This is a genomic window from Candidatus Auribacterota bacterium (assembly GCA_026392035.1).
Classification (GTDB): domain Bacteria; phylum Auribacterota; class Tritonobacteria; order UBA1439; family UBA1439; genus JAPLCX01.
Window position 1 is genome coordinate 1 of the sequence record JAPLCX010000023.1, and the last position, 40,982, is coordinate 40,982.

The 40,982-nt window shown below is 56.4% G+C and carries 35 protein-coding genes and 1 tRNA gene; 4 read left to right on the forward strand and 32 right to left on the reverse strand.

Features of this window, described 5'->3' with window-relative positions; genetic code table 11:
- Positions 1 to 187: 187 nt before the first annotated feature.
- The 10 genes from NTX71_02180 to NTX71_02225 all read right to left on the reverse strand — a co-directional run bounded on the left by NTX71_02180 (position 188) and on the right by NTX71_02225 (position 11,954).
- Positions 188 to 1,114 (reverse strand): hypothetical protein, encoded by a 927-nt coding sequence (locus NTX71_02180; protein ID MCX6338711.1) that lies wholly within the window; start codon positions 1,112 to 1,114, stop codon positions 188 to 190.
- On the reverse strand, positions 1,111 to 2,100 hold the full coding sequence (locus NTX71_02185; protein ID MCX6338712.1) for an NAD(P)H-binding protein: 990 nt from the start codon (positions 2,098 to 2,100) through the stop codon (positions 1,111 to 1,113). Before NTX71_02185 ends, NTX71_02180 begins: the two co-directional genes overlap by 4 nt.
- 143 nt (positions 2,101 to 2,243) lie before the next feature.
- Positions 2,244 to 3,230 carry an NAD-dependent epimerase/dehydratase family protein gene (locus tag NTX71_02190; GenBank protein ID MCX6338713.1) on the reverse strand — a complete coding sequence of 329 codons (987 nt, stop codon included), beginning with the start codon at positions 3,228 to 3,230 and terminating at the stop codon, positions 2,244 to 2,246.
- Positions 3,231 to 3,377: 147 nt separating this feature from the next.
- The gene (locus tag NTX71_02195; GenBank protein MCX6338714.1) at positions 3,378 to 4,211 is read right to left on the reverse strand and encodes an alpha/beta fold hydrolase; all 834 of its coding nucleotides are present in this window, start codon (positions 4,209 to 4,211) and stop codon (positions 3,378 to 3,380) included.
- 126 nt (positions 4,212 to 4,337) lie between these two features.
- Complete coding sequence (locus NTX71_02200) at positions 4,338 to 5,507, reverse strand: dipeptide epimerase (protein ID MCX6338715.1); 1,170 nt, start codon at positions 5,505 to 5,507, stop codon at positions 4,338 to 4,340.
- Positions 5,508 to 5,623: 116 nt separating this feature from the next.
- Positions 5,624 to 6,415 (reverse strand): DUF1571 domain-containing protein, encoded by a 792-nt coding sequence (locus NTX71_02205; GenBank protein MCX6338716.1) that lies wholly within the window; start codon positions 6,413 to 6,415, stop codon positions 5,624 to 5,626.
- A gap of 9 nt (positions 6,416 to 6,424) precedes the next feature.
- Positions 6,425 to 8,161: a GH3 auxin-responsive promoter family protein gene (locus tag NTX71_02210; protein ID MCX6338717.1), complete on the reverse strand. Its 1,737-nt coding sequence runs from the start codon at positions 8,159 to 8,161 to the stop codon at positions 6,425 to 6,427.
- Between the two features lie 190 nt (positions 8,162 to 8,351).
- Positions 8,352 to 9,197, reverse strand: a complete 846-nt coding sequence (locus tag NTX71_02215) for a class I SAM-dependent methyltransferase family protein (GenBank protein MCX6338718.1) — start codon at positions 9,195 to 9,197, stop codon at positions 8,352 to 8,354.
- A gap of 6 nt (positions 9,198 to 9,203) precedes the next feature.
- Positions 9,204 to 10,493, reverse strand: a complete 1,290-nt coding sequence (gene fabF / locus NTX71_02220) for a beta-ketoacyl-ACP synthase II (GenBank protein MCX6338719.1) — start codon at positions 10,491 to 10,493, stop codon at positions 9,204 to 9,206.
- A gap of 6 nt (positions 10,494 to 10,499) precedes the next feature.
- On the reverse strand, positions 10,500 to 11,954 hold the full coding sequence (locus tag NTX71_02225) for a beta-ketoacyl-[acyl-carrier-protein] synthase family protein (protein MCX6338720.1): 1,455 nt from the start codon (positions 11,952 to 11,954) through the stop codon (positions 10,500 to 10,502).
- A gap of 172 nt (positions 11,955 to 12,126) precedes the next feature.
- Here NTX71_02225 and NTX71_02230 point away from each other — a divergent pair, with 172 nt between their 5' ends.
- Positions 12,127 to 12,363 (forward strand): DUF3006 domain-containing protein, encoded by a 237-nt coding sequence (locus NTX71_02230; GenBank protein MCX6338721.1) that lies wholly within the window; start codon positions 12,127 to 12,129, stop codon positions 12,361 to 12,363.
- A 132-nt stretch (positions 12,364 to 12,495) separates the two neighbouring features.
- Here the strand turns inward: NTX71_02230 and NTX71_02235 are convergent, their stop codons facing one another.
- Complete coding sequence (locus NTX71_02235; GenBank protein ID MCX6338722.1) at positions 12,496 to 14,937, reverse strand: DNA internalization-related competence protein ComEC/Rec2; 2,442 nt, start codon at positions 14,935 to 14,937, stop codon at positions 12,496 to 12,498.
- 547 nt (positions 14,938 to 15,484) lie between these two features.
- Here NTX71_02235 and NTX71_02240 point away from each other — a divergent pair.
- On the forward strand, positions 15,485 to 16,426 hold the full coding sequence (locus NTX71_02240) for a hypothetical protein (GenBank protein ID MCX6338723.1): 942 nt from the start codon (positions 15,485 to 15,487) through the stop codon (positions 16,424 to 16,426).
- Positions 16,423 to 18,543 (forward strand): tetratricopeptide repeat protein, encoded by a 2,121-nt coding sequence (locus NTX71_02245; protein ID MCX6338724.1) that lies wholly within the window; start codon positions 16,423 to 16,425, stop codon positions 18,541 to 18,543. Before NTX71_02240 ends, NTX71_02245 begins: the two co-directional genes overlap by 4 nt.
- 191 nt (positions 18,544 to 18,734) lie before the next feature.
- On the opposite strand, the gene NTX71_02250 is transcribed toward NTX71_02245, so the two are convergent.
- The 20 genes from NTX71_02250 to NTX71_02345 all read right to left on the reverse strand — a co-directional run bounded on the left by NTX71_02250 (position 18,735) and on the right by NTX71_02345 (position 38,370).
- Positions 18,735 to 19,964 (reverse strand): adenosine deaminase family protein, encoded by a 1,230-nt coding sequence (locus NTX71_02250; protein MCX6338725.1) that lies wholly within the window; start codon positions 19,962 to 19,964, stop codon positions 18,735 to 18,737.
- A 21-nt stretch (positions 19,965 to 19,985) separates the two neighbouring features.
- Positions 19,986 to 21,074: a site-2 protease family protein gene (locus tag NTX71_02255; protein ID MCX6338726.1), complete on the reverse strand. Its 1,089-nt coding sequence runs from the start codon at positions 21,072 to 21,074 to the stop codon at positions 19,986 to 19,988.
- 55 nt (positions 21,075 to 21,129) lie between these two features.
- Positions 21,130 to 21,822: an XTP/dITP diphosphatase gene (locus NTX71_02260; protein MCX6338727.1), complete on the reverse strand. Its 693-nt coding sequence runs from the start codon at positions 21,820 to 21,822 to the stop codon at positions 21,130 to 21,132.
- Positions 21,816 to 22,547: a ribonuclease PH gene (gene rph / locus NTX71_02265; protein ID MCX6338728.1), complete on the reverse strand. Its 732-nt coding sequence runs from the start codon at positions 22,545 to 22,547 to the stop codon at positions 21,816 to 21,818. Before rph ends, NTX71_02260 begins: the two co-directional genes overlap by 7 nt.
- A 55-nt stretch (positions 22,548 to 22,602) precedes the next feature.
- A tRNA-Arg gene (locus tag NTX71_02270) sits at positions 22,603 to 22,679 on the reverse strand.
- A 93-nt stretch (positions 22,680 to 22,772) separates the two neighbouring features.
- Positions 22,773 to 22,901 (reverse strand): hypothetical protein, encoded by a 129-nt coding sequence (locus NTX71_02275; protein MCX6338729.1) that lies wholly within the window; start codon positions 22,899 to 22,901, stop codon positions 22,773 to 22,775.
- A gap of 506 nt (positions 22,902 to 23,407) precedes the next feature.
- Complete coding sequence (locus tag NTX71_02280; GenBank protein ID MCX6338730.1) at positions 23,408 to 24,502, reverse strand: aminotransferase class I/II-fold pyridoxal phosphate-dependent enzyme; 1,095 nt, start codon at positions 24,500 to 24,502, stop codon at positions 23,408 to 23,410.
- Positions 24,503 to 24,625: 123 nt separating this feature from the next.
- Complete coding sequence (locus NTX71_02285) at positions 24,626 to 25,030, reverse strand: WxcM-like domain-containing protein (protein ID MCX6338731.1); 405 nt, start codon at positions 25,028 to 25,030, stop codon at positions 24,626 to 24,628.
- A 109-nt stretch (positions 25,031 to 25,139) separates the two neighbouring features.
- Positions 25,140 to 26,033: a zinc metalloprotease HtpX gene (gene htpX, locus NTX71_02290; GenBank protein MCX6338732.1), complete on the reverse strand. Its 894-nt coding sequence runs from the start codon at positions 26,031 to 26,033 to the stop codon at positions 25,140 to 25,142.
- 58 nt (positions 26,034 to 26,091) lie between these two features.
- Positions 26,092 to 26,604 carry a hypothetical protein gene (locus NTX71_02295; protein MCX6338733.1) on the reverse strand — a complete coding sequence of 171 codons (513 nt, stop codon included), beginning with the start codon at positions 26,602 to 26,604 and terminating at the stop codon, positions 26,092 to 26,094.
- A gap of 220 nt (positions 26,605 to 26,824) precedes the next feature.
- Complete coding sequence (locus NTX71_02300; protein ID MCX6338734.1) at positions 26,825 to 27,373, reverse strand: LemA family protein; 549 nt, start codon at positions 27,371 to 27,373, stop codon at positions 26,825 to 26,827.
- A 159-nt stretch (positions 27,374 to 27,532) separates the two neighbouring features.
- Positions 27,533 to 28,063: a Fe-S-containing hydro-lyase gene (locus NTX71_02305; GenBank protein MCX6338735.1), complete on the reverse strand. Its 531-nt coding sequence runs from the start codon at positions 28,061 to 28,063 to the stop codon at positions 27,533 to 27,535.
- Between the two features lie 21 nt (positions 28,064 to 28,084).
- Positions 28,085 to 30,814, reverse strand: a complete 2,730-nt coding sequence (locus NTX71_02310; protein ID MCX6338736.1) for a DEAD/DEAH box helicase family protein — start codon at positions 30,812 to 30,814, stop codon at positions 28,085 to 28,087.
- Entirely contained in the window at positions 30,811 to 32,028 is a 1,218-nt protein-coding gene (locus tag NTX71_02315; GenBank protein MCX6338737.1) for a PDDEXK nuclease domain-containing protein, read from the reverse strand. Before NTX71_02315 ends, NTX71_02310 begins: the two co-directional genes overlap by 4 nt.
- Positions 32,029 to 32,075: 47 nt before the next feature.
- Positions 32,076 to 33,779: a site-specific DNA-methyltransferase gene (locus tag NTX71_02320; protein ID MCX6338738.1), complete on the reverse strand. Its 1,704-nt coding sequence runs from the start codon at positions 33,777 to 33,779 to the stop codon at positions 32,076 to 32,078.
- A 116-nt stretch (positions 33,780 to 33,895) separates the two neighbouring features.
- Entirely contained in the window at positions 33,896 to 34,312 is a 417-nt protein-coding gene (locus NTX71_02325) for a hypothetical protein (GenBank protein ID MCX6338739.1), read from the reverse strand.
- Positions 34,313 to 35,206: 894 nt separating this feature from the next.
- Positions 35,207 to 36,394 carry a Fic family protein gene (locus NTX71_02330; GenBank protein ID MCX6338740.1) on the reverse strand — a complete coding sequence of 396 codons (1,188 nt, stop codon included), beginning with the start codon at positions 36,392 to 36,394 and terminating at the stop codon, positions 35,207 to 35,209.
- 87 nt (positions 36,395 to 36,481) lie between these two features.
- On the reverse strand, positions 36,482 to 37,009 hold the full coding sequence (locus NTX71_02335; GenBank protein MCX6338741.1) for a hypothetical protein: 528 nt from the start codon (positions 37,007 to 37,009) through the stop codon (positions 36,482 to 36,484).
- A 3-nt stretch (positions 37,010 to 37,012) separates the two neighbouring features.
- Positions 37,013 to 37,399: a helix-turn-helix transcriptional regulator gene (locus NTX71_02340; GenBank protein ID MCX6338742.1), complete on the reverse strand. Its 387-nt coding sequence runs from the start codon at positions 37,397 to 37,399 to the stop codon at positions 37,013 to 37,015.
- 128 nt (positions 37,400 to 37,527) lie between these two features.
- Positions 37,528 to 38,370: a fumarate hydratase gene (locus NTX71_02345; protein MCX6338743.1), complete on the reverse strand. Its 843-nt coding sequence runs from the start codon at positions 38,368 to 38,370 to the stop codon at positions 37,528 to 37,530.
- Between the two features lie 117 nt (positions 38,371 to 38,487).
- Here NTX71_02345 and NTX71_02350 point away from each other — a divergent pair, with 117 nt between their 5' ends.
- On the forward strand, positions 38,488 to 39,975 hold the full coding sequence (locus tag NTX71_02350) for a right-handed parallel beta-helix repeat-containing protein (GenBank protein ID MCX6338744.1): 1,488 nt from the start codon (positions 38,488 to 38,490) through the stop codon (positions 39,973 to 39,975).
- Positions 39,976 to 40,090: 115 nt separating this feature from the next.
- Here NTX71_02350 and NTX71_02355 read toward each other — a convergent pair.
- A partial coding sequence (locus NTX71_02355; GenBank protein MCX6338745.1) for a hypothetical protein occupies positions 40,091 to 40,982 on the reverse strand: 892 nt, incomplete at its 5' end.

Consider the following 40,982-nt stretch of genomic DNA (forward strand, 5'->3'; position numbering starts at 1 on the left):
CCCGGGAGAACTAATACGCTCCGGCAACAGGCCGACTTTAAAATTGCCTGCTAATTTTATATACAAGGACGCATTCGAATATGCCATTACCAAAATCAGAAAATTGAAAGTCTAATTCACCATTTTCACGCAGGTTTCAGGATTAACGAGATACGAGATGCGAGATACGAGATACGAGTAACTATATTCACACGTACTCTTTCAGGAATGAGGTCACGCGCTTCCGGTACTCATCCGGCTCAAGGATCACGGCCTCGTTGTGGCGCGCGCCTGCAACAATCCACATCTGTTTTGAGGCGCGGATGTGGTCATACAGCCAGCGCGCGTGGCGTGCGTCGATATAGCTGTCCTTTTTGCCGTGTATGATAAAAACGGGCGTCGTGCGATTTTCCCTCAGGGCCAACTCCAGCGTGAGGAGCTTGCGGCCCAGCTTCCTCTGTGACGCCTTAAGCCCAAAGAAGCTCAGGTAGGCGATTAAAAAACCGGGGAGCCTGTTGGCAATCCACGGGGGGAAATAGATCGGGGCCCATTTGCGGATGTAACTCACGAGCGTCCCCATCGTGGAAAAGGCGCCATCGCACACCACCGCCTTGATCCCCGGGCTCCTGCCGAGCACACAGAGGCACGTCGTCGCGCCCCGTGAAACCCCGAAAAGGCCGATCCTCTCCGGATCGACATCAGCCCGCCCCTGGACGTACGCGATGGCGCCCAGAAGGTCAAAGTATTCATTCTCGCTCGCCCACTGGGTGGGGTTGTAATTCCCGTTCTTCTCAGCATGCTGACCCCGAAAATCGAACGAGAAAATGTTGTACCCCTCTTCAAGGAGGAACGCGCAATACCGTTCGTAGGAATTGAGGCCCGCGCCGACCTCGTGAGCGAAGATGATCGTCCCCGCCCCTCCCGTGGACGTGCAGGGGACAAAGACCCCTTTGAGCTCCACGCCGTCAAGGCTCACGAACTTGACCACCTCTCCGGCGATCTCCCATTTGGTCTGGGGCGCCGCGGAGACAGTTGAGTTGAGGAACACGTTCGTGATCAAGCGTACGTACTTGACCGTGAACATAACCGCACAGACGAGGAGCAATGCCGCCGCGGCATTGATACACCAGCTCATTGTTCTGTTTCCCCCGATAGCCCGGCGAGGCCGAAGCGCGCAACAGTTCTCATCATGCCGTCTTCAAAACCGAGGAGGCGATTCCCCAGGAGGGACTCGGCTCTATTTCGGGTACAGATAGTATCACAACGCGACATTCTGATCTGTTCCAAATTGAGCGTGCCCTCACGTCGGAGCAGCCGGGCGCCGAGGCCAACGAGATAGGCGACCGGATAGGGGATGCCCACGATGCGGCGCTGAAGGCCCAGTGCCTTGATCAGAAGAGCGGTAATCTCCCTGAGCGTGAGTACGCGGGGGCCTCCCACCTCCCATACCTCGCGGGGGCAGCCGGGGGCAGCAATCGCATCGGTGATGCAGGATACGAGGTCACCTATGAAGATCGGCTGGAGGCGATTGCGTCCCGAGCGGACAAGAGGCACTGCCCTCCGACCCGCGGCCATCCGGGAAAGCTTCTTGATGATTTTGCTGTCCCGGGCCCCTGTCGTTTTCCCGAAGACGAGCGAGGATCTGATGACGATATATTCCAGGCCCGACCGCCTGATTTCTTCTTCCGCCTCCCACTTGGTCTTCAAGTAGTTGTTGCCTGCCTCCCCTGAAGCGCCGATGGCGCTCAGATACACGACCCGCCCCGCTCCTCCCGGACGGGTAACCGCGCACTTCCTTTTCGAGCCGGGAATCGCGGCCCGAAACGCCCGGAGGAGCAGTTGGGTCTTGCGTGTGTGCATGTCTTGGTAACCGCCGCGCTTCGGACGCTCGATACTTCCCAGGAGGTGGACGATTGTTTCCACCCCTTCCAATGCCCGCAGGAGAAGAGCCTCCTCCTCAAGATTCGCCTCAACCACCTGCGCCCCCATCTCCGCGAGAAACGCCTGCTCGTCGGCGCCGCACCCCCTCCTGACAAGCGCGCGGACGGCTATCCCTTCCCCGCAGAGTTTCTCCACGAGGTGCACGCCCACGTACCCGTTCGCGCCGGTAATGAGAATCATGAATTCAAATCCCAAACCTGCCATCCGGCAGGCAAGTTCCAAACTTGCCCGCCATAGGCGGGTCCCAAATCCCAACGATCATGTAAAAGGCATCAAGCGTACAGGCGCTCTTATTCATTCTCACACGTTCTCCGAGATACGAATCACGAACCCCGGCTTTTGAACCATTCAATTGTTTCCTGAAGGGCTCTCTCAAACGGAATATCCGGGCCGTATCCAAGTTCGCGTCTCGCTTTTGAGATATCGAAGGTAAGGTGGGTGTACATGAATTTCAGCCTGAACCGGTTGAGGAGGGGGGCTGATTTCAGCCTCAAGACCTTCGCGGTCAGCTCACAGAACTTGCACACCATGACGGCGAGAGGGTACGGTATGCTCTTGCGGGGTTGCGCACACCCCATCCCGTTCGCGATCCTGGTGATCAGATCCCTGCGTGTGACTGATGCGCCGTCGGTAACATTGTATACCTGGCCCACGGCGCGCGATGACCCGGCCGCGAGGAGCAGCGCCTCCGCAAGATTCTTCGCATAGACGAGCGTGAATGGATTCAACCCCCCGGCAACGTACGCGTACCTCCCGTTTTTCAAATAGGTAAGAATACGCGGAAACATCTGGCGGTCGCGCGGGCCATACACGTAGGGCGCCCTGATGACCGTCACGGACAGGCCGGTCCGCCCTGCGGAATCCCAGAGGAGTTTCTCGGCTTCTATCTTTGTGGTGTTGTAGTTGTCGCCCGTGTACACAAATGGCGCCGACTCGTCCAGATTGTCCTGCCTGTCCATGCCCAGGACCACCATTGAGCTCGTGTACAGGAATCTCTTGATCCGGGCGGCGGCGCACGCCTTGAGCAACAGCTCGAGGCCGTGGACGTTCACGCGCCTCATTTCCTCAAGACTCGCCCAATCACTCACCACCGCCGCGCAGTGAAATACGATGTCCACGCCTCGCACGGCGCCACCGAGCGACTCCTCATCCATGAGATCGCCAGGCCGGAGCTCCACGCCGAGCGACCGCAGAAAGGCCGTATCGCTCCCGGGACGGACAAGCGCCCTCACCCGATGCCCCTTCGACACCAGGAGTTCAGCAAGATTACTCCCCACGCATCCCGTCGCTCCGGTCACCAGTGCATTCATGATGTTATTTCCTCTTTTGCCGCAGATGAACGCGGATTTCCGCAGATATGAAAAACGGCCCGTGCTGCAATTTCCACGCAACTCATGACATGCAATAACACATTGAATTATATCTACCTGCGTTTATCTGCGTGTATCCGCGGCTTATCATCTGTGGTTGTCGAGCCACCTCACCAGGTCCTCGTAATACTCATCCCGGCACGGGCCAAACTCCAGCGTGTGCCTCGCCTTCTCATAGATTTTCATGACCTTGTCGCCACATGCGCATGAATGGAAGAGCTCTTTCACCGCGCCATTGTCAACAATCTGATCGCGCCCGGCAAGGAGGAGGAGGAAGGGGATGCGTATGCCCGGGAATGCGCTTTTTGCACACCGCTCCAATCTCCGGCTCTCGAGGAGGAACCTCGCGGTCACGCGCCTCAGGCCAAACGCGTCCTCTTCTATGTAGTTTTGTTCGTCCGGATCATCGGTAAAAAGCGCCGGATCATCCAGGGGGATTACGAATTCCCTATCGTTCTTAAAAAGCAGCGCCATCGCCACGGCGAGCTTTGTCCATGGCGCGTAATCGCGGAGTGAGACAAGGCCGGGCACGGCAAAAATAAGACTCTTCAATTGAACCCTGCCGGCGACGGCAACCGCAGCCGCCAGCCGCCCTCCCCACGATATTCCCAGGAGGTGGACCGGCTTCCCGGGGAGGTCTCGCCCCGCGAGGCTGATAAAATGCTCCACATCCCCGATCCATCGCTGATAGCTCACGGGGCCCCTCATCTCCCCCCGGTTGAGGCCGGAGCCCCGGCGATCGGGAAAGAGCACATGATACCCCTTGAGGCAAAGATGCGCGCAGGTTTCGTCGTACCATGCACCGTGGCTGCGGATGCCGTGGATGCCTATCACCACGCCCCTGGGCGTTCGGGGATTCCATTCACGGTAGCGGAGCTTGACTCCGTCAGCGGCTGATGTCTCCTTTATCTCAGGATTCAACTCCTCCATATCCACCTATAGGGTTCTCGCAAGTAACTACTGAGCAGTAATGTCGCCGCCGGCGTCCTCATTCCAACTCCTGGCTCCTGACTCCTGAATTCTGGCTCCTGAGCAGTTACCTTTCGGTTACTGATGCAGTTCAAATTTCTCCACCGTGTACTTATTCAATCGGGCGCGGTCTACCGTAATGCCAAATCCGATCCCGCCTAAAGGCGGCGCCCATCCGCCGTAGCCGAACGTCAGGTCCTCCGCAGTCAAATTTTCTTTGAGAAGGTATCGATCATACGACCCCTCTCTATGGCGTATGCCGGGGACGAGAAATGCAAAGTGGCGTCCCGCAGCCGAAAGGATCCCCGTCTCACCAACCTGGCACCCGAGTTGATAGCCGATTCCCTTGGCGCGGAGCTCAGCGGCCATGCTCAGGGAAGCGAGGAAACCGCCGCATTTAGACAGCCGGATATTTACCACGTCGCAGGAGCGGCTGTCAACCGCGTGTTTCAATTGAGCGGGAGAACAGACGGATTCGTCCAGCATGATGGGGACGTTCACCCTGGCCCTGATGAACGGCAGATCGTCCCTGCACGCCGGCGCGAGCGGTTCCTCCACGGAAGAGATACCGAGAGCCGACAGGCGTGGAATCACTCTGAGCGCAGTCGGGGTATCCCATGCGCCATTCGCATCAACCCTGATATCTATCCCACGCCCCAGGAGCATCCTGGCCATGCGCACCAGAGCCACATCCCGTTTTTCTCCCCACCCCACCTTGAGTTTGACGGCTCGAAAGCCGTAGAGGCGGTACGTGATCAAGGATGCGGCGACGCGGCGCGCCGAACCACCGGAACACACCGCGCTGTACCGCACCCTGGCGGACCGCTCACCACACGGCGTGAGCCCCCGGATATGCGCCGCGAGATCTCCCACGCCGGCGCAATGCGATTTCATGAGCGCGTCGAGCACACTGAGACCCAGGGCGCAGCGGGCGGCGCCAGGGAAAATCGCCCCGTCGCCTTCGGCAGCTCCCTCCCACTCCTGAAGACGGCTCAGCCCATGCGCCGGCGATCGCCACTCCCCGGCGAGAAAGGAATAGTCGAGCCTGGCCAGGTACCGCACGGAGGAGGCCGGTGTTTCCCCGGTGACATATTCGCGCGGCACCCCTTCCCCGAAACCGCTCACCCCGCCGTCCGTGAGCGCCTCAACCACCACATTCTCCGCCGTGCTGCGCGTGGAACGCGAATGGGCAAAGGCGACTTTTAACGGCAGTCGAACATGATAGACGGTGATTTTTGTGATGCGCACGATCACACCCCCGATGAGTGAAAAGATAGATACGCCGTTGAACTGATCTGAGGGCAGAACACCAATCGCTCTCGCGGAGGGATGCCCGCCTCTCTCGCCCGCGCGAGTGTACCTGCCTATGGAATCGGCACCGTCACATAGCCGAAATGGTACGCGCTGTTTGCGCTATCGAAATCCGCCTCGGTGAGCCCGACATCCGTCCGAAGGCCGTCGTAGAGGTACTTCTCGAGCAATTCGCCGCTCCATCCGTAGCTGGTCACCGAGAGCGGGTATCCGGTTTCTCTATCGAGCGCGAGCACTGTTCTGTGCGCGGGATACCCCGCCTTGCGAGGAAGCGTGCGCTCGAACAGATGCACCGGGCGCCCCCCCACCTCTCTTGCGCCGAGATAGCGCACGCGTAAATCGCCATTGCGCTGCGCCCGCTCACACATCTGCACGAGGAGCGTGATGGTATTCCCGAGACCGGATTCCGTGATGGGCCTCGAGTTTCTGCGCATGGCGAGCGCGCCCGTAGGGTGGAGGGCAAAGGTGGGTGCAAAATAGTTGATCATCCCACCAAGATGGACGAGGAGCCTCCCGTCGTGCTTCCCCTCTGCGTACAGAGCCTCCCTGCCCTTATCGATATCGCCGATCCATTTCATGTACACCATGAACGGCTTTTTAAACTTGAATAATATATCCTCCTCTCCATACAGGACCCCCCCTACCCGCTGCTGCTTATGGAATGTGGCCGTGTAATCCTGAACCGTTTCGTAGTTCTTCTGCGCCAGGTGCAGGAGCTCAATGAGATCAGGCTCGTTCGCTCCCCCTTTCGCCACCGAAGCACCTCCCGCCCACAGGAGGCCGCAGAGGCACGCTCCGACGGCACGCGCCCCCACCCCCATGCGTTTCAGCTCACGCTCGTGCAATGATACCCCCTATCGTTGCGATGAGGCGCCCCGGTCTTCTCCTCGCCCCGCACCCGGTTCCCCGGCAATCTGAAATCGCGCGCAGTGGTCAAGGAGCGGGCTCAGGTAGGGATGCTTGTACTGCTCCATCCTCCCCCCGCTCTTTTCTATGTGAGCCCGCTTATCGCGCTCAAACGAGCCCTCGATGATCACCCTCGCCACCGGCGCCCCCAATCGCCCGGAATCCCTCTTGTTTTTGTACTCCATGTTCAGTTCCCTGAGCTCCGCATCGAATCGCGCGCCGATCGATGCCAGGAGCCGTTCACCCCGATCGCCCGCGAACACGCCGTCGGGACGCTCCTCCAGGAGGACGAAGTAAAACGGCGGCACGTCCCAGCCTGGGCACACGGTAAACTGGGGGACCGAAAAACCCAACTGGCGCTCACACGCACGAAACGCCTCTACCACCTGGTGTTCCGAAATCTTCTCCCCGGTCAATGAGCTGATGCGGTTCCCCTTGTGGAGAAACTTCAGGATGGGCGTTTCACCGAAATAGCCGGTCACCTGTACCACGTCCGAGATATTATAGCGGAAAAAACCGGATGAGGTGGTGAGGATTATGTAGTACTTCTCCCCCTCTCGCAGCTCGTGCGCGAGGAGGGTGTCTCCGCCCGCGCGCTCCTCACCGTATGGTGTGAACTCATAGAAATGGCTTCCGATGTCGAGCACGCCCCCGCGCGCTCCATCCTCCAGCGGGATGGTCATCCGCCCCTCCGACGCGATAAGGCCGGGATCCCTCAGCGGCTTCGGACCCCAGTACTCCCTGACCAGGTCGAGCCATGGCGTGAGCGTCCCCCCTGTCCAGCATCCGATCACGTTGAGCTCCGGCCACACATCGCGGGGCAACAGCCGGCCGCGTTGGGCGAGAAGCCGATCGAGCCGTGAAGCCAGCGAGCGCTTCCTGCCCACGCGCGAAGCGAGCGCGCGTCCCAATGCAGGGTCAAGCCGCTCCGACACGGAGAGTGTTCCATCATACCAATCCTTTATCATGCGCCCCGCATTTTTCTCCAAACAGGCTCCCAGCGCCACGAGCGTGCTCGGGTTTGCAGCAATCAGGAGAGAGATCTTATGCTGCATCGCCAGCAGCGCAATGCAGTAATACTTGGCGTCGTAGTCATCGATCAGGTACACGTCGGGTGAGAGCGCGTATTTGAGGTTGGCGATCCTATTCTGCGATTCGGCGACCAGGCCCGTAGCCGCACCGCAGGGCACCCCCCGCTCCGTTTCTCTCTCCCGGCTCGGAGAGATAATGTGCAGAATCTTTTGATCGATGGCATGGGGGTGATCGGCGAGCAGGCCCATGCCCCAGATAAAGTTTCCCTGCGCGAGTTCCCTGCGATACCTCCCGGTCACCGGTACATACTTTGGCGTCGCCGTGGTTCCGCTGGTCATGGCGAACATGAGGAGTTTTTCACCAGGGGGGAAGAGGATGTTCCGCTCGCCGCGTATAATCCTCTCTATGTACGGAGCGAGCGCTTCATAACCGACTATCGGAACAGCCCTGCGGTATCCCTCCGGTGACGCGATCTTTGAAAACAGGAAGCGCCGCCCGTACTCGGTGCCCGAGGCATACCGGAGTTTCGCGAGGAGCATCGCCCGCTGTGCAGCGGCACAGTTCGCCGCAGCGCGCCGGAATGCCCTCTGCGCTCTTATCCCGTGCAATCTCGCCCATCCGTACACGAGGGGCGTGAGCACCGTCCTATACATAGTTTCTGCTCCAGATAGTTATTAATGATATTGAAACAGGATACACGCAGATACACACAGATAACATGATTTTGAACTATCTGCGTTCATCTGTGTGAATCCTGTTCCTCTTAATAATTCCAAATCCCACATAGAAAGGGAGGGGGAGCGTGTGAGGGGGAGAGCGTGAGGGGGCGATGCCAGTGCGATCCTATCGCTTCGATGCGACGACAATAGAATACACGCCGAGCGGATCGCTCCGTTGATGGAATTCACCAAAGCCGCACTCCTCAAATAACCTCAAAATCTTCCGAGGGGAGCGATAGTTCAGATGCCAGTTGAAAACCCTGCGCAGATAACGGTCTACCCCGTGGGTATCGCGCATGCTGTTCACGAGAACGCTTCCGCCTGGGGGAAGCATGCGGTGGCTCACCTGAAAAAGCTCCTTCACCTGGTCATCCGTGAGGTATTCAAGGATGCCCACCATTTTCACGATATGTGGCACGACCTCCAGGAGGTGTTCAAGGTTGACCGCGTTCCCGGCGATGTAGCGCACCCGCCCCCTCAAACCCATCTCATCGGCCAATTTCTTGCCAAATTCAAACGCGTCGATGTCCTCGTCGATGCAATAGGCAAAAACCCTGTCGGTATTCGCATCTACCATCGCCTCGAGCACGTTGAAGCCCGGCCCTGTGCCGATACCCACGATATGGACATCTCCCTGCACGCGATATTTATGGATGAGGTCCTTGAGCGCACTCACCGCCATCCGTCTGCGGTTGCGAGCGCTGAGCGTGAGCACCGCATCCTTGAGAATGCGCTTGTCGATCCAATCCCTCGGTTCTCGGTTCTCGTATGATATCCTCATGGCCCTCCATCCACCGGGCCGCAGGATCGATTCCTGCACGAGCGGGCTCCTGCTCGTGCTGAGAAAACCGGTGAGGATCTTTGCGGGGACAATGTAATTCACCAGGGGATTCAAGATGGCGCGGTTGAATACCCTCTGGAGCAGGGGCAGCGTCTCATAGCGGATACCATCGATTTTAATGTACTTCACCGGAGATCACCCCCCATGCCGGGCGAGCACCAGGCATACATTCTGGCCGCCGAATCCAAAGGAGTTCGAGAGCGCGATGCGGACGCTCGCCTCGCGCGCCCTGTTGGGCACGTAGTCGAGGTCACAGTCGGGATCGGGAAATTCCTGATTGATCGTGGGGGGGATGACGCCGCGCCCGATGGCGAGAAGGCAGACGGCGGCTTCGACCGCACCGGCGGCAGCGATGAGGTGTCCCATCATCGATTTGGTCGAACTCACCGGCACCTTTGTGCTGTGTTCGAGAAAAACCTTCTTAATCGCGAGCGTTTCAACTCTGTCATTGATCTGGGTTGACGTGCCGTGCGCATTGATGTAGTCCACCTGCTCCGGCCGGATGCCCGCATCCCGTATGGCGTTCTGCATCGCCTGGGCGGCCCCCCTCCCCTCGGGATGGATATCGGTAATGCGGTATGCATCGGAAGAACAGCCGTAGCCGAGGACCTCGCCGTAGATTTTTGCCCCCCGAGAAAGGGCGTGCCGCTCTTCCTCCAGGATGAGGATACCGGCCCCCTCGGCGAGCACAAATCCGTCCCGCTTGCGATCGAAGGGCCTGCTCGCTTTCTCGGGGTCATCGTTGCGGGTGGAGATCGCCGTGAGCAGGTTGAACCCGGCGAGGCCCATCGGATGAATCATCGAGTGAGCCCCACCCGTGAACATGACATCCGCATCGCCCCGCGCGATTATGCACGCCGCCTCCCCCATCGCCTGCGCGCTCGCGGCGCACGCGGTGAGACAGTTAGAGTTCGGCCCCTGCGCATTATACACGTTTGCGATGTGGTATCCCGGCTTACTGGGCTCATACTCGATGTCCTTCTTGGCGTTGAGCATCTCAATGCCTTGGCGCAGGAATGTCGCCATATTCACCGTATCCCCCTCCAGCGACTCGCAGATCCGGTGCGCCAACCAAGTGAAGCTCGGATCACCCTCGCCGCACCCGAGGTACACGCCTACCCGCACGGGATCGAGCGCGCATTCCTTGAGACCCGCATCGTCGTATGCCACGCGGGCCGCTGCGAGGGCAAACTGCGTGTGCACTCCAAGGGAATCAAGATCATCGCGCCGCCCCACCAATTCCACGGCATTAAATTCTTTCACCTGACCCGCAATCTTCGTGGGATAACCGGAGGCATCGAAACGCATGAGGCGCCCTATCCCGGAGCGGCCATTCACAAGACTTTCCCAATTCTCCTCCACGCTGATTCCGAGAGGGGTGATGAGACCCATTCCGGTAACGACGACCCGCCGCCAATCACTCATCTTCGCTCAACTCACTTTCCGCAGCACAAGGCTCACGTTCTGCCCCATGAAGTCAAACGAATTGCACAGCGCACACGACACGGCTGCCGGCCGGGGCTGCGGGACATAGTCCAGGTCACACTCAGGATCCCTCACTTCGTAGTTCATCGTGCAGGGGATCACCCGATGATGAATGGCCATCGCTGCCGAGATGAGCCCCATGGCTCCCGAAGCCGACGTCAGGTCGCCGATCTGGCCCTTAATTGAACTCACAGGGATTGAGTATGCCCGCCCACCCCAGACTTCCTTAATGGCCATCGTCTCCAACCTGTCCGTAAAGGGGATTGAATTCCCATGGGCGCTGATGTAGTCGACCTCCGATGCCGCAATGCCCGCGTCCGCGACCGCAGCCCGCATGGCGCGTGATTTGCTTGACGTCTCGACCGCGCCCCCTGGGCTTCTCTGCATGTCCACCGAGCTTCCGTATCCGAGCAGTTCCGCGTAGATACGCGCCCCCCGCGCCCGCGCGTGTTCGATCTCTTCCAGGATGATGATCCCTGCCCCCTCCCCAATGACGAATCCGTCCCTCCTGGCGTCAAAGGGGCAACTCGCCATCTCGGGAAAATCGTTCCTCCGGGAGAGGACGCCAAGTTTGTGATAGCGGATCAGCTTGAGGGGGGTGATACATGAACTCGCCCCCCCCGTGATCACAATATCCGCCCCTCCCCGCGAAATGATGCGGGATGCTTCACCGATCGCATGCGCGCTCGCAGAACAGCCGGTGGTAATGGTGTTACTGGGCCCCTGGGCGTTATAATTAATCGAGACATGGGATGCGAGCATGTTGGGGAGCTGCTTGAGGAGCCAGAGGGGAAAGAGCAGGTGTATCCCCTCAGCGCCGAAGCGCGCCATATCGAATTGTCCAGCTCCATCCAGCGACCTCGCGATGGCCGGCGCGAGCTCGCATACATCGGTTGAGATCATTCCCGCGCCGAAGACCACACCTATCCGCGTGGGGTCAGGCTGGGGCTGGTCCAGCCGGGCATCCTCAGCGGCCTCTTTCGTCGCTGCAACGGCGAATTGCATGTCCCTCATCATTACCTTGAGGGACTTCCGTTTCTCAATGTACTTGAGCGGATCAAAATCCTTCACCTCTGCCGCAATGGTGGTCGGAAACGTTGAGGCGTCGAAAAGCGAAATGTGCGAAACCCCCGATCTTCGGGCGATGAGATTCGACCAGTAGTCGTGCGTGCTCTGCCCGATGGGGCTGATCACCCCGATGCCCACGATGCCCACTCTTCTCTTATTCCCGGTCATTGCCATCCCGTCCAGAATCGGTCCCTCATTGAACGCATCGGGGATCCGCCATCGCCAACCGAGTGTCTCCCCTCCCCATTGCGCTGCCCACGCCCGTTTTTGAGGAGCGCTGCCGGGAAAACAGGCCCACAGGGCCGATTTTAAATAATAGACCATATCACCCATGGAGTCAATCCGCAATGCCGATCCCCTTCATCTGGCGCGCGGCGATTGGAATGCGCAATTGACCATAACTACCCCTTGAGCTCCCGTCTGTAACCCCGTATGATGACTGTATGCGGCAGAGGAGGAGGTGTGATTTCCCTCTGCCATGATCGAACCCGGGAGGGGCAAGACTATGAAGGCGAGGGTGGTTATAGACCGTATTGAGGGAGAGCTGGCAGTCCTTGAAGTTGAAGGAGAGGGGATCGTGGAGTGGCCCGTGAAGTTTCTCCCCCGGGGGATAAAAGAGGGGAATGTCCTCGACGTGGAATTTGTGATTAACCGCGAGGCAGAGGCCGCGCAGCGTGCAAAGATTTCAAAACTCCAGCAGGAGCTTCTCGATCGAACGAAGAAGATGGAAGAGAAACAGTAATGCAGCGATCGATGAACGGGCATTGCGCCCGCTCACATTCCCCCGCGCCCTCCGCCACCGACTATCCGCTCGTTGAGCATGCAATCTCCTCCCCTGCCCCGCGTGATCGCGGCCTCTGTTCACAACGCCTCTCTATCGGAAGGTGTGTATATCAATTTTCCTGCCGTCAGTGGTGAGCGTGATCGCGCCATGCACATCGGTACGGAGCACCACGCACCCTGCCTGCCTCAGGCGCGCGAGGGCTTCCGGTGAGGGATGCCCGAATTTATTGTTCTCGCCGGCACTGAGTATGGCCAACTTCGGCGACACCCGCCGCAAAAATTCATCGGTGCACGAGCTCTTTCCGCCATGGTGTCCTATCCTCAACACATCAGCCTTCAGGGGAAGGCCGCTCCTGCACAGCTCGCCTTCGGCCTCTTTTTCCATATCGGCGCAAAGCAGGATTTTCACCTCGCCGTATTCCGTGAGAAGCGCCACGGAATTATTGTTGAGGTCGGATTGCGCCCCGCTATGGGGATTCCGACCCGGGTTGAGAACAGTGATGCTCACCCCATCTCCCCGCGCCAGGCGGTCGCCCCTCTCAACGGTATAGACCCTGATCCCCTTCGCATGCGCGAGGCCGAGCAGCTTCCTACAATTGTCAGACGAGGGGGCCGTCCCCGTGAGCACCAATCTGCGCACGGAGAACTCCTGCAGCACCGTGAAAAGACCGTCGATGTGATCATCGTGCGGGTGTGTGAGGAGTACCGTATCAACCCTCGCCCGACCGAGAGCCTGGAGGAAAGGCCGCACGATCACCCTCCCCGCGGATACGCCGGCTTCCGGCCCCCCATCTATGAGAAGGTTTTCTCCCCCGGGGAACTTAATATAGCTGGCATCACCCTGCCCCACGTCGAGGAAAACGATTGTCAGGAGCGGGTGTTCCCGGACGAAGGCAAACGGCAGGATTAATAGAACTGCGGCGGCAAGCAGCACCAGATACCGCTCCTTTTTACGCCACCCTCCCCAGATAAAAAGGCCACCTGCCGCAACGGCCCCATAGTAGGAAAAGAACTGAAACGGTCCAGGAGGGGGTACGTAGCGCCAGGAGCACGGAATGCGCGCAATCAAGGCAATCGCCTCGAACATGAGCCGCACGACGCAATAATTCAGCCAGTTGATGAGCCCTGCAAGGGGAGAACTGATCAGCGAGCAGAATGCTCCTGAGAAGCCAAGGCACACCACGGCGAGCCCCGCCGGGATTACCACCATATTCCCGAGCAGCCCGAGGGATGTCACTATGTGAAATGAATAGGCGATCAGCGGGGTCATGCCGACCCACGTCGCGATCGATGTGGCGCAGAGCACCATCACCCGCTTCCCGAAATACCAGCGCAACCGTTCGCCTCGCCCCACGAGCAGTTGTCCAGGCAAGGGGCCGCATGGCCAGACTCGCAGAAAGAGGCTGTTGATTGGGCGGGCGAGCACGAGTATCGAAAGGACCGCCACGAATGAGAGCTGGAAACCGGCGTCGAATAACTGGAGTGGATTCAGCGCGAGGAGGATGAGGGCGGCTACCCCAAGTGAGTTAGTCGCGTCTCGCTGCCTGCTGAGGAACGGGGCCGCCAGGAACGCAATGAACATAACGGAGGCCCTCAGCACGGGAACCGCGAGACCGGTCAGCATGGCGTAGGCAGCAATGAGCGGGATGGTAATCAGTGCCGCGATCCGCTGGGGGACGCGCAGGAGCTTGAGCAGCGCGCCCACCATGAGATAAAAGAAACCGACGTGCAAGCCGGAGATCGCCAGGATATGCATCGTATTGGTGAGCTGAAAAGGCCTGTTGATCTCATCGCCAATGTTCTCCCGATAGCCCAGTATCATTGCGAGGATGATCTGCCGCTCAGGGCCATCCGGCACCCCTCGTTCAAGCCCGCGGCGCAACCGTTCCCTGAGCCACTCGGTCCATCGAAAAATCGCTCGTGCCCTCCCCGATTCGATGCACACTATCTGCGACTCGCCCCTCACGGCCAGAAAATAATCTATCCCGCGCCTGTGCCAGAACGCCCTCCGATCGAATTGCCCCGGGTTGGTCGCCCCCCGGATGCGGCGCAGCGTGCCGACTAACTGTAGCGAGTCACCGCAGGCAAGCTCAATCGGCCGGCCGGAGAGAAGGGTGATGCGCACCCGTCCGCACACGGGAATCCATCCGCGCGTTGTTTCGACCTCCCGCACGCCCATCGTCCCCACCGCCCTATATCGGGCAGAGCCCCTTCCCTCCCTCCCCTCCTCCCACTGACCGGCCGCCACAAGAATCCCCCGGACGCCTATGCGGGCTGATCGCTCGCCGAAGAGTATTCTCAAATCACCGTGATCGAGCGCGCGCTCATAGCGCGCGCACGTGAAGAATCCCGCGAGAAAGGCGGCGAGCACTGTCATGCCAGTTGAGGGATGCGGCCATGGAAGGAGTGCGCCTCCACACGCAAAAACGAGCGAGAGGAACGCCGCGGGAACAAGGTACGCTGTCCCAAGCGAACGACAGAGCAGAATGCCGCCCGCGAAAGCCAACGCAAGATAGAACGCCGGTCTGCGCATCCGCCGCCCCTCTTCCGGTACGGGCGATGATTGACGAGCGCTCGAACGCATCGCAGCTCGGGATCGCTTTTTCAGACGGGTGAATGAGACGGGGAACATGCCACCGTTCAGGCCATGAAAGGGAATGCACTGTTACTTTCGCCTGCACCCGCCCCACGGGTGAATTTTATCAAATGTCCCAGGCGAGAGCCGGGAATTCGGGCATCCACTGGCAGGGGCGTGAGTCATTATCCGCACGGGCATGAGCGTGCCGGAAGGGTAAGGGGTCACTTATAGAGGGGGGCCACTGATCCCGCTAAGCGGGACGGATTATGACGGATATTCACAGATGAAAAGAAAGCTTCATCTGCGGCCATCCGTGTGGTTATCCGTGAAAATCCGTGGCGAACATCATTTACCGTTACCCCTGCAAAACTGACCCATTACCCGGAAGGTAATTTATACAGGGAAACAAAACGTCAAAAATGATACTATGGTGCGATCAGGAATAACCGGGCGGGTCCACGCTCGCGGAGCGCCCGGGTCCGCCGTCTCATATGACTGCCATATGAAAATAGCGTTCCACGAATTCGCACTCACGGGAAAGGGAATCACCTCATTTCCGGCAGTGGCCATATGCCTCCTCATATCCGGCTGCGCCTCGAAGGCACCGCTCCACGCGGATGCGCGCTACGAGCCCTATGAAAACCTCCTGGAAATCGTGAGCGATCTGCAACGGCATGCCAACGACAATGCCTACCGCTTCCCGGCCCCCCGCGACCCGAGCGGCCAGAACCTCTACAAGGCCAGCTTGATACGACTTCTCAACTTCGAAAAGATATACCCGCGGCGCATGCCCGACGTCGTGAACTTCAGCAAGGGGATCTGCATGGAGCGGCTGCACGATTACGACGGCGCGCTGAGAGCCTTCAAGCACGTTGCCGAGAGCGATTCTCCGTTGAGGGAACAGGCGAGCAGCACAATGGCGATTCTTGAAAAATTTAATGACCTCGCGAACTACCGTATCGAGAAAAATAATGTCAGCGATTATCTCACGGAACTGGAATTCAAGCTTGACACCTGGGGAAAGCTCATCGGCGAGGTGACGGGGACCCCGTACGAGTGGCTGGCGCGCGAGGATGAAGAGAAGGTCGAGCAGCACCTCGCGGAGTTCGTGGCGCAGAATTATCTCGTCATCAAGAATGGCATCGAGAACGCACTCAATCTCTACCGACAGTTGACGATCAAACACGCCCAGAGCAAGAACATCAATCTCCACTACCTGAACTGGGCGGACTTCTGCGCCCTTCTCTCGAGGCGCTACGCGCAGGAAGCAGATCCGCGGAGCCTCGAATTCGACATGGAGACGTTCAACAAAACAGCGGATGCCGCGATACGCCTCTACAGCCTCGTCGCACAAAAAGACGGGGCAACAGAAAAAGTGGAGGCACTCGGGAAGCTCCAGGCCTTCAACGCGTTCATCGCGAAGATTCAGGGTGAGAGCGAATGAGGAGAATTTTCGACCTCTCTTTTTTCACCGCGCTGGCGCTCATGGCATGGCTTCGTCTCCCGCAGGGTTCCTGCCACGCATCCGAAAGCCCCACGCCCCCTGCCGCTCCGCGCTCTCCGTCCTCCGACATTGAGCAGCACGTCTGCCGCGCGATCTCGTTCGCCTATCTCAATAAATCGGAAGACCTCGAGAAAGAGTACCTCTTTTTCAAGGGCATGGACAACTTCATGAACGAACAGGGGCACGCGGCCACCGGCCTGAGCGACAACCTTCTTGATCTGATGCTGAGCGGCATCAGGGACCGGGATGAGTTCATGGAGGCCCAACGCACGATCCTCAGTGAGGCCCCTGATGAGGAACTGCGGCGCCGGGTAAATTTCAGGCTCACCGACGAGGTCAGCAGCGCCAATTCGCTCCTCGCCACGGATCGCTACAACCGCTTCGCGTTCATATTCAATACGTTCGTGAGGCCGCTGAGTCTTCTCGCGGTCGGCTATTTCCCCGCGCTGATTGATTCGGGTGTCGCAACGCTGCTCAACTTCAGCAAACTCACGGAGCTCAGCGTTGAAGAGAAGAAGGCGCTCGTCCTCTACAAGCAGTTCCTGGATCAGTACCCCCATAGCGACAAGGCAGAACTCCTCCGCCACCGCGCCACGGCGCTCGATCAGAAGCGCATCAAGAGCTGCTACGAGCGTGAGCTCGCGCTCGCCGAGGAGCAGATATCCAAAGGCAACTTCTGGCAGGCGCAGCAATATTTCAAGAACGCCCTCGCATATTGCCCAGGGGCCGGCAAGGCATCCGAGGGGCTCACGCGGGCGCGGGAGTTAGAGTCACAGAGGAACAGGCTCAAGGGAAAAACACTCGAACCCGCAGACAAAACCAGGGAGCTCACCCCCGATGAGGCAGAAGCTGATTACCTGAATATCCTCTACGGCGCCGTGGCGGGCGATCCCGACGCAATGATCCGTGAAGCGGATACGCTGATCAACCGTCACCCGAAGAGCCCGTATGTCCCCCACGCGCTCTACGCCGTCGCGGTCGCCCGTGATATGGATGGGGATCGCGAGGCGGCCATGGAAATCATGCGGAGGATCGCCGGGAAGTACCCCGCCTCTCATATCGGGCGGCACGCGCGCGCGTACCTCGCCGACCCCGAGTACAACCTCCACCTCGCGTTCCAGCGTTCGAAAATGCAGCACGGTAAGCAGACCACAAAGTACATCGCGATGGGACCCGATTTTGCCAAATCGAACGTTATCCTTGGCACCTCGCGTGTCATCACCCAGGGGCTCGAAGCATTCCAGAGCCTGGGGACATTCAACGTGATCGCGCTGGTCCTCCGCGGCGTGAACTCGTTCACAAAAAATCCCGTCTCCGAACAGGAGATTATTGACTCCGGCCTCAACTACCTGCGCCGCTATCCTGATTCACCTGCTGCACCGGAAGTACACCTCAGGCTCGCCGGGGCCTATGCCAAGAGGCAGAATCTTTCGAAGGCGGTCTATCACTACGCGGCGAGCGGAAGGGTTTCCCACAGGACGCTTGAGAAGCTCCGCGAGAAGGCGGCCCAGCAGTACCTCGATTTTGCCAACGCGACGGAGAACCCACAGGAAAAACTCCGGTGCTACGAAACCATCCTTGACGACTATCCCCGCAGCAAGGCAGCGGCAAAGGCACTTGAGGCGCTCTCCGCGCTCGAAAAGGTGAAGGAGCCCCTCTTCACGCTCGACAAGGCGACCCTCGTCGAGTACCCGATCGTGTTCAAGCTCACGGCGCTGCATATCGGTCCGCATCTGCTCGATGGGAATCTTGAGAATGGTGAACTGGATTCAAAAGGCCTGTACTCTCCCCGGCGCGGGAAAATCACCCTCGTGTTCAAAGAGCAAAAGGGCGTGCGAGAAGAGACGATCGATATCGACTACCCAACGTACAAAGGGCTCATGGCGTTCGCGGAAGAGATCAGCTACAGGAAGGGTCTGAGCGAAAAGACGGGCAAGCAGGTCGCGAGCAAGTTCCCCGTCGAGTTCAGGGGAACGGTCGGCGACGACGGCGTGTTCGTGTATCCCCGCCTCAAAATCAAGGAGTATCAGGAGAAGGATCTGTATCTGTATAAATGACAGATTAAACCCCAGACGGAAAATCACCTGCCGGCATGCAAATCTCGATCGAGACGGTGATGAAAATGAGCTCGATCAGCACAACGATATGATCTACTCAATCCCCTCAACCCCCCACAGAATGAATGCTATTAAAACCGCACCGTTGAGGGGTACAGCAGCATGAGCCTTCTCCCCGCGCCCCGTCGCCACTAGAGGCTCCTCAAACGATCCAGGGTGTACCGGAAAGGGGCGCCGATAAGTCTGTTCACGCTGGCCTCGTCCAAATTCAGGATTTTGGCCACGCGGACGATCTCCCAGCTCAGCTTCGTGTGAGAAATCCAGCGATTGTCCGTGCAGATCGCCACCGGCACTCCCTCATCCAGGAATATGCCCAGGGGATGTTCCTTGATCGAGCGGACAGTGCCCGTGTGGATGTTGCTCGAGGGGCATACCTCCACGAGAATATTCTCCACGCGGAGGCGCTCCCGCAGTTTTCGCTGCCGTTCGGAAATCTTCTGAACCCGCTTCCGGTCATAGGGCCTGCCGTTCACATCATCTCTCCCGAGCAGCGTTGCGGCGTTGATGCCGGCAGCAAGGCCATGGCCGATTCTCTTTGCCCCCAGAACGTCGATAACTTCCCCGATGAGCGCTATCCCATCCTCGAGCGACTTATAGGCTTCTCCCGCGTGGCAGACAATGGGCAACCCTGCATCGCGCGCACGCCCGAAGATCTCCGCATATCTCTCCGGACGGAAGCCAATCTCATTGCCGGCACTGTCAACCCCCTTGATGAGGCCGCCCACGGAGGGATCATGTGCTGCTTCGAGAGACTCATCGAGTATCCTTTCTGCAAGAGACGGCTCATGATCTTTAATAAGGCAGAGCAGGAGCGCCGCCTCGAGATCCGGATATTTCTCGCGCGCCTCACCTATCCCCCTCGCGAGCGATTTAATATAGTTCTCCGGTGTGATTGCCCCTCCGAGCATCCAGGGATTAAAACGGATTTCAAGATAGCGCACGCCTTCGCGGTAATTATCCTCGCACACTTCAAAAGCCACTGTGCGTATGCCGTACTCTGTTGCAATGACTGTCTTGGGCAAGGCGTACGCACGCATGTAGTCGGAAAGGCTTCCATTTTGCACGCGATACTCGAGGTAGTGCTTTACCTCGCTCATCACACCATGCACGATATTGCCCGCGATCGAGGGGCCGAATCGTTCAGCGCAGAGGCCCCAGTCGAGATCGGGAGTGGATTGCGCAAGGTGTTTGAGCGTCTCCGGCCTCATGGAACCGTCCAAATGGCAGTGGAGCTCAGCCTTCGGCGTCTCGATCACGCGCGCGAGGATATCTTCCCAGCGCGTTAATTCCCGCGCGTCCTCCCCGCTGCACAGCTTTTTCAGGAAAATGCGGTCATTCGCATCTGGTACGTTTGTACTCAAAAATGCGCCCTCAGCGATAGGTTAGAACCCCCCCTGGAACGTGATCGGGATAGGGACAACACAGAGAATTAAAATAACCATCGTCAGGAGCGCGATGATTATTCTCCCCCGATTGAGAGGGGTCACATCATTGAGGGGTGGCGCGTGATATGGCCCGAGGAGTATTACGAGGAATGCCCACAGGAACCACCCCTGCCACAGGAACCACCCCATGATAAGGAGGGCAGCGATAGTCATCCGGGCGACGAGCGAGTGCCAGCGACCGAGCACTGCATAGAGCACGTGTCCGCCGTCAAGCTGACCCACGGGCATGAGGTTGAACGCGGTGATCAGGAGCCCCACCCAGCCGGCGAAGGCGACGGGATGGAGCATCACCGTTTTACCCTCGGGCAGATGGCCCTTGGTGAAATACGTCATAAGCATGGTCATCAGAGAGTCCCCGAACTCGGTCACACCCCTCTTCACCACGGGCGAGAGGTCAACGACTTCGGAAAGAGACAACCCCACACCGAGCGCGACGAGGGCGACAATGAAACCGCAGATGGGGCCGGCAGCGCCAATATCGAGCAGGCCTTTCCTATCAGGAACGGGCGACTTGGTCTTGATGACGGCGCCGAATGTGCCGATGATGGTCGGGCCGGGGATAAAATAGGGGAGCGTCGCCTTGACACCATGGAAGGAGGACATGAGGTAGTGGCCAAACTCATGCACCGCCAGGATGGCGAGGATGCTGACGGAAAAGGGGAGACCTGCGCTGAACCGTTCTGGCTGAGCGATGAGGTCAACCCCCGCCAACCCGGCACCGACGACCAACGTGGAGATCACCGTGAGCACAAAGAGCAGCAGGTTGATCAGCGGATTCGATGGCGAGGGATACGTCTCTGGCACGACCCGCACCTCATAACTGCTGCCGCGGCGAGCGATCATCGGGACAAACCCCATGCGCCCCAGCCTCTCTCTCATCCATCCGAATGCCTCTTCCGCAGACGGAATGAAGTCACCCCGGAAAACGAGCGCATCCCTTTTTATCAGCGCTTCGTCTATCGTCATGATATCTTCAAGCACAACCCGCAATTGAACCGCGATGAGCTTTATGTCATGCGCATCCATGTGTGAGTTTTAGATTCCGGTTATGTGGTTGTGTGGACTGGGCTGCTCTTGCTGTTCAGAATTTTGGGATGCGAGGCTTGTTATCCCTTCTGTCCTGCCCCTTGGCACCTGATATCGGTGATTGCTGATCTTTGATTTCGGCCTGGTAGAGATACTTCTCGAGGGCCATGAGCGCTTTCTCCATTGCCCGTGCCCTGTGGCTGATTCTATTCTTGATCCTCGGGGGAAGCTCCGCAAAGGTCTTATTGTACTCAATCGGTTGGAACAGGGGATCGTAGCCAAATCCGCTGCTCCCCCGTTCCCTGAGCACAACGATTCCCGGACAGCTCCCCTCGACGACGTCAATCAGTCTCTCGGGATTGGCGATTGCGATATAACAGACAAAGCGCGCCTGGCGCCGGCGTTCAGGAATGTCACGGAGGAGGGCGAGGAGCTTCTCATTATTCTCTTTGTCCGTGGCGCCCTCTCCGGAGAAACGCGCCGAAAGAATTCCCGGACGGCCCGCGAGGGCGTCCACCTCCAGACCCGAATCATCCCCGATCGCGAGCTTCCCTGTCGCTCGGGCAACGGACAACGCCTTTTTGGCTGCATTTTCGCTGAAGCTCCGGCCATCTTCAGCGACCTCGGCATTGCCAGGAAAATCGACGAGCGAGAGAATGTTGAGCTCAAGATTGGACCTCTGGAGCATTCCCTTGAGTTCCCGCACCTTGTTCTTGTTTCGCGTCGCGATCACGAGGTCTGTCACAATCTGCCTTCCAGGATCTTCATTTGCGTTGCAATAAGGGCATCGATGCCCTTTCGCGCCATTGCAACCATTGACACCATCTCTTCGGCGGTGAACGGCGCAGATTCAGCAGTCCCCTGAATCTCGATAAACCGTCCGCTCTCCGTCATCACCAGGTTCATATCCACCTCTGCGCGGCAATCCTCTTCGTAGTTCAGATCGAGCAACAGCGCCCCCCCAACCTTTCCCACGCTCACGGCGGCAATCGCCTCCCGGACGGGGTTCCCCGCTATCTTCCCCTCGTCCCTGAGCTTCCTGAGGGCGAGCTCCAACGCCACAAAACCGCCCGTGATCGCCGCTGTCCTTGTTCCGCCATCAGCCTGCAATACATCGCAGTCGATCCAGATGGTACGCTCGCCGAGCTGATTCAAATCCACAACAGCCCGGAGCGCCCGCCCGATCACGCGCTGAATCTCATGCGTCCTCCCCGCGATCTTCCCTCTCGTCGCCTCCCGCGCGGTCCTCTTTGGAGATGAAAACGGCATCATGGAATACTCGCACGTGATCCACCCCCCGGGGCGTTTTTGCTCTCTCATCCAACGTGGGGCGGCCTCCTCCATAGATGCCGCGCAGATAACCTTGGTATCGCCGAACTCGACCAACACCGAGCCGAGGGGGTATTTCACGAAATCTCTTGTGATTCTCACGGGGCGCAACTCATCATTCGCCCGCCTGTCTTTTCTTTGCATTATCTTCCCTCTATTTCTAGAAACCAGCAACCAGTAACTGTAGTTGCCGCAGTAATGGCGCGCCCGGGGCGGGTCGAACGCCCAACCTTTGGCTCCGGAGGCCAACGCTCTATCCAATTGAGCTACGGGCGCCTTGACTACCGCGACTCGTGGTCGGTCACTCGTGACCCGTCACAAAAATCCATTGCTTCCGAACCACGAGTCACAAGCCCCAAATCACGAACATCACTCTTTCTTCAAGAAATTAGCCAGCGCAATACTGTCGAGCGAAATCAGGAAGCAGAGCAGCAGCAAATCCTGTGGAGTATCAATCTTGCCGATCAACCTCGCCAGGATGAAAAGAATCGTTCCCATACACGCCTCCTCTCATTGGTTAATGGGCCTGTTTACTCAGGCTCGGAATGCTGTTTTCACACCCTTCTATAAGTTTAATATAATGAGAGGTTTCTGACAACCGTTCACTTCCCCACTGTTCACTTCCCCACGGCTTTCCCTGCTTTTAGAAAAGAAATGAATTTCCACCACGGAGAATTCCATAAGTTTAACCGTGGATTATGCGGATTAATTTTAACCACGGATAAACACAGATAGATACAGATTATTACCCCTTTTAGAAACTAGTGTCTTGTCACGGAAATTCCCAGCATATGTCTGTCATCGCGAGCGAAAGCGAAGCGATCTCAACATATTGGCAATCATGAGATTGCTTCGTCGCTACGCTCCTCGCAATGACAGGACTTTTGAATGCTACTTCCGAGACACCACACTAGAAACGAGAGACTGTTGTTGCTGTTTTAAAGTCCTCCGTGCCTCCGTGTCAGATTACACAATAAAACATATAACGATTCGCCGCGGCAAGACTACACGAGACTCCTGAGCACCTCGATTCCGCGATCGAGCGTACGATCCGAGGCGGCGAAGGAAATTCTGAAATGAGTATCCCGCTCCGAAAAGACGGAACCGGGTACGATGATGAGTTTCTTCTCGATTGCTCTCTGCGCGAATGCGCTGCCGCTGCCCCCGGGCGCTTCGGGGAAGAGATAGAACGCACCGCGGGGACGCACGAAACGGTACGTCCCCCTCAATCCCTCGCACACCATGTCCCTTTTTCTCCTGTATTCCATGAGACGGGCGCCCATATCCACCCCGAGGGCGCCGAGGACACCGTGCTGCAAAACCGAGGGAGCGCAGATGAACGAGTACTGCTGGAGTTTGATCATCTCCCCGATTACCTCGCGGGGTCCCGCTGCATAGCCGATACGCCAGCCCGGCACGCCAAAGGTCTTCGAGTAACCGCCGAGAACGAGGGCGGACTCAGAATATCTCCCCATGCATTCGTGAGCAACATCATACGCAAAGAAATCGTAGACCTCGTCAGAAAGAACTACTACCCCCCATTTCGCGGCCAGGGCGGCGATGCTCCTGAGCTGCGCCCCATCGATGAGTGCGCCCGTGGGGTTGCAGGGATTGTTGATGATGACGAGCCTTGCACCTTCCCGCATGGCATGTTCCAGCCTTTCGGCGGTGATGTCGAAATCGGGGTACGTGTCCAGGAAAACCGGTACTGCCCCGACGAGCGCGCACAGGTGCTTGTAAATCACGAAATAGGGATCTGGTATAATAACCCTATCCCCTGGGTTGACGAGGACGAGGAAGGCGAGCATGATGCCGCCAGCCACGCCGGAAGTAATCATGACCTCTTCCGGCTCAAAGCCTTTGCGTTCTCTGAGATAGTGCCTCACCTCGGCCCTGAGCTCCTCCAGTCCCTGCGTGAGGGTATAACGATTATAGCCACTGTGGAGTGCCGTGAGTGTAGAACGTATGACCTCTTGCGGCGGCGCATAATCAGGCTGGCCGATGCTCAGGTTGATAGGGTCATCAATCTGCTGGGCGAGATCGAATGCCTTCCTGATCCCCGAGGAATCTATCTCCCTCATGCGATCCGCAATACGCATATGATCCTTCCTGCAAACCTTCTTAACCAGCAATCGAAGCAGTAATAGCGAACCGGCGAGCTGGAGAGTCGGCGAATTATCGTCGTCGCCGATTCCCCGTTTCGCCCATTCGCCATCTCGCACTCACGCGTGCCCGATCTCCGAGATGAGGGGCACTCGTTCCTTCCTATCGCTTTTTCCCGCCCGGTCGACGAAACACACGATAAATGTGTCACTCATCCCCGTATTGACAAATGCGTGGGCGATACCGGGCGCAATCTTCACCCGCGCGCACTCACTCTCCTGGAATTGGATCTGTTCCTGCCGACCCATCCGATCCTGGACCACCAGTTTTATATGACCGGAAAAACAAACATACTCTGTTGCGGCGAGGTGGCGGTGGTTCCCGCGCACCGCGCCCGGTTTCATAGTGGCCACGTGAACGTTCAATACCTTACCCACCCTGAGCATCCGGGAAGTGAGCGGCTCAAACACTACCCCGCGGGGGTCCCGGTGTCCCGTGAGGCGTTCTATCTTGACCCCTCTCATTACAGTCACTCCCTCCGGTGATGGATCGAAACGGCGAGCCGGAGATTCGGCGAGTCGGCGATAATATTAATTCGCCGTTTCTCCGTTTCACCGTATCGCCGGTTCAGTATCACATCGCCTCCAGTGCCTTGATTCGCTCTTCGATAGGAGGATGTGTCGAGAATAGTTTATTGATGACGCCGCCATGTTCCTTCAGTGGATTGACAATATACATATGAGCGGTTGCCTTGTTGGCCGCCTCCAACGGCTCGGTATCGGCATCCAATTTGCGAAGCGCGTCAGCGAGACCCGTGGGATAACGGGTGAGCATGGCTCCACTCGCGTCAGCAAGGAATTCCCTCTTTCTCGAAATGGAGAGCCTGACGAGCTGGGCGATGATCGGGGCGAGGATGGCGAGCACCAGGCCGACGACTAGGAGGATTACCTGTGCCTGTCCCCCCCCCTCCTCCCGGCGCCGCCTGCCTCCGCCCCATAAAAAGCTGCGCAGTATCCAGTCGCTGAGCAGCGCCACGACTCCGACCATCACCACGACGAGCGAGCCGAATAGGATATCGTAGTTCTTCACGTGCGAGAGCTCATGAGCGATCACCCCCTCGATCTCAAGCCTGTTGAGCTTCTGAAGGAGGCCGGTGGTCACGCAGACGACCGAGTGCTCAGGGTTTCGCCCCGTTGCAAATGCGTTGGGCGCAGTGTCTTCAATGACATAGACCCTGGGGGCCGGAATCCCCGCTGCGATTGCGAGGCCCTCCACAGCATGAAACAGGTGAGGAAATTCATGTTTCTCGAGCGGCCTTGCCCTGCTTATGGCAAGGACAATGCGGTCGCTATAGTAGTAGCTCGCGAAGGCCCAGAGGGTCGCAATGAGCACCGCCAGGACTATTCCCCCATTCCCGAGGGCGCTCAATTGACCGAATACCCATCCGAGGAAGCCGACAAAGAGCACAAATAGGACGCAGAGAATTATGGAATTCCGCTTATTTTTAGATATCTGTTCGTAAATCATATATTAAATCCCAAATCCAAAATCCAAAAATGAAAAAGAGGATATATTTCTTTCCTTATCATGGTTTTGGATATTTCATGGCGAGGTTAGATGATTGAATCAACAATATGCCTAAAAGATTACATAATGATATTCCGAAAACGATTATATAAGCAATACTCGCGAGAAGACTTCCTCCTCGTTTGCTAAAATACTTATTTCCTAATACCACAAAAGCAATCAGAATAAGAACAAACAAAGCTGTGGGTTCCAAACGCATTGAAAGAACTCCCCACGCCGTAGACCTATCCCAAGGCATTTTAATCTTCTTAACTATTCCATTGTCATAGTAAATTACTGCAGACGTATCACTGTCCAAGAAACATAAGGGAACTAGGAATGCGATTCCACCGTCTTTGGCACTTCTTCCCGGGCGCTCCAGCAGCTTATTGGCCTCAGCTATCGTCATGTCAGGACGGATCAATTGAAATCGTCTTAAGAAAAAGAAAGAGCGAAGAGGATATATTAACCCCACCGCCAAATTAAAAACCATGCAAATAGCAAAAAGAGAGGTCAGTCTTTTACGATCCATTTAATCCCGCGGCATAGAGGTACTAGAGCCAAGGTAAGCATCCTCCCCCCTTTATGAAGGAGGATTGAGGAGGGGGATATCTTTTCCCCCATCCTGACTTTCCCCCGCAAGGGGGAAGCAAATTATTTTACCTCGTGCAGCAATCAGTATTCATCCGCGCAAATCCGCGGCAAAAAATCGATATTCTCCGTGTTCTCCGTGCCTCCGTGGTGAAAAATAATTAAAATTTCACCTTCACCGGCTCGCGGGCTGCTGCTTCCTCTATCTCGAAATACTCCTTCTCCGGGAACTTGAACCACTGCGCGATCAGGCTCGATGGGAAGACCTCACGCGTGGTATCATAAGTCATCACCGAATCGTTGTAAAACTGCCGCGAGTAGGCGATCTTGCTCTCCGTTCCGGCGAGTTCCTCCTGGAGCATCAGGAAGTTCTGGTTCGCCTTGAGCTCCGGGTAATTCTCTGCGACCGCGAAGAGCGACTTCAACGCGCCGGTGAGCATATTCTCCGCCTGCCCCTGCTCCCCCACCGTCGAGGCATTGATGGCCTTCGTGCGCGCCTCCGTCACTTTCTGGAACACCTCCCGCTCGTGAGCCGCGTACCCCTTTACCGTCTCGATCAGGTTGGGAATCAGATCGTACCGCCTTTTGAGCTGCACGTCGATCTGCGACCAGGCGTTCTCTATCCTGTTCCTCAACCTCACGAGCCTGTTATAGGCAACAACCACGTACAGGACTATAACCGCAACAACCGCAAGGATGATCTTGCCCATCTGAGCCTCCTTTCTCTTTTATCACATGACGAGCGTATTATATCATAATCTCGTGCTCTTCCATCCTGTATGGCCAAACCCGGAAAATACCTCCCCCTTCGATGGGGGAAGCAAGGTGGGGATGAACTACTCAGTAACGCATGCGGGTGGGATCATCGCCTACCGTGCGTAGAGATCGTTCCCTTTGCAGTCAATGGCGACGATCGCAGGAAAGTTCTCCACCGCGAGCTCGGTAATCGCCTCGGCGCCAAGATCCTCATAGGCAACAACCCTCGCTTTCTTGACACGTGCGGCGAGGAGCGCCCCCGCGCCGCCCACCGCCGCGAAATACACAGCCCCATGCTTCTTCATCGCATCGATCACTTCCTTGCTCCTCGGCCCCTTCCCGATCATCCCCTTCAGGCCGAGCTCCATCGTCTTCGGGGCGAACGCGTCCATCCGGTAGCTCGTGGTCGGCCCCACCGAACCGATCGGTTTTCCCGGCGGCGCCGGAGAAGGGCCAGCATAGTAAATAATCTGGCCCTCCAGCTCAACCGGCGGCTTCTCCCCCTTGGCCACGGCCTCCGTGAGTCTCTGGTGTGCCGCATCGCGAGCCGTATAGATGATCCCCGTGATGAGGACGCTGTCGCCGGCCCTTAATTTACCCACGACCTCATCTGTGAGTGGAGTCCGTATCTCTATAGCTGACATATCATACCTCCTTGAAAGATTTTATCCCTCCCGTGACTGTTTCGGGGCAGCCCCGTCGCAAAATACGTAGGTCGCGGTCAACCCCTGGAGTGTCTTGTTGTCCTCAATTTCATCATGCGGTATCAGCAGATACGACCACGGTTTGCCGCCGTGTTTGCGCTCGTGCTCCGTAGCGTACCTGCACCATTCCGCCGCGGCACTGGCCTTGGCTTGCACCTCTTCATCCGCTATCTCATTCGCGGCCTTCGGCTCACAAAGAAACTTCGCCGTCTCGGTCTCGACCACGAAATCCGGCTCGTAGGACGCCTCACTCGCGTAGTGAATCTGGAAGTCGCCTTTTGCGGGTTTGAACCATTTCAGGACATCCTTGTCGTTTTCCAGAATGACCGCGAAGCGACGCTCCGAGTCCGAATCGAACTTCTGGACCCGGTAAAGGCACTTCCCGAACCCGGCAAAGAGCATCTTGCGAATGTCCTGTTTGTTCGAGACCGGCGCGCGGAAATCCCGCTCGGTTTCCCCGGCGGGGGCCGAGTAGTTGTTGGGGCGCATCGTCGTGAAACCCTTGCTCACGTGCGCTTCATAAGCCGCCGCCTTCTCCTGGTAGTGTTCTTGCATCTGGGCGTGGATCATGCTCACCAATGCCTGCTTGTGGTACTGAACGCCATTCAATACCTCGTCCTCATTTTTTAGATATAACCGTAAATGCGCCACAACTTGCCCGGCCAGTTTGTAGAGCAGCCCCGCGTGGTCGTCGTAGCAAATGTCGTTGAAGTCAATAAGACCGCGCACGAGGTAGTCTTCGAGCTTCTCCTCCGGCACAATACCGGTGCCACTCAAGAGCCGATGCTGTTCCCGCCGGTGCAGTTCCTGAATAAGAATCTCGTTGTCCACCGGCTGAAGGCGGATGCCGTTGAGGTTAAGTCTGAACTCCCGATAGCCTCGCGTCACATCGCCCACGGGCTGGATCGTGATCCGGGGGATATCAATCGAAAGCTCGTTCCGGAGCATGATGGTCCTGGCCACGACCTCGGCCACATTGACTTTCTCCCCTACCCCTTCCAATTCTCCCTGGGCCGGGGTAATGATTTCCTTCACTTTCTCGACAATCTGTTTCTGAATTTCCGGCTTGGTCAGGTCGGACGAACGCGGCAGGCGTTCGTACTCACGTCGAATGACCTCCAGCGTGGCCTTCGCCGCCTCCTGTTGCCCGGGCGAATCGAAGAGGAGCCTTTGCTGGGAGGGCGCCCCCCCATTCTTTCTATACGTGGAAGTGGACTCGTTCATACGATTCACAATCTCCGGTTCGGCCACCACCACCTTGGACCGCTCGTCGTTGACGTAAACGACCTTCAGGCCACCCCGGATGACGGAATCCGGGCTATTGGCGTAATCCACAATCTCCTGAAACTTGTCGTGCGATACGATGGTCAAACGGTCCACCGCGCCCACGCCCGTCCGCTTTCCATAGGGCAGACGCAGACCGCGGCCGATGGACTGCTCCACGAGCGTTTTCGAGCTCGCAGCCCGGAGAGGGACTATGGTATAGAGGTTTGTGACGTCCCAGCCTTCCTTGAGCATGTTGACGTGGATAACGATTTCCGTCGGGTTCTCCGGTTTTTCCACGTTGATGAGCTGCTCGATGGTCTCGTCCTTCTCCTCGCCGCTCTGCTTCGAATGGACCTGGATAACTTTGCCCTTATAGCGGCCCTCGAAGAAATCCTTCTCCCCGATTGCATTCATGAGGGCGTCGGCATGACCGGTATCCCGCGCGATCACCAGCATAAAGGGCTTCACGATGGGCTTGCCGTTCTCTCGAGCGTAAACCTCCAGTTCGACTTTGGTGTTCTCGTGAATGCGAACGCCATCCTCGAGTTTCAGCCGCTCCAGCCCGGCCTCGTCATAGTTCCGGGCATCGAAGTTCTCGCGGGTCGCCACGGCGGGTTCCTTGACGAACCCATCCGTCATGGCGTTCGACAGCGGATAGCTGTAGATGACGTTCTGGAAAGGCTGGGTGCCGCCGCCGCGTTCCACGTGCGGCGTGGCGGTAAATTCCAGGCCCAGGATGGGCGCAAGCTCGCTGATGGCCTTCATCCCCGCCGATGCCCGATAGCGGTGGGACTCGTCCATGAGAAGCACAAGATCGTCCAGCTTCGATAGGTAATCGAAATAGCTCTGCCCGATGTATTCCTGAAGCCGTCGGAAACGCGGGACATTGCTTTTGGCCGCGCCCTTGGGCGTCTCGATGCTCGTGATCTTCGAGATGTTGAAGATATTGACGTGCACCCTCTCATCCTCGCCAAAGAGCGTCCTGGCCCTAACGCCGCGTCCGCTCTCATAGTTGTCGCCGGTGATGATCTCCGGCGGTTCGACCGCGAACTCGGCGATGCCTTGGAATACATACTTGGGTGTATTGGGAGTGAAGTCGGCGATGAGCTTGTTGTAGATGGTCAGGTTCGGTGCGAGCACGAAGAAGTGCCGGATGCCCTCGGCCTTGTAAAGGTAGGCGATGAACGCGCCCATGAGGCGCGTCTTGCCCACGCCCGTCGCCAGGGCGAAGCAGAGCGAGGGAAAGTCCCTTTCGAAGTCGGCGACTGTCGGGTACTCGGCTTGAATCGCCTTGAGCGTCCCGGCAATATCGGCGTTCTTCTCCATCGGGACGATGTCGCAGAGCCGGGCGAGAATCTCCAGCGAATCACGCTGGGGGGGCCGGAGGCTGAGGCGGTTGGCGATGGTGTTGACGTGCGGATTCATTTCGCACCCCTGTTCCGCTTCGGCGCGGAAAGCGCCCTCACCTCGCGCCGGAGTTCGGCCTGGAGTTCGGCCTCGCTCGGAAGATATAGTTTGTACCGGCTGGCGAATATCTTCTTCTGCTGATCTTTACCCAGCGTATATCGGACGACGGCATCGTTCTTGTCCGCGCAGAGAATCAGCCCCAATGTCGGATTGTCGCCCTCTGTCCGGCGTTCGCGGTCGTAGTAGTTAACATAAAGCTGGAGCTGGCCCAGATCCTGATGCGTGAGTTTGCTGGTCTTGAGGTCAATGATGATGTAGCACTTCAGAATGGTGTGGTAGAAGACGAGGTCGATGTAGAAGTGGTCGCCGTCCAGCGTAAGCCGTTCCTGCCGGGCCACGAAGGCAAAGCCCTTGCCCAGCTCCAGCAGGAAGATTTGCAGATTGCTGATCAACGCCTCCTCAAGATCGGTCTCCACCAGTTTCGGTGACTCCGGTAGGCCCAGGAACTCCATGACAACCGGGTCTTTGAAGACATCGGCCGGTCTCTGGACCTCGTGCCCCTTGGTTGCCAGTCGCATCAATCCTTTCTTGTCCCGGCTCAAGGCCAGACGCTCATAGAGAAGGCTGTTGATCTGCCGTTCCAGTTCCCGCGCTGCCCAGTTGTTCTTGATGGCTTCGATCTCGTAGAACGCGCGAGCCTCCGCCTTGTCCACGCGCAACAGCGTCCGGTAGTGCGTCCAGGACAGGTTGGGGTGCAGGAATCCTGGTTGCCAGGATTGGCTACGCGGCGCGTAGCCTTTCGTGATACCGCCAGCCAGCGGCTCTATCAGAAAAAGGCCGCGCTCCGCGTCGAAAATCGCAGGCGCGCTGGATTTCCGAGGCGGTGCGTCGGATTTCCCACGCGGCGCGTGGGAAATCTTCGGCCCATCGTCGCCAAGCTGGTTGCGAGATTCCCCACGCACTGCGTGGGGAATCCGGCTCTCGACAAGATTGGGGTAAGTCAGATAAAAGTCCCGAAAGTGTTCGAGGTTGTTGACCGAATAGCCTCTGCCGAAATCCTTCTCCATCCTGGTGGAAAGGTCCGCGATTAAGCGCGCGCCATAATCGGCTCTCTTTCCGCCCCTCTGCACTTCCTCCACGATCTCCCGTCCGATCAGCCAGTTGGCCACCACTTGGGTCGTGTTCACCGAGCGGGCCACGGTGCTTCTGGCGAAATCCAGTATCTGCCGGATGCGTTCATACATCTGCAACGATGGTTTCGATAAGCCTGTTTTTAGTTTCACGGTTTCTTCTCCTGCGGCGGAAGGTCAAAAAGCGATGGTTGCTGGATCTGCGCCCGCCGCTCTGCTTTCGTGCGTGTTTTCTTCTTTTGCTCATCCGCGGTCATCTGCGCAATCGGAGGTTCCTCTCTGATCGGCAGATTCTCAATCTCCAAGCTATAGTCGTCCTTGCCCCATTCGCAACGGGTCAGGACAGCCTTTGGAATTTTCTTCACCGTCAAATTGGGAAAATCGTCGAGGCTCTTTACCCGGAACGCCCCGCACATAATGAGGAGCGAGCGGCCTTCGCCCACCTCGTCCGAAAGCTTCTGTAGTTGCTCGCGGGTGAGCGTTTGAGTAGTCACATAGATGAAATCGTTCTCGGTGGAATGGCCGTGTTGCCAGTACACCGTCTCGCTCGGGGCATAGCTAAAGCCCTCCAGCTTGCAAATCGCCTCAGCCAGCATGGCGGGATTGTACTCCTTGCTGATGACCCAGTTGCCGAACTGGTCCTTCTCGAGAAGGGACGGCCCAAGGCGATAGTAGCGGAATCCGCCGCCGCCTTTCCAGCCCACGGCCCCCGTGATTCCGCCCTTGTCCTCGCCGTCGATGACCTTCTTCAGCCGCGGGATAATATGCGTGTGGCAGTGCTCGCCAAGTTCCACCATGATCCATCGGCGCCCCATCTTGTGCGCTACTGCTCCTGTGGTGCCTGAACCAGCGAAGGAGTCGAGGACCAAGTCCCCCGGACGGCTGCCCAGTTCGAGGATGCGCTGGAGAAGGCGTTCCGGTTTTGGGGTCGAAAACACATCTTCAGTATTGAAGGCAATGGCTTCTTTTTTCGCATCCTGGTTGTGGCCAACCTCTTCATGAAGCCAGATGGTTTTGCAGACAGCACCTTGCTTCACCTCTGAGAGAAACCGCTTGATTCGAGGAACATTGGTTCCCTTGGGACCAAACCAAATACGATTATCCTTTTTGTATTCTTCAAGTCGTTGTTTTGAAAGGCGCCAACAAGAACCACCTGGAGGATTTACTATTCGCCCAGAAGGAGTTGTAATAGAGTAATCATATTCTGCAGAATAAGTTTTTACATCAAGGCCACCAGACATCCATTTTCCACGAGGGTCGTTATCTGGATTTTTATAACGCGCGTTCATTTCATCAGTACGTGGCAAGGGAAAGGGCCTCCAGATTTCTTTGTTCTTTGCAAAAACTAAAATGTGGTCGTGGCTATCAGACAGCCACTTAGCATCATTCTGTGGTGAAAATTTCTTTTGCCAAATGGCATTTGCCACAAAGTGTTGTCGTCCAAAAACCTCGTCACATAGCACCTTCAAGTAGTGACATTCGTTGTCGTCAATGGTCATCCAAAGAGAGCCATCCACTGCAAGTAAACGATGGACAAGCTCCAACCGATCTCGCATGAGCGACAACCAAAGCGAATGCTCGATCCCGTCGTCGTATTGCTTGAACGCCGAGCCGGTGTTGTAGGGCGGGTCTATGAAGACGCACTTGATCTTCCCCGCGAACTCCTGCTCCAGCGCCTTGAGGGCGAGGAGGTTGTCGCCGAAGATGAGCCGATTGTCGAAAAGGTCGCTCTTGCCGGTTCGGAATAACGCGTGGTGGGACTTGGCCGGATCTTCGACAAGGATGCGCGGCTCCAGCTTCGGCCGGTTCTCCTTCCCGATCCAGGTTAGCTCTAACTTTTGCTTATTATTCATCGTTCAATTCCCATGCATGTCAGAGGCCGGCTTGCCTGCCACAGTCCCGATCTCTCCAGATTGATTATTCCGCTACTCTGTCAACTCGATTGAGTGATTATATCATCGTAGTCTTGTCACGATAACTTCAGTTGATGCAATATCGCACGGCACCGAAAAGCCTGTATGAGACAATAACCGGAAGTCGGACGATAATGCGCGGTGCGCACCAGATTGAGGCGATGGAGCACCTGACTGCGGCCACAACGAATCCGTACTGAGAAGATCTGCTTGGAAACAGAGGCTGAAATATGAACAACATCTTTCTCGCGATTAAAACCATTGAGATGCCCAATTCGAGGATCGCGGTAATCGTGCGGTTCAACTCGCTCGTTCTCTTGGTAGGTAATTTGTACATCTCCATTGACCCTTAGAACGGTGCCAACTCCATAATTCATAAGGACTCCGCTTCCCAATAATTTAAACCCAATCCATGGAGGGTCAGGGATCTCCGGCTGCGGGTCACTGAAACGCATCTCAGCCTCAAGCCGCATATTGGACTGCTCTCCTGTATGAGCAAGGGCAAAAGAATGTCAGAAGATAAAAGGCGCACCGAACTCCAAACCCCCATCGGGCCTTTGATAGCGGTGACACAACGGCGGTGTAATAAGCAGCTCTGCGTGCTTTGGGTATTCGAAAGGGAACGCAGGAGGGCGTGGGTAACGCGTGACTTCGGAGAGAGGCAAAGTCGAAAGGCTCCAGATAAAAGCCTGCTCAGCCTGGTTTCTGAGATTAGCAAGCCCTGAGGGACTAAGTGTGTACCGGAGCACCCTCGCCGGCAGAAGGTTAAACGGAATAGGTTTTGCGCTACACGCATTTTGGAGTACAAGAACCTGGGGACGCAAACGCCATGCGGCAGCGACACCAAGCTCCATCATGACCGATGGATTTTCTCTCGTGACGTCGAAGATTAAGAGTTCAGCATGATACAGAGCGTTCCAAATTTCATCGTGAATAATGCTCGGTCTTGTAGAAGTTATCGCCCTTTCAAGATGGCCTTGTGCGCCAGCAACACGACATGCTGTTTCCAGTGCGCTTCGCAACTGGACTTCGACGAGTTCAAATTCGGGATCGGAGGGTGAAAGAAAGTACGCATTGATCCGGCCTGGACTCATTTCGAAGGGGGTGGGTCTTGGAAGATTATCATTCGGCCAAACAGTCATCGCGGAACCTCTCCTCTACAAGCAGCTTCTCATATTTAGTCAGACCATCAGAACTATCCGGGATTTCCGGATAGTTGCTCCAGATCTCAACTCGCCCTCCTCTCAAATATCCTATAAATGATTATTGACGGGCCGAACGACTTTCTGGAATAGATCTCAATCTATTCATGCTGGAGCGGGTTAAACCCACGCTACGATTTTGACACAGTTAGAATCCTTACCGTCTCAGGACAGGAAACTGTGCGTTTTGGCTTTCGGCATCTCCTTCACGCTCTTGAAAAATTCCGTCTCTGTGATTTCTGTCGGCCATTCGAGCCTCGCAAAAAATTCGTACCGGTTTTCCGGCAGTTTCCGATAGCTAATCGCTCGCAGATAGAGCAGGTAATTGATGTCCCGTATCAAGGCCTTGTACGGGTTCTTCAACGGCTTGTAGATTGCGGCCGTCCGCTCCGCCAAGATCTCCAGCATCATTGAGTCCACACTCAGAAGCAGTTTCAGTACCTCAATATGTCTTTCGGCAATGACACGCTTTCTCGTGGTTCGCAGACGATTGAATAAATTGAACATAACGTCGCGGAACAGGGCTCTGGCAACATTCTTTCGGATCTCGGCGAACAGCCGGTTGCATTGGGTTTCTATGCCTTTTAGTCCAAAAACCAAGAAGGGTGTCATGTCGTTACCCGCGGCGCGAACCTCGGCCAGCGACTTCAGGTAGTTGTTTTTCTCTTCGTAGTAATAGTTGGACATTGCAATGAAGAGGGTATCTCGCAGACCCACTCTCTGCAACATCAATGCCTCCATGGCGCGCGCTGTCCGTCCGTTGCCGTCACAAAATGGATGCATCGCGGCAAAGTGGTAATGAAGCGCCAGTGCCTGGATAAGCGGATCGTGTCCTCGGAATTCGTTTTGGACCGAATCACACAATGCATTGAACGCCGCTTCGCACTCCTCGCCGCCTTCGGCGCCGCGATGTGATGGCGTTCCGAACGTAACATTTACGTCCTTCCGCCTCAGTTCGCCCGGTGCACAATGGTCGTCGTCGGCGCCGGTGATAATCATTCGGTGAACTTCGCGGATCAAGTTATTGTTTACGGGGCGATCCGCCGGCAACTTGGCGATCCAACGATATGTAAGCACGGCCGCCGCGGCCTGCCGCTGGGAACGTGTGTGCAACTGCTCGGGCGTCTCGGCCATGGCTGCGTCCAGTTCCTTCTCCGTGAAATCTGCCCCTTCTATGCGCGAAGTTCCGGCAACCTCCCGCTTGAGTTGAACAACCTGCAACTGGTCGATCCAGCTTCGCTGGTAGGGGATATTGGTTAGGGAAAGTATCGCCGCCTTGGCGGCCATGAGCGGATTCGCTATCTTTGTAAAATCGTATCTGATCCAATTGTCTGGGATTTCGTACTTAATCATGTCACTATTATAGCAGATTTCATTTCCGCATCAATGCCAATATTGACTAGCTGTATCTATTTGCATAATAGTCTGTTATAGCTTACATTAATCTGCTTTGAACTCATTCATAGTCACCATCATTTCCAACTCGTTTCCTGCAAATCCTCTGCCTTTAGCTGTCAGTTGATGCTTCTGCAATGAGCTTCTCGGTTTGCCAGAAATGGGAGATTCCAGCCAGTTATAATCCTCTTCCGAGATAAGTGCAAGATCCTGTTTCCACCTGGCAATAGAATCAATCGTTTTCCAGTAGGCCAGTAGCCATTCACGATGTAAAACCCAATGAGCGATCTCGTGTGCCAAAGAATACCTATAAAAACTAGTTTGATTATTGTATTGGTTGGCATCAACCGAAATAATAAGCCGGTCGGAACACAAACCAATTTGAGCAGGTGTTCCACATTCATCGTGAACTCCTGCCACAATCCTAAGTTCTATCCCTAAATCAAACTCCGCAATCTCCTCAATATCCAGAGGATAGCTGCGCTCTGCCAAATGATACTCATCGGCAAACCCATCAGCCTTACCCGCAATCTGCTCCCATGTGAGATACGGGCGTTTGGGAAGTTGTAGCATAAACTACGCCCTTCGCAGTTTTTCCACTAATCGATCAAGTTCTTCTGGCGTCGGACGTTGCCTCCGCAACGTGCGGAAAAAAATTGGCAGCATCTTTATCACTTCCTTGTCGGACAACAAGTCGCGAGGAATAATTCCCCTATCCGCTGCAGCCAGATCAGAGAACCTATACCATTTGTCAGTGCCCTTTTTAATCTCAAGCGCCGCGGCATAGCGCTCCAGAATGTCGCTGTCCTGCGGTGGCGGCCAGATACTCCGCTCTATCTTGCTGATGTTTCCCGGATCGGCCTGCGCTCGCTTACAGAACTCCCGTAATGTGATCCTCTTCTCGAATCTGAGCGCTTTAAGATACTCCCCAAAATGTTGGAAGGCCCCCTTTCCCCCCTTCACAAATCACCTCCTCATGTTGTAATGTTGTAATAACACTACAACATATTTTGTATTAAATCAACAACAATTTCCCTACATATAGCCACAAAATCACGCAATGTGTTTGCCGAGTCAGCCCATGCACACTTTCAAAGCACACGCACCCCATGCCTGTACGCATGGCAGCAAATATTCACGGCAACCGGCATGCCGGCGATGTGCGTCGCAAAGTCATTCACATGAACCGCAAGCGCGGTAGTGGTGCCTCCCAGCCCCTGGGGTCCTATTCCTGTCTTGTTGATTTCCTCAAGGAGATCCTCCTCAAGCTTCGCGAGATCCTCCTTTGTGCTCTTTCCCCCGAGCGGCCTCGTCAATGCTTCTTTAGCCATTATCGCCGCCTTTTCAAATGTCCCCCCGATGCCAACGCCTACCACGATCGGGGGGCAGGGATTCCCTCCCGCCTTCTTCACGCACTCGACCACGAAATCCTTAACTCCCTTGTATCCCTCCGTCGGTTTCAGCATCTTCACAAAACTCATGTTCTCGCTGCCGAATCCCTTGGGGGCGACGGTGATCTTGACCTTGTCCCCTGGAACTATCCGCGTATGGATCACCGCCGGTGTGTTATCACCGGTGTTGCCCCTTGCGATCGGATGCTTCACGACAGATTTTCGTAGATACCCTTCTTTATACCCCTGCCGCACACCCTCATTCACCGCTGATTCGAGGTCGCCGCCGACAAGGTGCGCCTCCTGTCCTATCTCCAGAAAGACGATCGCCATCCCCGTGTCCTGGCAGATGGGGAGCCTCTCTTCCCGTGCGATACGCGCGTTCTCGAGGAGTGTTTTGAGCACTTCCTGGCCGACTGAGGACTTTTCACTTTTGAGTGCTTTTTTGAATGCTTCAAGCACATTCTCATCTGCGATGATATTTGTCTCGATACACAATTCCTTCACCGCACGGGTAATTTCCTTGACGTCAAGTTCTCTCATGGCCCCCTCCATAACCGACCTATTACCATCCTTTACACTTTTATGATGCGGATTTCTCATCTATATGGTACTATTATAATATAAGTTTATCCGCAAAATGCAAGGGAGGAGTATGTTATGAAAAACCCCGCGCGTATCTTCCTCAATATGTGCCTTGTGTTATCCATCACCGTTACTGCTGTTCAGTCAGCCGAGAAATATGTGACCACCACGGGGAGCAATAGCCCCGGCGGCGGGACGCAGGAAAATCCATGGGCTACCATTAAATATGCCCTCTCGCGTGTGAGCGGATCCGTAGATGACCCTGTGACCATATGCGTCGCACAGGGGACATACTACGAGTACGAGATTAGCATGAAACCATATGTTTCAATATACGGTGGATATGATCCCTCGACATGGGAGAGAAATATCATCGCTTATCAGACAATCGTCGATGGGCAATATGGTGCCGGATCAGATCCCGATATTTTTAACGGCGCAGACAACGCTGTCCTGGATGGCCTGACTATTCAAAACTCTACTGATGATGGCGTCGACTGCAATACAAAATCCCCTACAATCACCAATTGTCATATTTTGCAATGTATTAAAGGCAATGGTAGAGGGATCGCTGGGGAGACCGGGGTACCGATCATTCGTAACAATATTATTGAAGGAAACAGATATGGAATAGAAAGTCACCTGCAATCTCTGGGTACCGTAATCATAGAAAATAATTTGATTATCGGATCAATCACTTATGGTATATATGTGTCCTCAAACGCGCGTATAATAAATAACACCATTGACAATAATATAAGCGATAATATTTACGTTGGCTCCGGAGGCACTGCTGTCCCCACGATGTTGATTCAGAACAACAATATCACCAGAAGTCACAGCGATGGGATCTATATCAGTACCAGTATCTTAGCCACAGGGATAACTATCAACTATAACAATGTGTGGGCCAACCAGAGTGAAAATTATCGGGGGCTTGCTGCCGCTGGCAAAAATGATATATCACAGGACCCTAGATACGTACTTCCTCTCCCGCAAACAGGTTCCTCGACCGATTATGATTACCACCTGAAATCAAACTCACCTTCGAGAGACAAGGGAACTAACGATGGTGCGCCTGAGGATGACCTCGATGGGAACCCGCGACCTCGAGATGGGAAAACAGACATTGGCTGCTATGAATACCAACCGCCCCCGCCGACTCCAACTCCGCAACCGCCTCCGCCACCACCGCCGTTTGAAGTGCGCGTGAACAGCAATTCACTGTCAACCGGAGGACCTTTTAGAGTTGATGTGACAGTACCTCCCTGCGGCCAGGCTTTCGATGCGTGGGGTGTGATCAAAGGGCAAGGAGTGTTGTACTCTTTTGTCCTCAACAAACCCGGTCAGCTCAGGAGGGGCGCTGCTCCTCTGATACAAGGAGTGTCTCGCTTATCAAATGTATATGAGGGCTGCCTCTGCAATTTGCCTGCCATTCCCGCAGGGGCTGAGGGCCAGTACTCCGTTATCGTCGGTCTTGTCTCCACGGGCGTCAAACCAAGAAGTATCAATGACACCCTACCCGGCTACGCCGATCAAGAGCAGGTCACCGTAGGTCAGTAGACGTTGTATATAATTCCTTCCCTTTAAAGAAATTACAGAAGAATCCGTCCCGCTGCGGAGAAATTAATACTCAACGGCCGGAGGGTGTTGGAGTTGCCTGCAACGTCTACAACTTCTATCGGGCCACTGAGAAATCTACCCGCGCGATATTGCTGAAGAGATCCCGCAGTGTGCCCTGGGGCGGTCTGTAGAGCGCCGCGGAGAGGGCGTAGCTACCCGGCATGACGTTCGGCGGCACAGGGAAGCTGAAGAGGCTGCGCATCGGCGTCTGCCGCAGCGTGACATTCCTGTAGACAGGCACCGCAGCACGGCTCCATGAGCCGCGCCCCGTCAGGTAGAAGCGCAGACCGCCGGGCACTTCTGCCCAGAAGAAAAGATCACCTGTGTGGGTGTAGGGGAAAGTGCCCTTTTGAATCGCGTAGCTGACATGGAGGACGGAGGAACCCGCCGTGTAGCTGCTCGCATCAGTGGAGAGCGTGATTGTGGGTCCCCCTGTTACGGAGACCAGGGCTCCGCGCGGGTTGTTCGCTACTGTCGGGCGTACGCCGCAGCCGATGGCATACACCTCCTCCTGCGTTTTATAATTTCCGAGCGCGTCGTGGATTTCGAATATGCTCTTGCCCGTGGACCATTGCCCGCTGCCCACGATGATCTCATCATAATCCTTCGGCGCTGCTCCCCCCGCTCCTATCTCCTCAGAGATAATGTTGCCCGCCGCGACCCATATCTCTCCCTTTGTCTGATAGCGGGTAAAAGTATTGAATGACCGCAGCAAATCGCCCTGGCCGTTCAGGACCAGCACACCGGAGACTCCCACCACCCCCACCCCCACAATGATCTCCTCCCCGCTCTCGGGGGCCACATCCCCGCCCGCCACCGAAAAACCGCTCAGGAAGCTGGCGCCCAGGTAGCGGCTGAGGTCGAGCACCCTGATGAGGCTGCCGTCGACACCGCTGTATATCAGTATCGTCGGAGGCCCTGCCTTTAAATAGGGTATGCCGCGCGGT

Bases quoted from the DNA above. Each gene is read 5' to 3' on its own strand.
- NTX71_02180 (MCX6338711.1), bottom strand. From the start codon at position 1,114: ATGAGCTGGTGTATCAATGCCGCGGCGGCATTGCTCCTCGTCTGTGCG.
- NTX71_02245 (MCX6338724.1), top strand. From the start codon at position 16,423: ATGAGGAGAATTTTCGACCTCTCTTTTTTCACCGCGCTGGCGCTCATG.
- NTX71_02210 (MCX6338717.1), bottom strand. From the start codon at position 8,161: ATGTATAGGACGGTGCTCACGCCCCTCGTGTACGGATGGGCGAGATTG.
- NTX71_02330 (MCX6338740.1), bottom strand. From the start codon at position 36,394: ATGATTAAGTACGAAATCCCAGACAATTGGATCAGATACGATTTTACA.
- NTX71_02295 (MCX6338733.1), bottom strand. From the start codon at position 26,604: ATGGATCGTAAAAGACTGACCTCTCTTTTTGCTATTTGCATGGTTTTT.
- NTX71_02320 (MCX6338738.1), bottom strand. From the start codon at position 33,779: ATGAATAATAAGCAAAAGTTAGAGCTAACCTGGATCGGGAAGGAGAAC.
- NTX71_02310 (MCX6338736.1), bottom strand. From the start codon at position 30,814: ATGAATCCGCACGTCAACACCATCGCCAACCGCCTCAGCCTCCGGCCC.
- NTX71_02240 (MCX6338723.1), top strand. From the start codon at position 15,485: ATGAAAATAGCGTTCCACGAATTCGCACTCACGGGAAAGGGAATCACC.
- NTX71_02305 (MCX6338735.1), bottom strand. From the start codon at position 28,063: ATGTCAGCTATAGAGATACGGACTCCACTCACAGATGAGGTCGTGGGT.
- NTX71_02230 (MCX6338721.1), top strand. From the start codon at position 12,127: ATGAAGGCGAGGGTGGTTATAGACCGTATTGAGGGAGAGCTGGCAGTC.
- fabF (MCX6338719.1), bottom strand. From the start codon at position 10,493: ATGAGTGATTGGCGGCGGGTCGTCGTTACCGGAATGGGTCTCATCACC.
- NTX71_02345 (MCX6338743.1), bottom strand. From the start codon at position 38,370: ATGAGAGAACTTGACGTCAAGGAAATTACCCGTGCGGTGAAGGAATTG.
- NTX71_02325 (MCX6338739.1), bottom strand. From the start codon at position 34,312: ATGCGGCTTGAGGCTGAGATGCGTTTCAGTGACCCGCAGCCGGAGATC.
- NTX71_02185 (MCX6338712.1), bottom strand. From the start codon at position 2,100: ATGATTCTCATTACCGGCGCGAACGGGTACGTGGGCGTGCACCTCGTG.
- NTX71_02335 (MCX6338741.1), bottom strand. From the start codon at position 37,009: ATGCTACAACTTCCCAAACGCCCGTATCTCACATGGGAGCAGATTGCG.
- htpX (MCX6338732.1), bottom strand. From the start codon at position 26,033: ATGATTTACGAACAGATATCTAAAAATAAGCGGAATTCCATAATTCTC.
- rph (MCX6338728.1), bottom strand. From the start codon at position 22,547: ATGCAAAGAAAAGACAGGCGGGCGAATGATGAGTTGCGCCCCGTGAGA.
- NTX71_02190 (MCX6338713.1), bottom strand. From the start codon at position 3,230: ATGAATGCACTGGTGACCGGAGCGACGGGATGCGTGGGGAGTAATCTT.
- NTX71_02275 (MCX6338729.1), bottom strand. From the start codon at position 22,901: ATGGGAACGATTCTTTTCATCCTGGCGAGGTTGATCGGCAAGATTGAT.
- NTX71_02225 (MCX6338720.1), bottom strand. From the start codon at position 11,954: ATGGGTGATATGGTCTATTATTTAAAATCGGCCCTGTGGGCCTGTTTT.
- NTX71_02350 (MCX6338744.1), top strand. From the start codon at position 38,488: ATGAAAAACCCCGCGCGTATCTTCCTCAATATGTGCCTTGTGTTATCC.
- NTX71_02285 (MCX6338731.1), bottom strand. From the start codon at position 25,030: ATGAGAGGGGTCAAGATAGAACGCCTCACGGGACACCGGGACCCCCGC.
- NTX71_02255 (MCX6338726.1), bottom strand. From the start codon at position 21,074: ATGGATGCGCATGACATAAAGCTCATCGCGGTTCAATTGCGGGTTGTG.
- NTX71_02235 (MCX6338722.1), bottom strand. From the start codon at position 14,937: ATGCGCAGACCGGCGTTCTATCTTGCGTTGGCTTTCGCGGGCGGCATT.
- NTX71_02280 (MCX6338730.1), bottom strand. From the start codon at position 24,502: ATGCGTATTGCGGATCGCATGAGGGAGATAGATTCCTCGGGGATCAGG.
- NTX71_02300 (MCX6338734.1), bottom strand. From the start codon at position 27,373: ATGGGCAAGATCATCCTTGCGGTTGTTGCGGTTATAGTCCTGTACGTG.